52 protein-coding genes and 1 riboswitch (2 of these 53 running past the window's edge) are annotated in these 57,059 nt (G+C 66.9%); of the genes, 26 read left to right on the forward strand and 26 right to left on the reverse strand.

The window, feature by feature from the left end:
- The 6 genes from lgt to AC3WJR_RS15150 form a co-directional block, all read left to right on the forward strand.
- Positions 1-557 carry the 3' portion of a prolipoprotein diacylglyceryl transferase gene (lgt, locus tag AC3WJR_RS15125; protein ID WP_492725747.1) on the forward strand. Its footprint begins 352 nt before the window's first position, so the window shows 557 of its 909 coding nt (coding positions 353-909); the start codon falls outside the window, past its left edge; it ends in the stop codon at positions 555-557.
- A 104-nt stretch (positions 558-661) separates the two neighbouring features.
- On the forward strand, positions 662-1,723 hold the full coding sequence (locus tag AC3WJR_RS15130; protein ID WP_492725748.1) for a class I SAM-dependent methyltransferase: 1,062 nt from the start codon (positions 662-664) through the stop codon (positions 1,721-1,723).
- The gene (locus tag AC3WJR_RS15135) at positions 1,720-2,229 is read left to right on the forward strand and encodes a GNAT family N-acetyltransferase (RefSeq protein WP_492725749.1); all 510 of its coding nucleotides are present in this window, start codon (positions 1,720-1,722) and stop codon (positions 2,227-2,229) included. Before AC3WJR_RS15130 ends, AC3WJR_RS15135 begins: the two co-directional genes overlap by 4 nt.
- Positions 2,226-3,005, forward strand: coding sequence for a peptidoglycan editing factor PgeF (gene pgeF, locus AC3WJR_RS15140; RefSeq protein WP_492725750.1), 780 nt, complete (start codon positions 2,226-2,228; stop codon positions 3,003-3,005). The genes AC3WJR_RS15135 and pgeF overlap by 4 nt, the downstream gene beginning before the upstream one ends.
- A gap of 406 nt (positions 3,006-3,411) precedes the next feature.
- Entirely contained in the window at positions 3,412-4,761 is a 1,350-nt protein-coding gene (locus AC3WJR_RS15145; RefSeq protein WP_354278838.1) for a cystathionine gamma-synthase family protein, read from the forward strand.
- A 73-nt stretch (positions 4,762-4,834) separates the two neighbouring features.
- Positions 4,835-5,233 carry a DUF2147 domain-containing protein gene (locus AC3WJR_RS15150; protein WP_354278837.1) on the forward strand — a complete coding sequence of 133 codons (399 nt, stop codon included), beginning with the start codon at positions 4,835-4,837 and terminating at the stop codon, positions 5,231-5,233.
- Between the two features lie 16 nt (positions 5,234-5,249).
- Here the strand turns inward: AC3WJR_RS15150 and nadB are convergent, their stop codons facing one another.
- The gene (gene nadB, locus AC3WJR_RS15155; RefSeq protein WP_492725751.1) at positions 5,250-6,836 is read right to left on the reverse strand and encodes an L-aspartate oxidase; all 1,587 of its coding nucleotides are present in this window, start codon (positions 6,834-6,836) and stop codon (positions 5,250-5,252) included.
- A gap of 208 nt (positions 6,837-7,044) precedes the next feature.
- On the opposite strand from nadB, the gene AC3WJR_RS15160 reads away from it, so the two are divergent.
- The gene (locus AC3WJR_RS15160) at positions 7,045-7,674 is read left to right on the forward strand and encodes a LysE family translocator (RefSeq protein WP_354278835.1); all 630 of its coding nucleotides are present in this window, start codon (positions 7,045-7,047) and stop codon (positions 7,672-7,674) included.
- Positions 7,675-7,702: 28 nt separating this feature from the next.
- On the opposite strand, the gene AC3WJR_RS15165 is transcribed toward AC3WJR_RS15160, so the two are convergent.
- Positions 7,703-8,626, reverse strand: coding sequence for an ABC transporter ATP-binding protein (locus tag AC3WJR_RS15165; protein ID WP_492725752.1), 924 nt, complete (start codon positions 8,624-8,626; stop codon positions 7,703-7,705).
- Between the two features lie 289 nt (positions 8,627-8,915).
- Between AC3WJR_RS15165 and AC3WJR_RS15170 the strand changes: the two genes are divergently transcribed.
- From AC3WJR_RS15170 to AC3WJR_RS15200, 7 genes are all read left to right on the forward strand, one after another.
- Positions 8,916-9,149, forward strand: a complete 234-nt coding sequence (locus AC3WJR_RS15170; protein WP_010214450.1) for a zinc-finger domain-containing protein — start codon at positions 8,916-8,918, stop codon at positions 9,147-9,149.
- Between the two features lie 19 nt (positions 9,150-9,168).
- Positions 9,169-10,599 (forward strand): metalloprotease TldD, encoded by a 1,431-nt coding sequence (gene tldD / locus AC3WJR_RS15175; RefSeq protein ID WP_242137977.1) that lies wholly within the window; start codon positions 9,169-9,171, stop codon positions 10,597-10,599.
- A 67-nt stretch (positions 10,600-10,666) separates the two neighbouring features.
- Positions 10,667-11,608: a DUF5996 family protein gene (locus AC3WJR_RS15180; protein ID WP_492725753.1), complete on the forward strand. Its 942-nt coding sequence runs from the start codon at positions 10,667-10,669 to the stop codon at positions 11,606-11,608.
- Between the two features lie 58 nt (positions 11,609-11,666).
- Entirely contained in the window at positions 11,667-12,818 is a 1,152-nt protein-coding gene (locus tag AC3WJR_RS15185; protein WP_492725754.1) for a M42 family metallopeptidase, read from the forward strand.
- 4 nt (positions 12,819-12,822) lie between these two features.
- Positions 12,823-13,029 carry a putative signal transducing protein gene (locus AC3WJR_RS15190; protein ID WP_492725755.1) on the forward strand — a complete coding sequence of 69 codons (207 nt, stop codon included), beginning with the start codon at positions 12,823-12,825 and terminating at the stop codon, positions 13,027-13,029.
- 386 nt (positions 13,030-13,415) lie between these two features.
- Positions 13,416-13,754: a P-II family nitrogen regulator gene (locus AC3WJR_RS15195; RefSeq protein ID WP_354278828.1), complete on the forward strand. Its 339-nt coding sequence runs from the start codon at positions 13,416-13,418 to the stop codon at positions 13,752-13,754.
- Positions 13,755-13,765: 11 nt separating this feature from the next.
- Complete coding sequence (locus AC3WJR_RS15200; RefSeq protein WP_492725756.1) at positions 13,766-15,202, forward strand: ammonium transporter; 1,437 nt, start codon at positions 13,766-13,768, stop codon at positions 15,200-15,202.
- Positions 15,203-15,309: 107 nt separating this feature from the next.
- Here AC3WJR_RS15200 and AC3WJR_RS15205 read toward each other — a convergent pair whose 3' ends face one another.
- The 3 genes from AC3WJR_RS15205 to AC3WJR_RS15215 are packed head-to-tail and all read right to left on the reverse strand — an operon-like array spanning position 15,310 to position 20,922.
- Positions 15,310-18,558, reverse strand: a complete 3,249-nt coding sequence (locus AC3WJR_RS15205) for an error-prone DNA polymerase (RefSeq protein ID WP_492725757.1) — start codon at positions 18,556-18,558, stop codon at positions 15,310-15,312.
- Entirely contained in the window at positions 18,555-20,048 is a 1,494-nt protein-coding gene (locus AC3WJR_RS15210; protein WP_492725758.1) for a Y-family DNA polymerase, read from the reverse strand. Before AC3WJR_RS15210 ends, AC3WJR_RS15205 begins: the two co-directional genes overlap by 4 nt.
- Positions 20,049-20,052: 4 nt before the next feature.
- Positions 20,053-20,922 carry an ImuA family protein gene (locus tag AC3WJR_RS15215; RefSeq protein ID WP_492725760.1) on the reverse strand — a complete coding sequence of 290 codons (870 nt, stop codon included), beginning with the start codon at positions 20,920-20,922 and terminating at the stop codon, positions 20,053-20,055.
- A gap of 212 nt (positions 20,923-21,134) precedes the next feature.
- On the opposite strand from AC3WJR_RS15215, the gene AC3WJR_RS15220 reads away from it, so the two are divergent.
- Positions 21,135-21,761, forward strand: coding sequence for an outer membrane protein (locus tag AC3WJR_RS15220; protein WP_354278824.1), 627 nt, complete (start codon positions 21,135-21,137; stop codon positions 21,759-21,761).
- Positions 21,762-21,880: 119 nt separating this feature from the next.
- Here AC3WJR_RS15220 and AC3WJR_RS15225 read toward each other — a convergent pair whose 3' ends face one another.
- On the reverse strand, positions 21,881-22,354 hold the full coding sequence (locus AC3WJR_RS15225; protein WP_354278823.1) for a GFA family protein: 474 nt from the start codon (positions 22,352-22,354) through the stop codon (positions 21,881-21,883).
- Between the two features lie 93 nt (positions 22,355-22,447).
- Between AC3WJR_RS15225 and AC3WJR_RS15230 the strand changes: the two genes are divergently transcribed.
- The 3 genes from AC3WJR_RS15230 (at position 22,448) to AC3WJR_RS15240 (ending at position 26,681) form a co-directional block, all read left to right on the forward strand.
- Positions 22,448-22,921: a hypothetical protein gene (locus AC3WJR_RS15230; RefSeq protein ID WP_354278822.1), complete on the forward strand. Its 474-nt coding sequence runs from the start codon at positions 22,448-22,450 to the stop codon at positions 22,919-22,921.
- A 164-nt stretch (positions 22,922-23,085) separates the two neighbouring features.
- Complete coding sequence (locus AC3WJR_RS15235; RefSeq protein ID WP_492725763.1) at positions 23,086-25,326, forward strand: TonB-dependent receptor; 2,241 nt, start codon at positions 23,086-23,088, stop codon at positions 25,324-25,326.
- Positions 25,323-26,681: a PepSY-associated TM helix domain-containing protein gene (locus AC3WJR_RS15240; protein ID WP_492725765.1), complete on the forward strand. Its 1,359-nt coding sequence runs from the start codon at positions 25,323-25,325 to the stop codon at positions 26,679-26,681. Before AC3WJR_RS15235 ends, AC3WJR_RS15240 begins: the two co-directional genes overlap by 4 nt.
- Before the next feature lie 60 nt (positions 26,682-26,741).
- Here the strand turns inward: AC3WJR_RS15240 and AC3WJR_RS15245 are convergent, their stop codons facing one another.
- The 10 genes from AC3WJR_RS15245 to AC3WJR_RS15290 all read right to left on the reverse strand — a co-directional run bounded on the left by AC3WJR_RS15245 (position 26,742) and on the right by AC3WJR_RS15290 (position 36,869).
- Positions 26,742-27,224, reverse strand: a complete 483-nt coding sequence (locus tag AC3WJR_RS15245) for a hypothetical protein (protein WP_492725767.1) — start codon at positions 27,222-27,224, stop codon at positions 26,742-26,744.
- Between the two features lie 127 nt (positions 27,225-27,351).
- Positions 27,352-28,542: a hypothetical protein gene (locus tag AC3WJR_RS15250; protein ID WP_492725769.1), complete on the reverse strand. Its 1,191-nt coding sequence runs from the start codon at positions 28,540-28,542 to the stop codon at positions 27,352-27,354.
- A 74-nt stretch (positions 28,543-28,616) separates the two neighbouring features.
- Positions 28,617-29,069 carry a response regulator gene (locus AC3WJR_RS15255; protein ID WP_492725770.1) on the reverse strand — a complete coding sequence of 151 codons (453 nt, stop codon included), beginning with the start codon at positions 29,067-29,069 and terminating at the stop codon, positions 28,617-28,619.
- Positions 29,066-30,109: an HWE histidine kinase domain-containing protein gene (locus AC3WJR_RS15260; protein WP_492725772.1), complete on the reverse strand. Its 1,044-nt coding sequence runs from the start codon at positions 30,107-30,109 to the stop codon at positions 29,066-29,068. Before AC3WJR_RS15260 ends, AC3WJR_RS15255 begins: the two co-directional genes overlap by 4 nt.
- A gap of 294 nt (positions 30,110-30,403) precedes the next feature.
- On the reverse strand, positions 30,404-32,323 hold the full coding sequence (thiC, locus tag AC3WJR_RS15265) for a phosphomethylpyrimidine synthase ThiC (RefSeq protein ID WP_492725774.1): 1,920 nt from the start codon (positions 32,321-32,323) through the stop codon (positions 30,404-30,406).
- Between the two features lie 41 nt (positions 32,324-32,364).
- Positions 32,365-32,473: riboswitch (TPP riboswitch) on the reverse strand.
- A gap of 38 nt (positions 32,474-32,511) precedes the next feature.
- Positions 32,512-33,525, reverse strand: a complete 1,014-nt coding sequence (locus AC3WJR_RS15270) for a ferritin-like domain-containing protein (RefSeq protein ID WP_492725775.1) — start codon at positions 33,523-33,525, stop codon at positions 32,512-32,514.
- Positions 33,526-33,576: 51 nt separating this feature from the next.
- Positions 33,577-34,581, reverse strand: a complete 1,005-nt coding sequence (locus tag AC3WJR_RS15275) for a ferritin-like domain-containing protein (protein ID WP_354278813.1) — start codon at positions 34,579-34,581, stop codon at positions 33,577-33,579.
- Positions 34,582-34,719: 138 nt separating this feature from the next.
- Positions 34,720-35,595 carry a MipA/OmpV family protein gene (locus AC3WJR_RS15280; RefSeq protein ID WP_354278812.1) on the reverse strand — a complete coding sequence of 292 codons (876 nt, stop codon included), beginning with the start codon at positions 35,593-35,595 and terminating at the stop codon, positions 34,720-34,722.
- 109 nt (positions 35,596-35,704) lie between these two features.
- The gene (locus AC3WJR_RS15285) at positions 35,705-36,142 is read right to left on the reverse strand and encodes a DUF2141 domain-containing protein (protein ID WP_354278811.1); all 438 of its coding nucleotides are present in this window, start codon (positions 36,140-36,142) and stop codon (positions 35,705-35,707) included.
- Positions 36,066-36,869 (reverse strand): sterol desaturase family protein, encoded by an 804-nt coding sequence (locus tag AC3WJR_RS15290; protein WP_354278810.1) that lies wholly within the window; start codon positions 36,867-36,869, stop codon positions 36,066-36,068. The genes AC3WJR_RS15285 and AC3WJR_RS15290 overlap by 77 nt, the downstream gene beginning before the upstream one ends.
- A gap of 173 nt (positions 36,870-37,042) precedes the next feature.
- Between AC3WJR_RS15290 and crtY the strand changes: the two genes are divergently transcribed.
- The 4 genes from crtY (at position 37,043) to AC3WJR_RS15310 (ending at position 41,451) form a co-directional block, all read left to right on the forward strand.
- Complete coding sequence (gene crtY, locus AC3WJR_RS15295) at positions 37,043-38,227, forward strand: lycopene beta-cyclase CrtY (protein WP_492725779.1); 1,185 nt, start codon at positions 37,043-37,045, stop codon at positions 38,225-38,227.
- On the forward strand, positions 38,224-39,750 hold the full coding sequence (locus AC3WJR_RS15300; RefSeq protein WP_492725781.1) for a phytoene desaturase: 1,527 nt from the start codon (positions 38,224-38,226) through the stop codon (positions 39,748-39,750). Before crtY ends, AC3WJR_RS15300 begins: the two co-directional genes overlap by 4 nt.
- Positions 39,751-39,928: 178 nt before the next feature.
- Positions 39,929-40,510 (forward strand): LOG family protein, encoded by a 582-nt coding sequence (locus AC3WJR_RS15305; protein ID WP_492725783.1) that lies wholly within the window; start codon positions 39,929-39,931, stop codon positions 40,508-40,510.
- The gene (locus tag AC3WJR_RS15310) at positions 40,507-41,451 is read left to right on the forward strand and encodes a phytoene/squalene synthase family protein (RefSeq protein WP_492725785.1); all 945 of its coding nucleotides are present in this window, start codon (positions 40,507-40,509) and stop codon (positions 41,449-41,451) included. Before AC3WJR_RS15305 ends, AC3WJR_RS15310 begins: the two co-directional genes overlap by 4 nt.
- Before the next feature lie 104 nt (positions 41,452-41,555).
- Here the strand turns inward: AC3WJR_RS15310 and AC3WJR_RS15315 are convergent, their stop codons facing one another.
- From AC3WJR_RS15315 to AC3WJR_RS15345, 7 genes are all read right to left on the reverse strand, one after another.
- The gene (locus AC3WJR_RS15315; protein WP_492725786.1) at positions 41,556-43,202 is read right to left on the reverse strand and encodes an ATP-binding protein; all 1,647 of its coding nucleotides are present in this window, start codon (positions 43,200-43,202) and stop codon (positions 41,556-41,558) included.
- A gap of 293 nt (positions 43,203-43,495) precedes the next feature.
- On the reverse strand, positions 43,496-44,266 hold the full coding sequence (locus AC3WJR_RS15320; protein ID WP_354278805.1) for a TIGR02186 family protein: 771 nt from the start codon (positions 44,264-44,266) through the stop codon (positions 43,496-43,498).
- Positions 44,263-45,177, reverse strand: coding sequence for a sulfite exporter TauE/SafE family protein (locus AC3WJR_RS15325; RefSeq protein WP_354278804.1), 915 nt, complete (start codon positions 45,175-45,177; stop codon positions 44,263-44,265). The genes AC3WJR_RS15320 and AC3WJR_RS15325 overlap by 4 nt, the downstream gene beginning before the upstream one ends.
- 253 nt (positions 45,178-45,430) lie before the next feature.
- On the reverse strand, positions 45,431-46,471 hold the full coding sequence (locus tag AC3WJR_RS15330) for a hypothetical protein (RefSeq protein WP_492725789.1): 1,041 nt from the start codon (positions 46,469-46,471) through the stop codon (positions 45,431-45,433).
- Entirely contained in the window at positions 46,468-47,856 is a 1,389-nt protein-coding gene (locus AC3WJR_RS15335; RefSeq protein ID WP_492725791.1) for a glycosyl transferase family protein, read from the reverse strand. Before AC3WJR_RS15335 ends, AC3WJR_RS15330 begins: the two co-directional genes overlap by 4 nt.
- A gap of 206 nt (positions 47,857-48,062) precedes the next feature.
- Positions 48,063-48,569, reverse strand: coding sequence for an RcnB family protein (locus AC3WJR_RS15340; protein ID WP_492725793.1), 507 nt, complete (start codon positions 48,567-48,569; stop codon positions 48,063-48,065).
- Positions 48,570-48,757: 188 nt separating this feature from the next.
- The gene (locus AC3WJR_RS15345; protein ID WP_492726183.1) at positions 48,758-49,264 is read right to left on the reverse strand and encodes an outer membrane protein assembly factor BamE; all 507 of its coding nucleotides are present in this window, start codon (positions 49,262-49,264) and stop codon (positions 48,758-48,760) included.
- Positions 49,265-49,393: 129 nt separating this feature from the next.
- Between AC3WJR_RS15345 and AC3WJR_RS15350 the strand changes: the two genes are divergently transcribed.
- Positions 49,394-49,909: a ubiquinol-cytochrome C chaperone family protein gene (locus AC3WJR_RS15350; RefSeq protein WP_492725795.1), complete on the forward strand. Its 516-nt coding sequence runs from the start codon at positions 49,394-49,396 to the stop codon at positions 49,907-49,909.
- A complete protein-coding gene (locus AC3WJR_RS15355; protein ID WP_354278798.1) occupies positions 49,906-50,439 on the forward strand; it encodes a YceD family protein in 534 nt (177 codons plus the stop codon). Before AC3WJR_RS15350 ends, AC3WJR_RS15355 begins: the two co-directional genes overlap by 4 nt.
- Positions 50,440-50,997: 558 nt before the next feature.
- Here AC3WJR_RS15355 and AC3WJR_RS15360 read toward each other — a convergent pair.
- From AC3WJR_RS15360 to AC3WJR_RS15370, 3 genes are all read right to left on the reverse strand, one after another.
- The gene (locus AC3WJR_RS15360) at positions 50,998-51,534 is read right to left on the reverse strand and encodes a SixA phosphatase family protein (RefSeq protein WP_492725797.1); all 537 of its coding nucleotides are present in this window, start codon (positions 51,532-51,534) and stop codon (positions 50,998-51,000) included.
- Complete coding sequence (locus tag AC3WJR_RS15365) at positions 51,531-54,278, reverse strand: ATP-dependent DNA helicase (RefSeq protein WP_492725799.1); 2,748 nt, start codon at positions 54,276-54,278, stop codon at positions 51,531-51,533. The genes AC3WJR_RS15360 and AC3WJR_RS15365 overlap by 4 nt, the downstream gene beginning before the upstream one ends.
- A 106-nt stretch (positions 54,279-54,384) precedes the next feature.
- The gene (locus tag AC3WJR_RS15370) at positions 54,385-54,621 is read right to left on the reverse strand and encodes a hypothetical protein (RefSeq protein WP_492725803.1); all 237 of its coding nucleotides are present in this window, start codon (positions 54,619-54,621) and stop codon (positions 54,385-54,387) included.
- Positions 54,622-54,712: 91 nt separating this feature from the next.
- On the opposite strand from AC3WJR_RS15370, the gene AC3WJR_RS15375 reads away from it, so the two are divergent.
- Positions 54,713-56,542 (forward strand): ABCB family ABC transporter ATP-binding protein/permease, encoded by a 1,830-nt coding sequence (locus AC3WJR_RS15375; protein ID WP_492725805.1) that lies wholly within the window; start codon positions 54,713-54,715, stop codon positions 56,540-56,542.
- Positions 56,543-56,593: 51 nt separating this feature from the next.
- Positions 56,594-57,059 carry the start of a Na+/H+ antiporter NhaA gene (nhaA, locus tag AC3WJR_RS15380; RefSeq protein ID WP_492725807.1) on the forward strand. The gene runs 758 nt beyond the window's last position, so the window shows 466 of its 1,224 coding nt (coding positions 1-466); the start codon lies at positions 56,594-56,596; the stop codon falls past the right edge of the window.

The following is a 57,059-nucleotide window of genomic DNA, read 5'->3' on the forward strand; positions in this document are numbered from 1 at the left end:
ACGGGGGCATGTCGTTCCACGGCGGGATGATCGGCACGTCGATCGGGATCATCCTGTTCGCGCGCAAGGAAAAGCTCGATTGGCTGCGAATCCACGATTATCTCGCGTGCGCGGTGCCGTTCGGGCTGTTCTTCGGGCGGATGGCGAATTTCATCAACGGCGAGCTGTGGGGCAAGCCGTCCAACGTTGCCTGGGCGATCATCTTCCCGCGTACCGGCAATGATGTGCCACGCCATCCGAGCCAGCTGTACGAGGCGGGGCTTGAAGGGATCGCGCTGTTCGCGATTCTGTGGTTCGCCTTCTGGCGGACCAAGGCGCGGTATGAGCCGGGCAAGCTCGTCGGGCTGTTCCTGCTTGGCTATGGCCTCGCGCGCTTCACGGTCGAGTTCTTTCGCGAACCCGATTCGCAGTTCAGCGGCACTTTCTTTGCGACGACGATCCACATGGGGCAGCTGCTGACGCTGCCGATGATCATCGGCGGGCTGTACCTGATCGCGACCGCAAAGGGCCGTCGCCAGCGCGTCGTGCCGATCGCGGGGGATGTGAGCGTCGCCTGACGCCTCCGACATCCCCGCCTGCGTGGGGATGACGAGCATGGGAGGGTCGTCCCCCCTCCACCACGCTTGCGGCCCGCGCCGTAGCGAGGCATGGCGCGCCGACGATGACCGACGATACCTCGAACACTCCCGAAGCCCCGCTCGCCGACCGACTCGCCCGCGCGATCACGCTCGCCGGGCCGATCTCGATCGCGCAGTTCATGGCGGCGGCTAACCAGCATTATTATGCGACGCGCGATCCGCTCGGTACGGGTGGCGACTTCACCACATCGCCCGAAATCAGCCAGATGTTCGGCGAGCTGATCGGGCTGTGGAGCGCCGACCTGTGGGATCGCGCCGGACGCCTCGCCGCGGCGTGGGTCGAGCTTGGCCCAGGGCGAGGCACGCTGACGCAGGACGCATTGCGCGCGGGCGGCAAGGCGGGGTTCGCGCCGCCGGTGCATTTCGTCGAGACCAGCCCCGTGCTCCGCGCCGTGCAGTCCGAGCGCGTTGCCCATGCGCAGTGGCACGATTCGATCGACACGCTGCCAACCGATCGCCCGCTGATTGTCATCGCCAACGAATTCTTCGACGCGCTCCCGATCCGTCAGCTCGTCAAGGGCGCGGGCGGCTGGTTCGAGCGACTGGTCGCGTGCCAGGACACGCTGTTCCTCCCGATCGCGGGCAAGCAGGTGCCCGAAGGCGTCATTCCCGAGGCACTCCGCGACACTGCCAATGGCGCGGTGATCGAAACGTCGCCCGCGAGCGTCGCGATTTTGCGCGGTCTTGCGCAGCGGATCGTCGCGCAGGGCGGCGCGCTGCTGATCGTCGATTACGGCTATAACGGCCCCGCGATCGGCGACACGCTGCAGGCGGTGCGCGGGCATGCCTTCGCCAATCCGTTCGATGCGCCCGGCGAGCAGGACCTGACCGCGCATGTCGACTTCGGCACGCTCGGCGCGGCGGCGCTGGTCGAGGGCGCGCGGGTCGAGGGCCCGGTCGACCAGGGTGCGTTCCTGACCGCGCTCGGGATCGACGCCCGCGCGACCGTGCTGGCGCAGGCATCGCCAGAGCGGGCGGACGGCATCGCCGCGGACAAGGCGCGACTGACCGAGGCGATGGGGACGCTGTTCCAGGTGCTCGCGGTCAGTGCGCCCGCCTGGCCCGAACCGGCAGGGTTCGCATGATTCAGTATCGCGACGCTCGCACGATCGATGGTCCTGCGCTCGCCGCGATGGCGCGGGAGTCGTTCACCGAGACGTTCGGCACGCTGTACGATCCGAAGGATCTGGGCGCGTTCCTCGACGAGGCGTTCGGCCCCAACGGACTGCCATCGCAACTGTCCGACCCCGATTTCGCGATCCGGCTCGCGCTCGACGACGGCAGGATCGTCGGCTTCGTCAAGATGGGCCCGGTCACCTTCCCCGGCGAATGGCGCCCGGATGCGATCGAACTGTACCAATTCTATGTGCTGAGCCCGTGGCATGGCACCGGCGTCGCGCAGGAAATGATGGCGTGGGCGCTCGACCATGCGCGCAGCCACGGCGCGCGCGAAGTGATCCTCAGCGTCTATGTCGACAACCACCGTGCGCACCGCTTCTACGAACGCTATGGTTTCCGCGACATCGGGCGGATCGCGTTTCGCGTGGGGACGACGGTGGACGACGACAATCTGATGCGGCTGGTGCTGTGAGTAGCGTTCCCGTGATTCGTGCCAGAACGCTGGAAGGCGTCGCACACGGCTTTCTTGGACGCGAGGGCGGCGTTTCGACCGGGATCCACGCCGGGCTCAACGTCGGGATCGGGTCGGACGACGATGCGGTCGCGGTCGCGGAAAACCGCGCGCGTGCGACCACGGCGGTGCTGCCGGGTGCGAAGCTCGTCACGTTGTATCAGGTGCATTCGGGCGACTGCATCACTGTAACCGCGCCGTTCGAAGTCGATCGGCCGCGCGCGGATGCGCTGGTGACCGATCGGCCCGGCCTCGCGCTCGGCATCCTGACCGCGGATTGCGCGCCTGTCCTCTTCGCGGATGTCGAAGCAGGCGTGGTCGGCGCGGCGCACGCCGGATGGAAGGGCGCGATCGGGGGGGTGACCGATTCGACGATCCTCGCGATGGAATCGCTTGGTGCGCGCCGCGACAGGATCGCCGCTGCGATCGGCCCGTGCATCGCGCGCGCAAGTTATGAAGTCGACGACGCCTTCGCGCGGCGTTTCGAGCAGGACGACCCTGCCAACGAACGCTTCTTCGCGCCCGCCCGCGCAGGGCATCACCAGTTCGACCTCGAGGCCTATGTCGCCCAGCGGATCGCCAGCGCGGGCGTGACGCGGATCGCCGCGCTTGGGCTCGATACCTATGCCGACGAAACGCGTTTCTTCAGCTTCCGTCGCGCGACGCATCGCGGCGAGCCCGGCTATGGGCGGCAGATTGCATTGATCGGTCTCTGCGCGGAGACCGACCGCGCCTGATGGGGGTGATGACGTTCCTCCACCCGTTGGTTTTGAGCGTAGTGGAGCGACGGTCGAGGAAACGGGGAGCAATCGCCCGCAATCTTCTGTCTCTCTACTGGGCCCCGGCCTGCACCGGGGAAGCGCAAGGGAGACGCGGCCGCGCTTGCCAGATCTCCTTTCCTGGCGAAGGCCGGGGCCCAGCAGCGAAGGTGGAGGAAAACGAGGCGCAATCGCCTGCAATCTTCTGTCTCTCTCCTGGGCCCCGGCCTGCGCCGGGGAAGCGCAAACGCGGCGAGCCCGAGTTCGACTTCGCTCGAAACGAACGGATTACAGGGTGGAATCCTTTCACGGACGCGTGGCATGGTATCAAATGACACTATCCCGCGTTACGGAAGAGCATAATTCAGTAAGGCAGGATGTTTTCATGGCGCAGACCCCCATCACTCCGACCGACGCGATCGGCGAGGACGAAGCCGACCTGACCGGTGTCGCCCCACGTACCAAGCCCAAGCCCTCGGTCGAGAAGATCGGGGATCGCAAGCTCAAGCCGTCGACGCTGATGATGGGCCACGGCTATGATCCGATGCTGTCGGAAGGGTCGCTGAAGCCCCCGATCTTCGCGACCTCGACCTACGTGTTCCCGAACGCCGCCGCGGGCAAGCGCCATTTCGAAGGCGTGACCGGCAAGCGCCCCGGAGGATCGCAGGGCCTCGTCTATTCGCGCTTCAACGGCCCGAACCAGGAAATCCTCGAGGATCGTCTTGGCGTGTGGGAAGAGGCGGAGGACGCGCTCGTCTTCTCGAGCGGCATGTCGGCGATCGCAACGCTGTTCCTGTCGATGGTCAAGCCCGGCGACACGATCGTGCATTCCGGCCCGCTCTATGCCGCGACCGAGACGCTGATCGCGCGCATCCTGGGGCGCTTTGGCGTCAACTGGCTCGATTTCCCGGCGGGTGCGACCCGCGAGGAAATCGACGCGGTGATGACCAAGGCCGCCACCGGTAACGTTGCCTTGATCTATCTCGAAAGCCCCGCCAACCCGACCAACGCGCTGGTCGACATCCAGGCCGTCGCGGCGAGCCGCGATGCGATCTTCACCGGCGACACCAAGCCGCCGATCGCGATCGACAACACGTTCCTGGGGCCGTTGTGGCTCAAGCCGCTCGAGCATGGCGCGGACATCGTCGTCTACTCGCTCACCAAATATGCCGGCGGGCATAGCGATCTGGTCGCGGGCGGCGTGCTTGGTTCGAAGGAGCACATCAACACGATCCGGTTAATGCGCAACACGATCGGCACGATCTGCGACCCCAACACCGCATGGATGCTGATGCGCAGCCTCGAGACGCTCGAACTGCGCATGAGCCGCGCGGGTGAGAATGCGGTCAAGGTCTGCGGCTTCCTGCGCAGCCATCCCAAGGTCGAACGCGTCGGCTATCTCGGCTTCCTGGCGGATTCGCCGGGGATGGAGCGCCAGGCCGATATCTATGCGCGGCATTGCACCGGCGCGGGCTCGACCTTCTCGCTGATCGTCAAGGGCGGCGAGAAGGAAGCATTCGCCTTCCTCGACGCGCTCAAGATCGCCAAGCTCGCGGTCAGCCTTGGCGGGACCGAGACGCTCGCGTCGCACCCTGCGGCAATGACGCATCTGTCGGTGTCGGACGAGCGCAAGCAGGCGCTGGGCATCACCGACAATCTCGTCCGCATCTCGATCGGGGTCGAGGATCCGGACGATCTGATCGCGGATTTCGCCCAGGCACTCGATTCGATCTGACGCGTTGTTCAGCCATTACTCAGGCGGGTGCGGATAGCCGCATCCGCCTGATCTTGGTGGAAGGCCAACCGACATGCGACCTATTCTGATGGCGGCGGCGACGATCGCCGCGCTTCTCCCGATCGCGGCGAGCGCCGCCGCGCCCAAGGGCGTATGGACCAACCCGCGCAAGACCGTGCGCGTCCAGTTCCAGCCGTGCGGGGATGCGATTTGCGGCAAGGTGATCGCGGCGACCCCGCAAGCAGAAGCAGACGCGCAACGTGGCGGCGGCGCGCCGCTGGTCGGTGCGATGCTGTTCCAGGACTTCCGCCAGAACGAGACGGGCCTGTGGAACGGCTCGGTGCTGGTCCCCGATCTGGGACAGACGATCACGGGGACGATCCGGCAGGTTGATGCGAATACGCTGGTCGGCGAAGGCTGCGTCTTCGCCAACATCGGGTGCCGCACGCAGACCTGGACGCGCGTGAAATAACGCTCGATCTGGCGCGCTATGGCACCAGGATCGTGTCGCGCGCCATCGGCAGCATCTCGGGATAATCGAGCGTGTAGTGCAGCCCGCGCGATTCCTTGCGTGCCAGCGCCGAGCGTACGATCAGTTCCGCAGTCTGGAGCAGGTTGCGCAGCTCGATCAGGTCGGGCGTTACGCGGAAGTGGCCGTAATAGTCGTTGACCTCCTCGGTCAGCATCCGGATCCGGTTCTGCGCGCGCTGGAGCCGCTTGGTCGTGCGCACGATCCCCACGTAATTCCACATGAAGCGGCGGATTTCGGTCCAGTTCTGCTTGATGACGACCTCTTCGTCCGAATCCTCGACCCGGCTTTCATCCCAGGCGCGGATTGGCGGGGGCACTGGAAGCTCGTCCCAATGGTCGCTGATATGCTGCGCGCATGCCTCGCCGAACACGAAGCATTCGAGCAGCGAGTTGGACGCGAGCCGGTTCGCACCGTGCAGCCCGCTCTCGCTGCACTCGCCCGCGGCATACAGGCCGGGCAGATCGGTCCGCCCGTCGAGATCGACGACGATTCCGCCGCATGTATAATGCTGCGCCGGGACGACCGGGATCGGGTCGGTCGTCATGTCGATCCCGAGCCCGAGCAGCTTCTCGTGGATGTTGGGGAAATGCTCGCGGATGAAGTCCGGCCCCTTGTGGCTGATGTCGAGGTGGACGTAATCGAGCCCGAGCCGCTTGATCTCATGATCGATCGCGCGCGCGACGACGTCGCGCGGCGCGAGTTCGGCGCGGGGGTCGAAATCGGGCATGAAGCGATAGCCGTTTTCTGGAAGCAGCAATTGGCCGCCCTCGCCGCGCACCGCCTCGGTGATCAGGAAATTCTTGACGTCGAGATTGTAGAGGCAGGTCGGGTGGAACTGCATCATCTCCATGTTGGAGACGCGGCACCCCGCGCGCCACGCCATCGCGATCCCATCCCCGGTCGCGCCACGCGGCGCGGTCGAGAAGAGATAGGTCCGCCCCGCGCCGCCGGTGGCGAGGATCGTCGCGCGCGCGGTATGAAGCTCGACCCGCCCGGTCGCGCGGTTGACCGCATAGACACCCCACACGTTGCCCGCGCCCGAATAGCGTTCCTCGTGCCGGCTGGTCGCAAGGTCGATCGCGACCATGTCGGGGACGAGCGTGATATTGGGGTGTTCGGTCGCGGCGCGCTGCAGCGCTTCCTGCACCGCCCAGCCAGTCGCATCGGCGACATGGACGATCCGGCGATGCGAATGCCCGCCCTCGCGGGTCAGGTGCAGCCCGCCGCCATTGTCGGCGGTTTCGGTCGCGAAGGGTACGCCCAGCTCGACCAGCCGCGCGATCGCGGCGGGGGCGCGTTCGACCACCATCTCGACCGTTGCGCGGTCGTTGAGTCCTGCGCCCGCGATCATCGTGTCCTCGACATGGCTCTCGAACGTGTCGCCCGCTTCATGCACCGCGGCGATCCCGCCTTGTGCCCAGGCGGTCGATCCTTCGTTGAGCTGTCCTTTGGCGAGCACGGTGACCTTGAAGCGATCCGCCAGATTGAGCGCGGCGGTCAGTCCGGCCGCACCGGATCCGATGATGAGGACGTCGGACTGCATCGCTTCTCCACTTCCTGCCCCGGCCATTGCCGTGGCGGACCGGCGTCACCCGCCTGTTGGACGTGCTGGTATCGTGGTTTGACCGCCTTGCCTAGCAGCGCGCGCCGCACCGCGCCGATACCGCTGCGCGCCGCGTCGGTCGATTGGATTTGCTACGGTACCGACTGCCGTATAGCTGCGAAATCACCTTTGGCCGTGGCGAATGACGATGACCCTTCACACCTGGTGGCTGTTCACCGGCGCGGTTTTCCTGCTGTGCGGGACGCCGGGGCCGAACATGCTCCATATCCTTTCACGCAGCGTCGAACTGGGGATGAAGCGCAGCGTCGCCGCGATGGCCGGGTGCCTGCTTGCGCTGGTGCTGGTGCTGACCGCGTCGGCGGCGGGGGTCACGACGGTGCTGCTTGCAGTCCCGGGGGCGTTCGATGTGCTGCGCTATGCGGGGGTGGCGTATCTGCTCTACCTCGGCGTCAAGGCGTGGCGCAGCAACGTGACGCCGATCGACGTCAGCGACGGCGAATTGCCCCGCACGCTATCGCTTCGTGCGCTGTTCCGCGGCGGGTTCGCGATCGGCATCAGCAATCCCAAGCTGATCCTGTTTGCCGCCGCCTTCTTTCCACAATTCGTTGATCCCGCTTTCCCCAAGCCGCCACAGTTTGCGATCCTTGTCGCGACCTTCGCGGTGCTGGAGAGCTTCTGGTACGGGGTCTATGCGCTCGGCGGGCGGTCGCTGGCGGGGTATCTCGAGCGACCGGCGGTCAAGCGGCTGTTCAACCGCGTGACGGGGGTGATCTTCATCGGCTTCGGACTGGCGCTGCTGCGGACGCGGCATTCGTGACCGGCGTGCGCAGCCCCCGCTGAGCGCGTCAGGCGTTCGCTGCCCTCGTCAAATTCAGGAACACGTCCTCCAGATCTGCCTCGCGCGTCGACACGTCGACGATGCCGTACCCGTCCGCCTGCACCGCCGCGAGCACTTCGCCCGCGTTGACCTTGTCCTTCGCGTAGGTGATCGCGAGCGTCCGCGTTCCCTTCAGCTCGATCTTCTGGAAACAGGCGTTGGCGGGCGTCACCGCGACGTCGCGGTCGACCGTCACCTCGACCATCTTCTCGGTCGCCTTCGCCAGCAGGTCGCGCGTCGGTTCGTTGGCGATCACCTTGCCGTGGTTGATGATCGCGATCCGGTCGCACAATTCCTCGGCTTCCTCGAGGTAATGCGTCGTCAGCACCACCGTCACCCCCGCCTCGTTGAGCGAGCGGACATAGGCCCAGAGTTGCTGGCGCAGTTCGATGTCGACGCCGGCGGTCGGCTCGTCGAGCACCAGCACGGGGGGCGAATGGACCATCGCCTTGGCCACCATCAGGCGGCGCTTCATGCCCCCCGAGAGCGTGCGCGCATAGGCGTTGGCCTTGTCCTCCAGATGCACCGCGCGGAGCAATTCCATCGAGCGGCGCTTCGCCTTGGGGACGCCGTACAGCCCGCCCTGGATCTCGAGCGTCTCGAACGGCGAGAAGAACGGGTCGAACAGGATCTCCTGGTTGACGATCCCGATCGACACCTTGGCGTTGCGCGGGTGCTGGTCGATGTCGAAGCCCCAGATCGACGCGGTCCCGCCGGTCTTGTTAACGAGGCCGGCGAGGATGTTGATCAGCGTGGATTTCCCCGCGCCATTGGGGCCGAGCAACCCGAAGATCTGGCCGCGCGGCACGTCGAACGACACGTCGTCGAGCGCCTGTTTGCCGCCTTTGTAGGTCTTGCTCAAATTGGCGATGGAGATGGCCGCTTCCGTCATGCCGGTTGCTGTACGGGGGTGGGGGGCTGGCGGAAAGGGGAAAACCGTATGTCGGGCACGCGTTTCCCCTTCTCCGTTCGTGCTGAGTAGCGACCGAGTAGCCCCCGCTTGGCGGCGTATCGAGGGTGCGTATCGAAGCACGGTTGCGCGCGATGTCCTTCGATACGCGCCCTCGATACGGCTTCGCCTACTCGGTCGCTACTCAGGACGAACGGGAGGTGGGTAGGAAGATCATCCCCCCACCCAAACACCCGTTGAAGCTTCCCCCCCGGCTTGCTATCGCGACCCCATGATCGCCCCGCCCGAAATCCTCCGCGTCACCCACGCCCGCAACATCTGCGACGGCGCGACCGACATTCCTGGCGGCGCGAGCCTCGGCCATCCGCGCGTCTTTCTCGAGATCGACGAGACCGGTTACGTCGATTGCGGCTATTGTGACCGCCGCTTCATCCTGATCGGCGGACCCGCCGATGGCGTCGATCAGGCGGGCTTGCACGATCATGGGGATGGCGCAGGCCGCTGAGCCTCCTATATTCGGGGGTATGACGAGTCCCGCAGACCCCCGCGCTTTCCTCTATCATGACGGACAGCTGTCCCCCGACGAGGCCCAGGCCCTCACCGCCGCCGCACTCGGCAAGGCGGATGACGGCGAGCTTTACCTGCAATATCGCAAGTCCGAGGCGTTCGGCTTCGACGATGGCCGACTGAAGACCGCGAGCTACGACACGCATTCGGGCTTTGGTCTCCGCGCAGTGTCGGGCGAGATGACCGCCTTCGCGCACGCCAACGAACTGAGCGCCGCCGCGATCAAGCGCGCGTCCGAGACGATGGCGCTGATCGATCCGTCCGCCAGCCCCAAGGCCGCCCCGCCGCGCGCCACCAACCGGCATCTCTATACCGACGCCGATCCGCTCGACCTGATCCCCTTCGCCGACAAGGTGAATTTGTGCCAGACGATCGACGCCGCCGCGCGCGCGCGCGATCCGCGCGTGGCGCAGGTGTCGGTATCGCTGATGGGCAATTGGAACGTGGTCGAGATCGTCCGCGCCGATGGCTTCATGGCGACCGACATCCGGCCGCTGGTGCGGCTCAACGTGTCGATCGTGGTCGAGCAGAATGGCCGCCGCGAGACCGGCAGCTTCGGGATCGGCGGGCGCTATCTCTACACCGACCTGATGGAGCCCGCGACGTGGAACCGCGCGATCGACGAGGCGCTGGCGCAAGCCGTCGTCAATCTCGATTCGGTCGCTGCCCCTGCGGGTGAGATGACCGTGCTGCTCGGGCCGGGCTGGCCGGGGATTTTGCTGCACGAGGCGATCGGCCACGGGCTGGAGGGCGATTTCAACCGCAAGGGCACCAGCGCCTTCTCCGGGCGGATCGGCGAGCGTGTCGCCGCGCCGGGCGTGACGGTGGTCGACGACGGGTCGATCGCGGATCGCCGCGGGTCGCTGTCGATCGACGACGAGGGCACGCCGACGCAGGAGAACGTGCTGATCGAGGACGGGATTCTCAAGGGTTATATCCAGGACCGGCTCAACGCGCGGCTGATGGGCGTCGCGCCGACCGGCAACGGGCGTCGCGAGAGCTTCGCCCACGCGCCGATGCCGCGGATGACCAACACTTTCATGCGCGGCGGGAATGACGATCCCGCTGAGCTGCTCAGCCGAGTCAAGTCGGGCATCTTCGCCAAGGCGTTCGGCGGCGGGCAGGTCGACATCGTGTCGGGCAAGTTCGTTTTTTCGTGCACCGAGGCGTATCGCATTGAAAACGGGAAGATCGGCGCGCCGATCAAGGGCGCTACGCTGATCGGCGACGGTCCGTCGTGCCTGACCAAGGTCGAGGGGATCGGCAACGATTTCGCGCTCGACGAAGGCATCGGCATGTGCGGCAAGGGCGGGCAGAGCGTGCCGGCCGGCGTCGGGCAGCCGACGTTGCTGGTCGGCGGGCTGACCGTTGGCGGGACGGCGATGTAACGGACAACGGGCGGTTTTTCCGTCACCCCGGCGCTGGCCGGGGTGACGCCGGGGTAGGATGATGACGATGCCGACAGTGTCCCCCTGGCCCGATCTCGACTGGGCCGCGTGGCGCGAGACCGCGATCGGGCTCCAGCTTCGCACGCAGATCATCGGCAAGGTCCGGCTCGCGCTGACGCCGTGGCTCAACCATAGCTGGCATGTGCCGTTTTATGTTTCCGTACGCGGACTTACCACCTCGGCGATCTATATCGGCGAGCGGATTCTCGAGATCGAGTTCGACCTGCTCCATGACCGGCTGATCTTCATGACCAGCGACGGGCGCAGCCGCGGGATCGAGCTTCGCGCCGGCAGCATCGCGGATTTTCACAAGACGGTGGTCGCCTGCCTGACCGAGCTCGACATCCCCGCGACCTTCGATGGCACCCCGAGCGAGATGGCCGATGTGCCTCCTTTCGCGCAGGATGACGCCGAAAGGCCCTATGATGCAGACGCCGTGCGCGCGTTCTGGCGCGTTCTGATCCAGGTTTCGCGCGTTTTCGGTCAGTTTCGCACCGGTTTTACCGGCAAGGCGAGCCCGGTGCACTTTTTCTGGGGCAGCTTCGATCTGGCGGTCACGCGTTTCTCGGGTCGCGATGCGCCGACCCACCCCGGCGGCTTCCCCGGCCTCCCCGATGCGGTGACGCGCGACGCCTACAGCCATGAGGAAGCGAGCGTCGGCTTCTGGCCGGGCAGCGATGCCTATCCGAATGCCGCCTTCTACGCCTACGCCTATCCCGCACCCGACCAATATGCCGAAGCGAAGGTCAGCCCGGCAGCGGCGGAATGGAACGCAGGGCTGGGCGAATTCCTGCTCCCATATGACGCGGTCCGTACCGCGCCCGATCCGGACGCGGCGCTGCTCGCCTTCTGCCAGTCGACCTATGATGCCGCCGCCGATCTTGCGGGCTGGGATCGCGCCGCGCTCGACTGCGCACTGGGTCGTGCAAGCATCCCTCGCGCCGTCTGATCGCTTGCGTCGGTATCCACCGCCTGTAACCATGCGGCTGGATCAGAGGGTGTGTTTGATGAAGAAATTCCTGCCTGTTTTCATGGCTATGGCGGTTGTCGTCAGTCCGGTTGCGGCACAATCGGGCGACCGCACGCAACGTTTGCTCGGCGAGCTGGCCGATGCGCCCGGCCCGCCCGGGTTCGAGGAGGCGGTTCGCGCGGTCATGGTGCGCGAACTCAAGCCGCTGGCGGACAAGGTCAGCTATGACGGCGTCGGCTCGGTGATCGCACAGCACGGGTCGAGCGGGCCCAAGGTGATGCTCGACGCGCATATGGACGAGCTTGGCGGGGTGGTGCGGCGCGTGACGCCGACCGGCTATCTCTCGATGCAGATGCTCGGCGGCTGGCTTGACCAGGCGCTCCCCGACCAGCGCTGGATCATCATCGGCAAGAAGGGGCCGGTCCATGCGGTCACCGGGATCCGCGATATTCATGTCGTCCCCGCCGACGAACGCAGCAAGGTCTATCCGCGCGACACGCTCTTTCTCGATGTCGGCGCGAAGACCCCGGCGGAGGTGGCGGCGCTCGGGCTGTCGCCGGGGGATCCGGTCGTGCCGGATTCGCCCTTCACGGTGATGGGCAAGGGCGATCGCTATCTCGGCAAGGCGTGGGACGACCGCGTCGGGCTCGCGGTGATCATCGAGGCGCTGCGGCGGCTTCGCAGTACCGGCCACCCCAACCAGCTGTTCGTCGTCGCGACCGTGCAGGAGGAAGTGGGCCTCCGCGGGGCGCGCACCTCGGCGGACCTGATCAAGCCCGATGTCGGCATCGCGATCGAAGGCGGCATCACGGGCGACAGCCCGGGGCGCAACCCGGAGGAGACGCAGGCGATGCTCGGCGGTGGGCCGGGGATCTTCCTGTACGATTCGAGCACCCTGCCCAACCGCAAGTTCGTCCGGCTGGTCGACGAGACCGCGCAAGGCGCGCGTATTCCGCTCCAGCATGATCTGGTCCAGGGTTACGGCGACGACAGCGCGGCGATCCAGGCGACCAATGGCGGCGTGCCGACGGTCAACCTCGTCGTCCCTGCGCGCTATACGCATGCGCATAACGGAATCATCGATCGGGCGGATTTCGACCGGATGGTCGACCTCGTCGTCGCGCTGATCGGCAAGCTGGATGCGAAGACGGTCGCGGATCTGCGCGATTTCACCCCGGGGAAGGAATGACGGCATGAGCCTGGTCGAAGTCGGGCGCTTCGGGCGCAACGAGGCGTATATCGTGATCGGGCGGTTGGAGTCCGAGGGGATCATGGCGATTGCGCTCGATGGCAATGCGAGCATCGCGGACGGGAGCCAGTATCTGATTCCGGTCCGCGTGATGGTGGATGATGAGGATGCGGACGCGGCGCGGGAGATCCTGGGGGCGGACGCTGGCTGAGGTTGTCCGTACGCCCTGTACGGGGTGCTCTGCGAGGCTCCCCCCACCCCCTACCCCTCCCCTGAAGGGGAGGGGCAAGAAGAAATAAGAAGCACGGGCAAGCCCCTCCCCTTTAGGGGAGGGGTTGGGGTGGGGCCGTGCAGCGCGCCCGGCGTGGGAGGCTTCGTGACGCACCGCCGCACACATGGTTCTCGACTGCACTAGAAATCATAGCCTCCCTCAAACCCCAACCTGCCTCATTTTCAGGCATCCATTCGCACGTGCACATAAAATTTACGCAATCGTAACCGTGTTGTCATGCCGCAACCGCGAAATCGCGTCGTTAACGATTTGGCACGTCGATTGCACAGCAGAACCCCAGGACCAATAAACAGGGGGGTTCGCGCATGAAGCTCGTCATAGGCATCATCAAGCCGTTCAAGCTCGACGACGTGCGCGAGGCGCTGACCGAGATCGGCGTGGCGGGCATGACGGTCACCGAGGTCAAGGGTTTCGGGCGCCAGAAAGGCCAGACCGAAATCTACCGCGGTGCCGAATACAGCACCAACATGGTCCCCAAGATCAAGGTCGAGGTCGTCTGCGGCAGCGATATCGCGTCCCGCGTGGTCGAGGCGATCCAGGCGTCCGCCAACACCGGCGCGATCGGTGACGGCAAGATTTTCGTGCTCGATGTCGGACAAGCGGTTCGGATCCGCACCGGCGAAACCGACGAGACCGCGCTGTGAAGGGGGTAGAGATGAAGCCAGGAATCAAGACGGGTTTGGCGGTTCTGGCGGGGGCTAGCGTCTTCGCGGCACTGCCCGCCTGGGCACAGGCTGCGGCCGGCCCAATAAAAGCCCCCGATGCCGCGCAGATGGCGACGATGGTCAACAAGGGCGACACCAGCTGGATGCTGATCTCGGCGGCCCTCGTGCTGATGATGTCGGTGCCCGGCCTCGCGCTGTTCTACGGCGGCCTCGTGCGCACCAAAAACATGCTGTCGGTGCTGATGCAGGTGATGATGATCGTCTGCGTCGCGGCGCTGCTGTGGGTCTCCTACGGCTATTCGATCGCGTTTACGTCGGGCGGCGAGAACCACTTCTTCGGCGGTCTTTCCAAGGCGTTCCTCAAGGGCGTTGACGGTACCACGCTGGCGGCGACCTTCTCGAACAACGTCTACATTCCCGAACTGGCCTATGTCTGCTTCCAGATGACCTTCGCGTGCATCACGCCCGCGCTGATCGTCGGGGCGTTCGCCGAGCGGGTGAAGTTCACCCCGCTGATCATCTTCGTGGTCGCATGGCTGACGCTGGTCTATTTCCCGATCGCGCACATGGTCTGGTACTGGGCTGGCCCGGACTTCCTCCCCGATGCGCCGACCGATGGTGGCTGGCTGTTCAACCTCGGCGCGCTCGACTTCGCGGGCGGCACCGTGGTCCACATCAACGCTGGCATCGCCGGTCTGGTCGGCTGCCTCGTGATCGGTCCGCGGCTTGGCTTCGGCCGCGAGCCGATGCCGCCGCACTCGCTGACGATGACGATGATCGGCGCCAGCCTGCTGTGGGTCGGCTGGTTCGGGTTCAACGCGGGGTCCAACCTCGAAGCGAACGGCGTGACCGCGGTCGCGTTCATCAACACCTTCGTCGCTACCGCCGCCGCTGCGGTCTCCTGGGCAGTGATCGACCAGATCGTCCACAAGAAGCCGTCGCTGCTCGGCGCGGTGACGGGCGCGGTCGCGGGGCTCGTGGCGATCACCCCGGCTTCCGGGTTCGCTGCACCGATGACCTCGATCGTCCTCGGCCTCATCGTGTCGCCGATCTGCTTCATCTTCGTCACCTATGTGAAGGCGTGGCTGAAGTATGACGACTCGCTCGACGTGTTCGGGGTCCACTGCGTCGGCGGGATCGTCGGCGCGCTGGCCACCGCGATCGTCGCGGCACCGTCGCTCGGCGGACAGGGCTATTTCGATTACACCAAGTTCCCTGCGGTCGCGGTTGCGGCGGCCGACTACAGCATGTCGGCGCAGATGATGAAGCAGCTGACCGCGGTCGGGATCACTTTGGTGTGGTCTGGCGGCATCTCCGCCGTGCTGTTCCTTGCGCTCAAGTACACGATCGGCCTGCGTCCGACCGAAGAGGTCGAGCACAACGGGCTCGACATCACCGAACACGGCGAGCGCGCGTACAATTATTGAAGAGATTGGCCGCCGGGTCGGTGACCCGGTTGGCCCCACAATGTTCCTCCTGCGGACAACCTTAGGCCGGTGCGGCAACGCACCGGCCCTTTTTTGTGCTTGCGGGATCAGTGGAAATCGCGGGATTTGGGGACGATCCGCGCATCACGCGGATGCCGCGGCGGGACCGGACGGACCATCTCGTCCGCGCGCGCGAGCGGGACGCGGACCGCAGTGTCTTCCCCCAGCGTATCGAGCAGCGCGCTGCGGTCATGCACCCGGTTCGCCATCAGGTGGACGACGCCCTCTGGGCTGCGCTGGACTTCGCCCTCGATCAGCATCAGCCGCGATCCCATCACCTGCGCGCGGACCGTCTCGAACAGCCGGGCCCAGATCACGACATTGGTGACGCCGGTCTCGTCCTCGATCGTCACGAAGATCGCATTGCCGTTCCCCGGGCGTTGCCGGATCAGCACGATCCCCGCGGTCCGTACGCGCGACCCGGCCTTGACCGCGCTGGTGCGCGCGCAACTGCTGATCCCTTCGTCGGTGAGCGTTGCGCGCAGGAAGCTCATCGGGTGATCCTTGAGCGACAGCCGCAGCGTCTTGTAATCGACCACCACCTGCTCTGCCGCGCTCATCAGCGGAAGCGCCATGTCGGGCTCCTCCCCCAGTTCGCGCGCGCTCGCGGCAGCGAACAGCGGCAGTGCTGCATCGGGGGTGCGGCGGACTTCCCACAAGGCCTGCCGCCGATCGAGCGCGATCGACCCGAACGCATCGACGTCCGCGAGCAGCCTGAGCGCGCGCTGCGGGAGCGCCGCGCGCCGCGCCAGAGCCTCGACCGAGGCGAACGGCCCGCGCGCGCGCGCCGCGACCAACGCGTCTGCCCAGGCACGACGGAACCCGTCCATCTGGCGAAACCCGAGCCGCAGCCCGAGCACGCCTGCATCGTCGGGTTCGAGGCTGTTGTCCCAGTCGCTCGCGTTGATGTCGACCGGATGGACCGCGATCCCATGCTCGCGCGCATCGCGGACGATCTGTGCGGGGGCATAGAAGCCCATCGGCTGCGCATTGAGCAGCGCGCAGGCGAACACCGCGGGCTGGTGGCATTTGATCCACGACGACACGTAGACGAGCCGCGCGAACGACAGCGCATGGCTTTCGGGGAAGCCGTAGCTGCCGAACCCCTCGATCTGCTGGAAACAGCGTTCGGCGAAGTCGCGATCATAACCGCGTGCCGCCATCCCCTCGACCATCTTGACGCGGAAGTCGTCCATCCCGCCGGTATGGCGAAAGGTCGCCATCGCGCGGCGCAGCTTGTTCGCTTCGACCGGGGTGAATGCCGCCGCGACGATCGCGAGCTTCATCGCCTGTTCCTGGAACAACGGCACGCCGAAAGTCTTGCCGAGCAGGTCCTTGAGTTCGTTGGGATTGTGCGGCGGTGCAGGCGAGGGATAGTCGACCTTCTCGATCCCGCTGCGGCGGCGCAGATAGGGGTGGACCATCTCGCCCTGAATCGGCCCGGGCCGGACGATCGCGACCTGCACGGTCAGGTCGTAGAGCGAGCGCGGTTTGAGCCGGGGCAGCATGTTGATCTGCGCGCGGCTTTCGACCTGGAACACCCCGATGCTGTCGCCCTTGCACAGCATGTCATAGACCGCGGGATCATCCGCCGCGATATCGACCTCGAGATCATGGTCGCCGAGCCCGTGCCGGCGCATCAGGTCGAAGCTCTTGCGGATGCACGTCAGCATGCCGAGCGCGAGCACGTCGACCTTCATCAGCCCGAGCGCGTCGATATCGTCCTTGTCCCATTCGATGAAGGTCCGGTCGGGCATCGCGCCATTGTGGATCGGGACGGTCTCGTCGAGCCGGTCCTGCGTCAGCACGAACCCGCCGACATGCTGCGACAGATGCCGCGGGAATTCGAGGATCTGTTCGACCAGCCCCTTCAATCGCGCGATCGCGGGGTTGGTAGGGTCGAGCCCGGCATCGGCATAGCGCCGGTCCTCGAGCTTGCTCGCGAAACTGCCCCAGACGGTGCTGCCGAGCCGCGCGGTGACGTCCTCGGTGAAGCCCAGCACCTTCCCCACCTCGCGCACCGCGCTGCGCGGGCGATAATGGATGACGGTCGCGGCGATCCCGGCGCGGTGGCGGCCGTAGCGGCGATAGACATACTGCATCACCTCCTCACGGCGTTCGTGCTCGAAATCGACGTCGATATCGGGCGGCTCGCTGCGTTCCTCGGACACGAAGCGCGAGAACAGCAGGTCGTGCTGGACCGGATCGACCGAGGTCACGCCGAGCAGGAAGCACACGATCGAATTCGCCGCCGACCCGCGCCCCTGGCACAGGATCGGCGGGGTCTGCGCGCGCGCGAAGCGGACGAGATCGTGGACGGTGAGGAAGTAGAAGGCGTATTTCTGCGACCGGATCAGGCGGAATTCCTCCGCGAGCAACGCCTCGACCTTGGGGGACAGCGTTTCGCCGTAGCGCTGGTGCGCCGCCTCGAGCACGATATGCTCGAGCCAGTCCTGCGGTTCCCAGCCGTACGGGATCGGTTCGTGCGGATATTCGTAGCTGAGATCGCGCAGCGTGAAGGTGATCCGGTCGAGGATCACGCGGCTCTGCGCGACCGCATCGGGGCAATCGCGGAACAGCCGTACCATCTCGTCGGCGGGTTTGAGATGCCGTTCGGCATTGGCGGCGAGGATCCGCCCGGCGGTGGTGATTGTCGTGCCGTGGAGGATGCAGGTCAGCACGTCGTGGAGCGGTCGCTGCGCCGGTCCCGCATAGAGCGCGTCGTTGGTCGCGAGCAGCGGGACATGTGCCGCCTGCGCGACCGCTTGCATCCGCGCGAGCATCCGCCGGTCGCGCCCCTGCCGCAGCATCGTCACGCCGAGCCACACCCGATCCCCGCACGCGGCGCGGAGCGTTTGCAGAACGCCCAGATCCTGCTCCTTACCGAGCACGATCAGCAGCAAGTCTTCGTGATGATCGAGCAAATCGGCGAAATGCAGCTCGCAATCGCCCTTTTCGGCGCGCAAATTACCCAGCGTCAGCAGCCGCGTCAGCCGCCCCCAGCCGAACCGCGTCGCCGGATAGGCGACGATGTCGGGCGTATCGTCCGAAAACACCAGCCGCGCGCCGACGACCAGCCGGAACTGCAAATCGGGCAGCCCCGCCGCCGCCGCTTCCTTGACCGCCGATTCGAGCGCGACATGCGCACGGACGACGCCCGCAACCGTATTGCGATCGGCCAGACCGATCCCGTCGAGCCCGAGCCGGAGCGCTTCGGCAACCATTTCATGCGGATGCGCGGCACCGCGCAGGAAGGAATAATTGCTCGCCGCGACCAGTTCGGCAAAACCGGTCATGCGAACAGGCCGTGGACATACCAGTCGGGATCGGGCTTCTCGCGATCGTACAGGCCGTGGCGGAAGATCCAGAAGCGCCGTCCGCGCGTATCCTCGACGCGGTAATAATCGCGCGTCAGCCCGGCGGCATCGATCCGCTTCCACCATTCTGCGGCGATCCGCTCGGGGCCTTCGAACCGCGTCACGTCGTGCAGCGTCCGCCGCCAGCGGAAGCGATGCGGCGGGCCGTCGGGAACTTCGGCCATCACTTCGATCCGCTGCGGCGGATCGAACAGATGGATCGGGCGCAGCGGCGGCTCGCCCGGGTCGAGCGGTTGCCATGCAGGCACGGGCGCGGTCGGCGCGTCGAGCGCGGGGATACTGAGCACGCCCTGTTCGGGAATATGGCTGTCGCGCGCGACGAAGCGCCGGATCCGGGTCCGCCCGACCCGCGTACTGAGCCGGTCGACCAGCGCCGCCATCGCATCGTCGCCGATCGCGCCGCCCTCAAGCTGCAATTGCGTCGGCGCGAGCGGCTCGATCCGCGGCACGATGAAGCGCAGCATGTCGAACCCGAAGCCGGGGTCGAGCGGATCGGCGAGCGCGTCGATCCGTTCACGGAACAGCCGCAGCAGCGTCGGCGGGTCGCGTGCGGGGAGCCCCGTCTCGATTGCAAGATCGCGCACCTGCCCGTCGCTGCGGAACAAGCGCACTGCAAAACGCCGCCCGCCCTTGTGGCGCTCCGCCAGCGCCTGCGATGCCTCCGTCGCGAGATCGTCGATCACGTCGAGGACATGTTCGGTCCGCGCGATCGGTTCGGCAAAGCGGCGTTCGAAGAACATCGCTGGCAAGCGACGGCGCGGCTGGATCCGGCTGTCGAGATCGCCGAGCAGCCGTGCGAGCGTCTCGGTGGTTTCCTCGCCGAAACGCGCAGAGATCGGCGCGGACGGACGTCCCGCGAGATCGCCGAGCGTCTTCAATCCGGCGCGGCGGAGCGCGACCAGCGTTTCGTCGGGCAACCGCAGCGCCGCGACATCGAGCCGGCGCAGTGCTGCCGTCTCGCTCGCGGCAGGCATCGTCTGGAACCGCGCGAGCGCCTGCGCACCATCGGGGCTGCCCGCGACCGCATGGCGCAGTTGCGCGCCCCAGCTGGCGAGGCGCTGCTCGAGGTCGGCGACCAGGCCGTCCTCGCCACCGAACAGATGCGCGCAGCCGGTGATGTCGAGCGTGATGCCGTCGGCTTCGTCGAGCGCGACCATCGGGGTGTAGCGTTCGCACAGGTCCGCGATCCGCTCGATCCAGTCCTGGTCGGCGGCGGGGGCGGCATCGTGCGCGGCGAGATCGGGCAGGATCGCACGCGCATCCGCCAGCGCCATCCCCGGCGACAGGCCAAGCGCGTGCGCACGCGGATCGACCGCGGTGATCCGCATCGCGCCACGCTGCTTTTCGACGAAGACGAACGGTGCGTCAGCCCCCGGATCGACCCCTGTATCGACCCCCGGATCGACCATAGTGTCAGCCGACGCGGCGGAACCCCGGGTGCGGGATTGCCGGTCGCTCGACAGGAAGGGAAACCACAGTGCCAGATGCCGCCGGGCGGACTGTGGCGGCGATGATGCCAGAGTCTCGGCGAGGGTCTCGGGCGCCGTCATGGTCGGATCGACGCGGCGCACCCGCTGCGCGGAAGCTTGCTTGGTCACGGTCCCACTCCACCAGCCAGCGCCCGTCGCCGGGACGACCACGCTGGCGCAAAAGCGTTACATCGAGCACCGGATACCCCGGCGCGTTCGCCTCGAGCGGCGCGGACGCCGCGGCGCTGGCGGACCAGCGCGTATCCGCCGCACTGGGCGAAGGCTGCGCATCGATCCGCAGCAGCAGCACCGTGACGCCGGAACTTTCCGCCGCCAGCGCAAGCCTGCGCCCTGCGGTCAGATCGAGCATGGCCGGGTTGCGGCGCATTTCGATGACCGCCACCCCCACCGCCGGACACCGCACCACATCCGCCGCCGCGCGGAGCACCGCGAGCGGATCGGGCAACACGCCCAGGATCAGGTGCGATGGGTCGATCCCGAGTTCGACCAGGCCACCCACGTGGAGGACGCCCTGCTTTTCGGCCGCATCCTCGCGCAACCAGACGAGCGCCCCCCCCAGCCGGACCGCGAGCATCCCGACGAACCCCGCCGCGCACCCTGCATCCGCAGCGTCGTGCGCGAACACCTCATGCAACCGACCGCGGGCCAATCCGCCGCCGATCGCCTGATCGATTCCGTCATGTCCCGTTCCCACGCGAACCGTGTCGACCGCGGAATCGCACAGCCCCTCGCGCTGCTCTATGGCGGCGATCTGGCGCTTCAAATGGCGCAGCGAGGCGATCGACTCGGTCATATTTGTTCATCTTATGTTCCGTATCGCGCGGATTATGCGAGCGAGTCAACATGCTACGCGGGAACCCCTGGCGGATGGCCCTACGCGCCGTGCTCCGCCCGACACCGTCGCCATGAAGTGTTGCTGCGATGCAACAGGTTCCGGGAAACGCCTCATACCAAAGGATCACTTCGATCCGTCGCGTGTTTGGGCGTCGTCAATGGAGAACACACATGCGTAAAATTTTGATGGTTGCAGCCGCTGTCGCAGCACTCACCACGGGTGCAGCATCGGCTCAGGAAGTCACCACCACCGCCGCCAGCGAAGGCACGAGCAACACCTCGTTCCGCGGTTTCCGCCTCGAGGGTAACCTCGGCGGCGATCGTTTCCAGTCGCAGGGTCGTCATAACGACAAGTTCGGCTACGGTGCCACGATCGGTTTCGACGGCGTGATCGCTGACCGTATCGTCGTCGGTCCGGAAGCAACCTACTGGCGTGCAAACGACTGGACCGAGAATTGCGGCGCATCCAACGGCGGTTCGGTTTGCCACAAGTCGTTCGAGGAATTCGGCGTCGGCGTCCGCGCAGGCTATCTGGTCACGCCGCGTGCGATGGTCTTCGCCAAGGGCGGTTACGTCACCAACGAGCAGCGCAAGCGGTTCGATGCCAACACGCCCACGCAGACCTCGTTCTACGACCATGTCAACACGACCGGCTATCAGGTCGGCGGCGGTGCCGAGTACACGGTCACCGAGGGTCGTCTGCCGGTCTATGTCAACGCGCAGTATGTGTTCTCGCAGTATAACGACAACACCTCGCGTCACCGCATCATGGGCGGCATCGGCGTTCGCTTCAAGTAAGCGCAACTCCTACCGTTCGAGAGAGGCGCGCCCAGCGATGGGCGCGCCTTTTTTCGTTTTCCGGGGTCCGATCAGTGCCGCGAACCCAATCGTTCAGGAGGGGCGTTCAGGACGGGCGTTCAGGACGGGCGGATGTCGCTCGCTTCGAATGCCGCGACGATCGGCGATGGGTCGGTGAACTCGGTTTCATAGCTGAACGCCGTCGCAAGCCGTGCCCACGGCAACGCGGATCGCGTAAAGATCTCTGCGATCGGGCGGACCCACGCCGCGTCGTCGAGCGAACTCGGCCGCACGATCACGCTGTCGGGCGAGCCTGTCGTCGTCGTATGTGTCCATCCGGCGCAATCGGGGCAAAGATAGCGCGTCGAGGTCGCCCCCGAATCCGCGGTCTTGTCGATCGTGCGCGGGGCAACGTCGGATAGCAGGCTGAACCCCGCCTTGGGTATCGCCAGGCCCAGCGAAAAGGCGGATGCGGTCATCTGCTGGCAATCGCTGCAGTGGCACGCCATCGTGAACAGCGGTGGCTGGTCGATCCGGTAGCGGATCTTGCCGCAGAAGCAGCCACCATCGAGCGGAAGGGTAAAATCGGTCATCCCCCCGAAACGCGCCAGTGCCGGATCGGTCGCAAGCGGGGGGTGACGGTTTGTCCAAGTGACAGCGCACGCGCGCGCCGCTACCACGCCGCAATGGCTGCCCTCCGGCCCTTCCTGCAAAGCAACACGGCGCTGGTCTGGGCGGTGATCGTCTGTGCGTTGCTGATGCGCGCGATCGTTCCCGCAGGGTTCATGCCGATGGCGACCGCAAACGGCATCGAACTGGTGTTGTGCTCCGGCATGGCGCAGCCCTCCGATCCCACGACTGCGCCTGCCGCCGCCGGGATGATGCCCGGGATGCAGCATCATGCGATGCCGGATCACGCGATGCCGGATCACGCATTGCCGGGGCGTGGCGATGGCGGGCACCAGATTCCGGCCAAGCCCGAAGCACCCTGCGCCTTCGCCGGGCTGACCGCGCCGAGTCTCGGCGGCGCCGATATCGTCCTGCTGGCGATCGCCTTTGCTTCCGTCGTGGCGGCTGCGCTGTTCCAGCGACCGGACGCGCCGATCCGCCCGCGTCCCTTCCTGCGCCCACCGCTGCGCGGACCACCCGCACACGCCTGACGGTGTCCGCGCGCTCGGTTCGCCGAGCCTTGCCATGGCCTGATCCGTGCCGCCGCATCGCCGCGGATCGGACGGTCTCGCGCACGCGACCCTGAAAGACCGATCGCACGCCCGACGGCGTGCCCCCGTGTGAACGGCCACGGCCGTTATCGAACAGGAATTCCATGATCGACCGCATTCGCCTGCGCGGTGCCGTGTCGGGGCTGGCCGTGCTGGCCAGCACCGCACCCGCCCCTGTCGCAGCCCTCGACGCGCGCCGTACCGACGACATTCTCGTCATAGCGGAGCGCCAGACCCGAACCATCGAAGCCGCCCCCAATAGCCATGCGAGCGTCACCGCCGCCGAGATCGCGACGACGATCAACGCGGTCAACGTGGAGGATACGCTCAAATACCTCCCCAGCCTCGTGGTCCGCAAACGCCATATCGGCGACACGCAGGCCCCGCTTGCAACGCGCACCTCGGGGCTCGGGTCGAGCGCGCGGAGCCTGATATATGCCGATGGCGCGTTGCTGTCGGCGCTGATCGGGAACAACAACACCTCCGCCAGCCCGCGCTGGGGGATGGTCAGCCCCGAGGAGATCGCGCGGATCGACGTGCTCTACGGTCCGTTCTCGGCGGCCTATGCGGGAAACTCGATCGGCGCGGTCGTCAACATTACGACGCGCCTGCCCGACCGGCTCGAGGGGACGCTGAGCGCGGGCACCAGCCTCCAGACGTTCGACCTGTACGGCGCCAAGGCGACGCTCCCCGCACGGCAGATCGCGGCGACGCTGGGGGACCGGTTCGGACGGCTGTCGCTGTTCGGCAGCGTGACGCATACCGACAGCCGAAGCCAGCCAACGAGCTATGTCACCGCGGCCACCAACCCGGCGGGGACGACCGGCGGGGTCGCAGACCGCAACCGCACCGGCGCCGCGATCCGCGTGCTCGGGAGCGGCGGGATCGAGCAGCAGGCGCAGGACAACATCAAGCTCAAGGCGGCGTTCGACGTCTCGCCCGCACTGCGCCTGAGTTATGTCGGCGGGCTGTTCCGCAACGATACCGACTCGACCGCGGAGACCTACCTCAGCGTGACCGGGGGCGGTACACCCGTCTATACCGGCGCGTTCTCGAGCGGCGTCTATCGCTATGACCAGCGCCACTGGTCGCACGCGCTGTCCGCGACCGGAAAGGACGGGCGGTTCGACTGGCAGGTGATCGGGACGCTGTACGACTTCGCCAAGGATACGCAGCGGAGCCCCACCGGGGTGCTCCCCGCGGCGTTCGACGGGGGAGCGGGCAATATCACGCGGCTGGATGGCACGGGGTGGGAAACGTTCGACGCCAAAGGCGCGTGGCGCTCCGATGCTGCGGCGACGCATACTCTTAGCGCCGGGGTGCATTGGGATCGCTACACCGTGAACAGCAACCGCTATGCCACCACCGACTGGATCGCCGGGCCGCAGGGCGCGCTCAACCAGGCGTCGCGGGGGAAGACACGGACCGCTGCGGTGTGGGCGCAGGATGCGGTGCGGATCGCCGATCCGCTGACGCTGACGGTGGGTGGGCGCTATGAGGACTGGCGTGCGTATGACGGGTTCAATTTCTCGAGCACGCCTGCGCTGTCGGTTGCCCAGCCGGTCCGCACCGCGACGGGCTTCTCGCCCAAGGCGTCGCTCGCTTTTGTCCCGGCGCAGCATTGGACGGTGCGTGCATCGTTCGGCAAGGCGTATCGCTTCCCGACGGTCGGCGAACTCTACCAGGCGGTGACGACGGGGGCGGTGGTGACCGTCCCCGATCCGACGCTCCGCCCGGAGCGTGCGCTGTCCGAGGAACTTGCGATCGAGCGGCGCGATGCGGGGGGCGAGGTCCGGCTGGCGCTGTTTAATGAATCGATCGAGGATGCGTTGATCTCGCAGTCCGCGCCGTTGGTGGCGGGGTCGGCGGTTGCCTATACCTATGTCCAGAACGTCGACCGGACTCGTGCGCGCGGGGTCGAGCTGGCGGGGACGCGGTCCGACTTTCCGGTGCGCGGCGTCGATCTGTCGGGGAGCGTGACCTATACCGAGGCGACAACACGCGCGAACCGCGCCTTCCCCGCCGCGATCGGCAAGTTGCTCCCCTCGGTCCCGCGCTGGAAGGCGAGCGCGGTGGCGACGTGGCGGCCCACGACGGGCGTCGCGCTGACCACCGCGGCGCGCTACGCCAGCCGCAATTATGCGACGCTCGACAACAGCGACACGGTCGGGAACACGTATATGGGCTTCTACCGCTACTTCGTGATCGATGCCCGCGCGCGGTTCGAGGTGACGCCGCGCTACGCCTTCGCGGTCGGCGTCGACAACCTCAACAACGCGAGATATTTCCTCTTCCACCCCTTCCCCCAGCGCACGATCAGCGCGGAAGTAACGGCACGGCTATGAGCGTTCAGGCATCCGGAACCCGGTGGTATAACAGCGTCTGGCGCTGGCATTTCTATGCCGGGCTGGTGTGCATCCCGTTCGTGCTGTGGCTGGCGCTGACCGGATCGCTCTATCTGTGGCGGCCGCAGGTGGAGGCGTGGATCGACCAGCGGTTCGACCATCTGGCGACCTTGGCACCCGCACAGTCGCCGGACGCGCAAGCCGCCGCGGCGCTGCGCGCGGTGCCGGGGTCGGTCTTGCGCAAGTACGTGCTGCCCGATGCGCCTGGCCATGCGGTGCGCGTCATCGTCGGGCGCGCGGGCGTGGACAGCCGGGTCTATGTCGATCCGGCGACGCTGCGGGTGCTGCAGGTCGTGCGCGAGGATGCGCGGCTGTTTCCGCTGCTGTCGCGGCTGCACGGGACGCTGCTCGCGGGGACCATCGGCAGCTATATCGTCGAGATCGCGGCGTGCTGGGCGGTGACGATGTTGCTGACCGGGCTGTATCTGTGGTGGCCGCGGGGCGCGCGGGGGCTTGGCGGGGTGCTGTATCCGCGGCTCGGGGGCGGCAAGCGGCGGTTCTGGCGGGACCTGCATGCGACGACCGGGGTGTGGGTCTCGGTGTTCGCGCTGGGGCTGATCCTGACCGGACTGCCGTGGGCGAAGGGCTGGGGGAGCTATCTGGTCGAGGTCCGCGCGCTGACGGGGACGAGCAAGGGGCCGGTCGACTGGACGATCGGGGGCAAGCCGCCGATCGCACCGCCCAGCGCGGACCCGCACGCCGGGCACGCCGGAATGGCCGGGATGCCGATGCAGGCGGTTGCCCCTGCCCCGCTGCCGGCGGGCGCGTTGTCGCGGGTCGTGGCGGCGGCGCGGCCGCTCGGGATCGCGGCGCCGGTGCTGGTCGCGCCGCCCAAGACGCCGGGGGGCGCGTGGTCGGTGAGTTCGGACTCGGCGAACCGACCGCAGCGCTCGGACGCGCAAGTCGACGGCGCGACGGGGCGCGTGCTTGGTCGGAGCGGCTTTGCACAGCGGCACTGGATCGACCGGCTGATCGGGTACGGCATCGCGGTCCATGAAGGCGCGCTGTTCGGGCTGGCCAACCAGATCGCGGGGACGCTGGTCGCGGCGATGCTCGCGCTGCTTGCCGGGTCGGGCGCGGTGCTGTGGTGGCGCAGGCGGCCGGTCGGGCTGCTCGGCGCGCCGATCCCGCTGACGCGACCGCGGTTCGGGCCGGTGCTGGTCGCCGCGATCGTGGTGCTGGGGGTCTATATGCCGCTGTTCGGCGGGACCTTGCTGCTGGTGCTGGCGGTGGAACGGCTGGTGTTGCGACGGATCGGAGGTGCGCGGCGCTGGTTGGGGCTGGCGCGCGCGTAACGCGCGAAGATCGTCAAGGTCGCACAGGACGGCCACGCGCGGGCGCTGCCGCAGGGCAGCTCAGGCGCGCCGCAGCCGCAGCCCGCGCCACGCGGCATAGCCGACGAGCAGCACCACCAGCGCTTGCGCCGCGAGGACCGACGGCTCCCCGCCGGTTGGCGCAAGCCCATGTAATATCGGTATTTTCTGGAACGACTGCACCACCAGCACGACCATGTCGAGCCATTGTGCGAGCAGCGCGGGGATGAGATACGCCCACTGCCACCGTCCGGCCAGACGCCGACCGTACAACGCATAGACTGCGACCGCGAGCAGCAGCAACGAGACGACGCCGAAGACGAACGGTGGCCCGATCGGCTTGGGCGGAAAGAGGAAGCCGGTCACGCTGGTCAGGATCGTGAAGACGAGGAAGACGGTGTTGGCGGTCTTCCACCAGCGTCCGGTCGTCAATGCGCCGAAGAACACCAGTCCCGCGGCGATCGCGACGAGGTTGATCGCGGTGTGGAGCGCGGTGAAGGCTGCTAGCGACAGACCCAACATCATCGTGATTCCCCCCGGAACTGGGCGGAGGATAGCATGGGCGGGCCCGTCGGGAGAGTCGTTTCGGCAACGGATCGTTTTGGGGGACGAGGTGCCTTTTTGGCTGAAGGTTCCGTAGTTTACCGCTCCCTCAGCGGGTGGATTTGACGGCCTTGGGGTTGCTCCACGTCACGTCGATGGCGCGTAACCGGTAGCGCCCCGGCGGCAGCATCAGGGCGACGTCTTCCTTGGGTCTGATCGCCACACGATCCATCGGAACCGACGTGGCCGGCTCGTCCAGCGGGCGGGCCTCGATCACCCGCCAGCCGACCGACGGACGCAAGGCGGCGGGTACGCTGACCGGCCGGTCTCCCGCCTTCTCGCGCCATACGGGACGCCCTCGGTCGAAGCGGGCCGGCGGGTGGTCGACAACCAGATCGAACGACCCGGGCGGCTGATCGGCCGGGAGGACAGCGAGACGGTCTGCCTCGCCGCCGCCGCGACAGTCGGTCTGGCTGATCGTCAACGGATCGATGCCCGTCTTTTGCTTGAGGAGCGCCGCCATCCACTTCGAACCGTCGGCGCGGGGAACCTCAAGTACGTGTTGATATCCGACATGGACCAGAAGCTTCGTGCCGGGGTGCTCCTTCAGGAACGCCGCCAGGTTGGCGGCTTGTTCCTCCTCTCGTACGGCGATTCGTTGCGCAAGCGTCGCGCCTGACGGCAACCCGTCGTTGGGATTGGCCTCGTAGGAAACGAGCCGGTAGCCCAACGCTTTGGCGCGTCGGCCCATTCTGCCGAATGCCGCTTCGCCGAGGTAGAAACCATCGTCATCGTCGAAATACGGAAGGTTCGGCTGCCGGACAAACGGGGCGCGATACTGTTTCGGCGTGGTTGGCGGATCGTTTTGCAGTGCTTCCAGCGCGAGCGCATCATACCCGAGCGGTCGCAGTCGCGCCGCCAGCATTGCCGTGAATCCACGCCCCTCCGACCGCTCGTGACTTTCGTTGACGATGACGATCGATGTCTGCCGCGCACGTCGCGCGATTTCATCGAGGACGTTGGCCGTCGGCATCAGCGCTGCGCAGTGCGTTGCCGCGAAGTTCTTGCTGCTCGACGCGATGAGGTCTTCGCGTCCGAACATGCTCAGGGTCTGCGTCGCACGGTTCGAGGCGAGCGGATGATCCGGATCGATTTCTGCAAGGTTGGCGAGCTTCATCGCCAACAGGCCCGACAGGCTTTCAGCAGATCTGGTCTCATATGCGTTATCGAATGCGATGCCTTTGTCGGGACCGTTCGCGGCAGCGCCAGCGGACGCCACCAGCGCGGCAGAAGTGGCCAAGGCAAATGCGGGACGGATGACGGCAATTCGCCGAACTGTGAGCATTCGGAAAGATACCAGACCCTTACCCCGCGTTACAGCGCTTCTGTCCGGTCTCCGTCACCGGCGCGACCTCGTTCGGCAGACGCGGGGGACGGTGCTAATGCCGCTGGCGGCGAAGGCTGGTCGGCGATCAGTTTTGCCAGCACTGCCTCGAAATCCGCGTGCGCATAGGGCTTCCGGAGCATCGGCCGATCGTACAGGTCCGTGCGATCTCCAAGATCACCATAGCCGGTCGAGAACGCGAACGGGATGCTACGCCGGATCAGCATATCGGCGACCGGGTAACTCTTCTCTCCCCCCAGGTTGACGTCGAGCATTGCTGCATCGAAGCTTTCTCCAACGAGGATTGCGGCGGCCTCGGCAACGCTGGCTGCGGCGCAGACCGCGGAACAGCCGAGATCCTCCAGCGCCATCTCGATTTGCATCAGGACGAGCATCTCGTCCTCGACCACGAGGATCCTGCGGCCGGCGAGAAGGCCGGTCATTCTTCCGTCTCTGTCGAAACCGGTATCTCGATCGTGCACGTCACGCCGGCGGGCAGATAGTCGAGCGTCACCGCGCCGCCGAGCTCGTGCGCCAGGCCGCGCTCGATGACCCATGATCCGAACCCCTTGTGCGTCGGCGGCGTCACCGGGGGTCCGTCGCTCTCCCGCCATTGCAGCAAGAGCCGATCCTTGGCCGCCGAAGGCATCGTCCAGTCGATCGCGATCTTGCCCGCATCGTTCGAAAAGGCACCGTATTTTACGGCGTTGGTGGCAAGCTCGTGGAGGGCGATCGCGACCGAGAGCGCGGTCTTGGGCGACAAATGCACATTGTCGCCGACGATCGTGAACCGCTCGGTGCGGCCCGTGACGACCTTGAACGGGTGCAGGGCCGTATCGACCAGTTCGTGAAGGCCAGCGCCCTCCCAATTGGTGTTGGTCAGCAGGTCGTGCGACCGCGACAGGGCAAGGATGCGCGACTCGATCGCTTCCCGGATCGCGGCGGGTTCGGCCGGCCGGCGGAGCGCCTGAGTGACGATCGACTGGACCGTCGACAAGGTGTTCTTGACCCGATGATTGAGCTCGTCGATCAGCATCTTGCACCGAGCGTTGTCTTGGCGGTGGTTCGTTAGATCGACGAGCGATACGAAATGCTGAACGACCGTACCGCCGTCGTCGCAAACCGGGCTGACGAACATCGACGCCCAGAACTCGCTGCCGTCCTTGCGCCTGTAGTGTATCTCCGGCTCGTGATCGCACTCTCCGCGGAATGCCGATTCGACGGTCGTCATCGTTTCCGGGTCGACTCCCACGGCGAGCAAGGACTGAAAGCTTTTGGCGAGCACTTCCTCCAGCGCATAGCCCGTCAGCTTCAGGAAGGCGTCATTTGCGAAGATGACCGGGTGGCCGGGCTCCACATCCGTAAAGACCATCGGCATGCGGGTCTTCTGAGCAGCCACGACGAACGGGCCAAGTTCCCGGCGGAACGTGTCGACTTCTGCCTCACCCTCTTTCTGGGCGGCTGACTTTGCCGTTATATCCACCGCGATTTTCCTTGTTCTGGCGCAGCTTACTCGATTTTCCTCGTTCCTCCTAAGGATAGTTTCAAGGGTGTAACGATGCCGTTATTGGCGCTTCCTTTGTGTCGGTCGCGCTTTTGGAAGGTTTGATTGCCATGAGGCCAAATGGTCTTGTCGCGGGAGCGTCAGAGCCGGACGCTGCCCACCCTTGCGTTGCCGCGCAGAGCAACGGCCTATCGCGCCTAGGACTCCCGGGCTCCTGCTTTCACAGGAGCCCGCAGAAGTCTTGTACAAGGCCGGGGCGACGGACGGGCGCGCTTACTCCGCCGGCAGGTAAATCTCCCCGCCCTTCTCCCGGAAGGTTTCACTCATCGCCGCCATTCCGGCCTCCGCATCGGCATGCGTCGTGCCCTTGGCGAACGCCGCGCGGTCCGCGTCGACCGCCTGCCCCGCGCCCGCCGCGAGGAAGCCGTCCGCCGGGCCGTTCTGCTTCGCCGCAAAGTCGCGCACTTCCTGCGTGATCTTCATCGAACAGAATTTCGGCCCGCACATCGAGCAGAAATGCGCGGTCTTGGCGCCTTCTGCGGGGAGCGTCTGGTCGTGGTACTGCTCGGCGGTGTCCGGGTCCAACGACAGGTTGAACTGGTCGCGCCAGCGGAAGTCGAAGCGCGCGCGCGACAGGGCGTCGTCGCGCATCTTGGCCGCCGGGTGGCCCTTCGCGAGATCGGCGGCGTGCGCGGCGAGCTTGTAGGTCACCACGCCGACCTTGACGTCGTCGCGGTCGGGGAGGCCCAGATGCTCCTTGGGCGTGACGTAACAAAGCATCGCGGTGCCGTACCAACCGATCATCGCGGCACCGATTCCGCTGGTGATATGATCGTAGCCCGGCGCAATATCGGTGGTGAGCGGCCCGAGCGTGTAGAACGGCGCCTCGCCGCACACTTCGAGCTGCTTTTCCATATTCTCCTTGATCTTGTGCATCGGCACATGGCCGGGGCCCTCGATCATCACCTGGACGTCGCTCTTCCACGCGCGGTGGGTGAGTTCGCCCAAGGTGTAGAGCTCGCTGAACTGCGCTTCGTCGTTGGCGTCGGCGATCGAGCCGGGGCGGAGACCATCACCGAGCGAATAGGCGATGTCATAGGCCTGCATGATCTCGGTGATCTCGTCGAAGCGTTCGTAGAGGAAGCTCTCCTTGTGGTGCGCGAGGCACCATTTCGCCATGATCGACCCGCCGCGCGAGACGATCCCGGTGACGCGCTTGGCGGTCATCGGTATATAGGCGAGCCGCACGCCCGCGTGGATCGTGAAGTAATCGACGCCCTGTTCGGCCTGCTCGATCAGCGTGTCGCGGAAGATCTCCCAGGTCAGGTCCTCGGCGACGCCGCCGACCTTCTCGAGCGCCTGATAGATCGGCACGGTGCCGATCGGGACGGGCGAATTGCGCAGGATCCATTCGCGCGTGTCGTGAATGTTGCGGCCCGTCGAGAGGTCCATCACCGTGTCCGCGCCCCAGCGGATCGACCAGACCATCTTGTCGACTTCCGCCGCGACGTTCGATGCGACCGCGGAGTTGCCGATGTTGGCGTTGATCTTGACGAGGAAGTTGCGCCCGATCGCCATCGGCTCGGATTCGGGGTGGTTGACGTTGTTGGGGATGATCGCACGGCCGCGCGCGATTTCGTCGCGGACGAATTCTGGGGTGACATAATCGGGGATCGACGCGCCGAACGATTCACCGTCGCGGATCAGTTTCTCCTTCGCCGCCGCGCGACCGAGATTCTCGCGGATCGCGACATATTCCATCTCGGGGGTGATGATTCCGCGGCGCGCGTAATGCATCTGGCTGACGTTCGCGCCTGCCTTGGCGCGAAGCGGACGCTTGATGACGTTGGGATATTGCGGGACGCCCGCCGAGCGATCGGGGCCGGTGAGGCCATTGTCCTCGGGGCGGATTTCGCGCGCGTCATAGGATCCGACGTCGCCGCGCGCGAGGATCCAGTCGCGACGGAGCTGCGGGAGCCCCTGGTTGATGTCGATCTGCGCGCGGGGGTCGGTGTACGGGCCGGACGTGTCGTAGACGCGCAAGGGCGGCTCCAGCGCGGACGGATCAAGCATGATCTCGCGCATCGCGACGCCCGCGCCGGGGATGTTGGCGTGCGGCACATGGATCTTGCGGCTGCCACGGATCGCTCCGGTGGTGACGCCAATTTCGGTGCGGGCAGGAATGTCGGCCATTGTATCGCTCCTCAAATCGGACGAGCGACAACGGAACCCGGGCGTGGACACCGCTCCCTCCCTCCGCCCGTGCTAACGGGATCAGGTTCAAACGGGTCGTAGCTTCAGCTACCTCTCAGCTGCTCTGGCGCAGCCCCCCGGGGAATATTGGTATGTGTACGCGCTCGTTCGCGCGTTGAAAAGAGGCCTCAGCTGGCGGCGCTGGTCTTGATCGTGCCGTTGATGCCCGCGGGGAAGAAGCCCCCGCCGACGACCGCGTTGCGGTTGAGATAGACGACGTTGAGCACCTGCCCCGGCGTGCGGCTGAAGGTGATGCCGTTGGCATCGGTCGGCACGAGGTTGGCCGTCGTGCCGTCGCCGATCCCCTGGTCGAGGTCGCTCGACCCGTCGAGGCTGTCACGTGCGTCGCTGATCGCGTTCGCGCTGGCGCGCAAGGACGGCGTCGCGATCCCCTTGCTGTACAGGACGGTGCGGATCAGCCCGGCGTGGTACGCCTCGGTCGCGAGGATCCCCGCGGCGGCGTCGATCAGCAGGCTCTGCGCGATTAGCGGCGCTGCACCCTTATAGGCGGTGACGCCGACGTCCTCGAAGATGAACGCCGCGAGCAGGAAATTCTCGTCGCTGGCATAGGGGTCGAAGGTGCCGGTCTCGCCAACGAGGCCCGCCGCGCGCGCCGCCAAGGTGAACGCGCCGTTCGCGCCACCGTCGATGTTGATCGCGGGCTGCGCGACGGTCGAGGTGCCGAGCACCGAGCGCAGGAACGCGACGTGCGCGACTTCGTCCGCGGCGATCTCGCGCGCATATTCGCGCACGATCGGATCGGTGAAGGTGACAGCACGCCCGCCGGTTACCGACCCTTGCGTGCCGCTACCGGTCAGCAGCGCAGCGGGAAGCCCCGCGCCCGTCACCGCGAAGCTGTAGAATTGCGCCTCGAGATATTCGAGGTTGAGCGCGAAGTTGAACGTATCCTGGTCCTTCAGCACGTCGGTCGACGCGGGACTGGGGGTCGCGGTCGCGGTTCCGGTCGGCGTGGGGGTCGGGGTGATCGTGCTGTCGGTGTTGGTCGCCCCGCAGGCGGCGAGCAACGCGCCGCCGCCGACCGCGACCGAGGCGGCCCCGGCGCTGCGGAGGAACTGGCGACGGGCGTCGCGGCGGCGATCGCTCGCGTCGATCGCGTGCAGGAGAAGGTCGCTATCGATCACTGGAAACACTCCGGTACGGGCGCGAAAAAGGAAGAAAGCATCGTGCGGGCGTCAGTTGGTGGCGCTGGTGGCGATCGAGCCGTTGACGCCATTGGGGAAGAAGCCCCCCTTCGCGACCGGCAAGGTGCTGAGATACAGGATGTTGAGCACGTTGCCCGTGGCGCGGCCGAACGCGAGGCCATCCTGCGCGGTCGGCACGATGTTGGACGCGGTCAGACCGTTGAGCGCGGGCGCCTGGCTGTTCGCGATCGTCACCGGGGAAATGCCCTGGTCGAAGTCGCTGACCCCGTCGAGCGCGTCGCGCGTGTTCGAGATCGCATCCGCATTGGTGCGCAGGCTCGGGGTCGTCAGACCCTTGGTGTAGAGCACGGTGCGGATGATCGACGCATGATACGCCTCCGCCGCGAGGATGCCGGCGGCGGCCTCGAGATAGACCTTGCTGGTCAGCAGCGACGATGCGCCGCGATAGGCGGTGACGCCGACGTCCTCGAACAGGAACGCCGCCTGGAGGAACGCCTCGTCGCTTGCATAAGGGTCGAAGGCGGCCCCCGCCGCGACGATCTTGGCGGCCTGCGCGGCGACGCTGAAGGCGCTCGTCGCAGTCGAGCCGATGTCGATCGCGGGCTGCGCGACCGCTGCGGTGCCGAGCTGTGCGCGGAGGAAAGTGACGTGCGCGATTTCGTCCTGCGCGATCTCACGCGCATATTGCGCGACGACCGGATCGGTGAAGGTGACTTGCCGCCCGCCGCTGACCGCGCCCTGCGTGGTCGTGCTCGCGCTGCCCGGGGTCAGCAGCGCGTTGGGGAGGCCGGTGCCAAAGGCAGCGAAGGAATAGAATTGCGCCTCGAGATATTCGAGGTTGAGCGCGAAATTGAGGATCGCAGCGTCGTTGTTGCTCGCCTGCGCAAACGCATTGCTGCCGACCGCGACCGCAGTCGCGCCGACCGCGGCGATGGCACCGGCGCCCAGCGCGGTGCGGAAGAACTCGCGCCGTTCGCTGCGGCGTTCTGCTCGCGAATCAAGCCGTTCGATCAGCTGTTGGTCGGTATCGGTCATCGCAGCGAAGCCTTCATCCTGGAAACACGCCAAGCGTTCGGGCTTGCGTGGCACCGTGCGGCGCGCGACGCAAGCCACGAATGGCGCTCCGGCGCGACGGTTGGTCGCGCCGGAGGAGTCGCTGCGGGAGTCGTCGGCTCAGAAGGTGTAGGCGACGCCGGCTGCGCCGACCCACTGGTTACGCGAGCCCGCGATCCGCACGATCGGGGCATCCGCGAAGCTGCCGAGCGTGCGCGAATAGGTGCCGCCCGCGACGACCTTGAAGCCGTGGAGCAAGTCGCCGGTCAGCGAATAGGTTGCCAGACCGCCGACCGAATAGTTCTTCCAGCCCTTGCCGGTGCTGTAGGTCGGCAGGCCGCTGGCGAGGCTCTGCGCCGGCGTGATGCTGAAGTAGGTCGCGCCGTAGCCGCTCTCGACATATTGCGCGGTGCCGAACAGCGCGACCGCGGCCTTGCGGCTGAGCGGGGTCAGATAATTGATCGACGGCTGCAGGATGCTCGACTTGTGGACGTTGTTGACGTCGTGGCGCATGCTCAGCGAGACCGACAGCTTGTCGTACGGGCTGGTGATGACGCCGGTCTTGCCCAGGCCGACATAGCCGCCGAGTTCGATCGCGGTGCCGGTCTTGCCGAGCGCGCGGACACGGCGGTCATCGATAACGCTCGGGGCCTGGCGATCGAAGTTGACCACGCCGATCGGGCCGAACTGGATGTCCCAGCGCTGGCCGGGCTGGTTGCGCGCGAGATCGAGGCTGGCGCGGTTGCCGATGACCGAGAAGTTGAAGCCCTTGACCGTACCGATCACGACGGGTGCCGGAACGACGCGATAGTCGTTCGACCCGTCATAATCCGGCAGATATGCCGCGCCGATGCCGACCGTCACCGTGTCCTTGTTGAAATCGTCCGCGATCTGGTTGTTGTCGGCGGGGATCGGTGCCGCATCCTGCGCGAAAGCGGGCGCTGCGGTGGCGAGCAACAGGACGGTTGCAGCGGCGAAGATGGAACGATGAGTCACGGGCGGCTCCGGAATACTGGAAGTGGGGCAAGACGAGGATCGGATACGAAACGCGTATTGTGTCGGGCGCGTAACGCGATGCCTTATGTTTGTTTCCGTGCGATCGGGGTCAGAGCAGATATCGCATCCGCACCTGTTGCCGATCTGCATCACTCGACAGCGTGAAGCGGGCGGCAGCGAAGCGCGGCGGACCGAAAGTTACCGACGGATTGCGCGAGAAACCAAAGCCTTCGCGCGGAATTCCGGCGAATGTGTCGAGCTTGTGATTGTTGTTCTCGTCATGGATCACCGCGACCGCATAATTACCGTGCGGCAGACCATCGAAATGGATGCTGGTCATGGTGGCGGGGATCGAGCGGGTGGTCGCGCGAGCATCGTCGACGCAGGCGGGAAAATTGTCGGGGTCGGCGGTCAGGCAGACGCGGACCATCCCCTTGGCCGAGCGCATGTGCGAGACATCGACCGCGAGCTCACTGGTCCCGACCGCCCCCGGCAAGACCGTGAGCAGCACTGCCCCGGCGACCGCGGTCGACGCCAGCTTTCGCATGTTCGCGCGCAAAATTCCCGACGCCGCGGTCGGTGCCGCAGACGCGGTCCCAGAAACGGAAGTAGAGGCCATAATTCCCTCGGTACAGTTCATGGTGTCGCTGATGATGGCTCGCAGTGATGAGCCACTGCCCCAATGGACCCCGCCACATGAACGCAGGAAACATTTCCCACCCCATGTGGTTGGTGACCCCCATAACCGTCATGATCGTGAGCACCAACCCAAGTGCGCCGACATGAATTGGAATCACGAAGACCAGTAGCGGAATTATCACAGCGCCGCTGATCGCCTCGATCGGATGGAACGCCATCGCCGCCCAGGCGGTCGGCGGGCGGCTTTCGTGATGCGTCGCATGCGCCAGCTTGAACGCGCGCGGCTCGTGCATCCAGCGATGCGTCCAGTAGAACCACGTGTCGTGCGCGACGAGGTAGAGCAGCACCGATAGGGGGAGATACCAGAGCGGATAGGCGTGCAGGTCCTGATAGACCAATGTCCAGCCGTGGTTCTGCCAGCCCCAGGCGATCACGCCCGCAGGAATGCCGTAGATCGCGGCGGAGACGATGCTCCACCAGATCTCGCGGCGAATCTGCGGGTTCATGCCGCGATAGAGGCCGGGATAGCGCAACCGTGTCGCCGCCGCGAACGCGCCTGACACGATCAGGTAGCGCACCGCGACGATCAACGACATGACCAGCGCGGACGCGAGAATGGCTAGAACGATCGACATGGCGGCTTCTATAGCGGTCGTGGGGGCTTCGACCTAGCCAAGATCGTTCGATCCCGAGTCCCAACCTCTTCCCCGGCCTTCGCCGGGGAAGTGCGAGAGAGGCTGTGCCCGCACCCGTTCCTTCGATGCGATCCCCGCTTGCGCGCGGTACAGGATCGGTTACCCGCTGATGTATGGCGACCACATTCCACTGCGACATTGCGATCGTCGGCGCTGGCCTTGCGGGCGGTCTGATCGCGCTCGCGCTCAAGCGGCGGCATCCGGCGCTCGACGTCCGGCTGATCGATTCAGCGGCCACGGTCGGGGGGAATCATCTCTGGTCGTTCTTCGCCAGCGACATCGACGAAGCGGATCGCTGGATCGTCGCGCCGCTGATCAGTTACGGCTGGCGCAGTTACGACGTCGCCTTCCCCGGGCATGAGCGCCACATCACCGCGCCTTATTATTCGATCGAGTCGGAACGGCTGGATACGCTGGTCCGCGCCGCCCTGCCCGATGCCGGGTTGATGCTGGGGCGCGCCGTCCAGGACGTCAGCGCGATCACCGTTGAGTTCGTCGACGGCGACCGGATCGAAGCCAAGGGCGTGATCGATGCGCGCGGCGCGGGCGACCTGTCGCAGCTCGATTGCGGCTGGCAGAAATTCGTCGGGCGCGAACTGCGGTTGAGCGAACCGCATGACGACCCCCGCCCGATGGTGATGGATGCGCGCGTGCCGCAGTTCGACGGCTATCGCTTCGTCTATTGCCTGCCGTTTGCGGCGACGCGGATGTTCGTCGAGGATACCTATTACAGCGACACCCCCGATCTCGACCAGGCACTGGTGGCGGATCGGCTGCACGAGTACGTCGCCGCGCGCGGATGGCAGGTCGAACAGGCCGCGCGCGAGGAAGCGGGCGTGCTGCCCGTGACGATGGGGGGCGATTTCGAGGGATACTGGCGCTCGACCGGGACCGGCAACGCCAAGGCGGGGATGCGCGCGGGGCTGTTCCACCCGACGACGGGCTATTCGCTGCCCGATGCGGTGCGCACCGCATCGCTGATTGCGCGGACTCGCGACCTCTCCGGCGCGGGGCTGCGCGATCTGACCCATGGGTTCGCGCGCGCGACGTGGCAGCACCGCGGGTTCTATCGTATGCTCGACAAGATGCTGTTCCGCGCGGCCGAGCCCGAGGAACGCTACCGTGTGCTCGAACGCTTCTACCGGCTCGATCCACAATTGGTGCGCCGTTTCTATGCAGGACAATCGACGATGATGGACAAGGCCCGGATCCTGACCGGCAAGCCGCCGGTGCCGATCGGTCGCGCGTTGCAGGCGATCGGGGTGTTGCCCGCCGCGCGCACGGAGCGGCCGGCATGAGCACCAGTCCCGCCGCCAACAGCGCCCCTGCGCGCACGACGGATGCGCGGACCGCGATCGTCATCGGTGCCGGTTTCGGCGGGCTGGCGCTTGCGATCCGGCTGCAATCGGCAGGCGTCGAGACGACGATCGTCGAAGCGCGCGACAAGCCGGGCGGCCGCGCCTACGTATGGGAGAAGGACGGCTTCACCTTCGACGCGGGGCCGACCGTCATCACCGATCCGCCGTGCCTGCAGGAACTGTGGGCGCTGACCGGGCGCGACATGGCGGACGACGTGACGCTTGCGCCGGTGTCGCCTTTCTACCGGCTCAACTGGCCCGACGGCGTCAATTTCGATTATTCGAACGACGAGCCGTCGCTCAACGCCGAGATCGCCAAGCTCAATCCCGAAGACGTCGCGGGCTACGCCAAGTTCCTCGACTATGCCGCGGGTGTGTATGAGGAGGGCTATCGCAAGCTCGGCCATGTCGCGTTCCTCGACTTCGCGTCGATGATCAAGGCGGCGCCTGCGCTCGCCAAATATCAGGCGTGGCGGTCGGTCTATTCGATCGTGTCGTCTTACGTGAAAGACGAGCATCTCCGCCAGGCGCTGTCGTTCCACACGCTACTGGTCGGCGGCAACCCGATGAACACGAGCGCGATCTATGCGCTGATCCACAAGCTCGAGAAGGACGGCGGCGTGTGGTTCGCGATGGGCGGGACCAACCAGCTGATCGCCGGGATGGTGCGCCATTTCGAGCGACTGGGCGGGGTGTTGCGGCTGAACGATCCCGCGGTCGACATCGCAACGCTCGGCGACCGCGCGACCGGCGTCACCACCGCAAGCGGCTGGCACGGCGATGCGGACATGGTCGCGTGCAACAGCGACGTGATGCACAGCTACCGCGACCTTCTGAAATCCTCGCGCAGTGCGCAGCGGACCAAGAACGGGCTCGCGCGCAAGAAATACTCGCCGTCGCTGTTCGTCGTGCATTTCGGGATCAAGGGGACGTGGCCGGGGATCCCGCACCACATGATCCTGTTCGGGCCGCGCTATCAGGGGCTGCTCGCCGATATCTACGATCACGGCGTGCTACCCGAGGATTTCTCGCTGTATCTGCACCATCCGACCGTGACCGACCCGTCGCTCGCGCCGGAGGGCTATTCGACTTTCTATGTGCTCGCGCCGGTGCCGCATCTCGGCAAGTTCCCGGTCGACTGGAAGGAGATCGGCCCGATCCTCGAGAAGCGCATCCTCGACGAGGTCGGGCGGCGGCTGATCCCGGATATCCACGATCGGATCGTCACCAAGTTCCATTATGCGCCGAACGACTTTGCGGCAGACCTGAACGCGCATCTGGGAAGCGCCTTCTCACTCGAGCCGTTGCTGACGCAGAGCGCGTGGTTCCGGGTGCACAATCGCGACGACCATATTCCCAATCTGTATTTCGTGGGCGCAGGCACGCATCCGGGCGCTGGGATTCCCGGCGTGGTGGGGAGTGCGAAGGCGACCGCGGCGTTGATGCTGGAGAGTGAACGATGACTTTATATCTAAAGCCCCTCCCCTTCAGGGGAGGGGTTGGGGTGGGGCAGTCCAGCATGCCAACCTCTCTGCGAGGCACTGCCCCACCCCCAACCCAGTGTCGGGTGAAGGATGCCCCGCATCCTTCAGGCCATGCCGGGGGCATGGCCGACCCGACACTCCTGAAGGGGAGGGGCTTATGAAGCGTCTTGCTGTGTACTGCGGGTCCGCTTCGCCAAGCGACCCGGTCTACATCGAATCCGCCCGCCAGGTCGGCCGCACGCTCGCGGAACGCGGGATCGGCGTCGTCTACGGCGGCGGGCGTCTCGGCCTGATGGGCGCAGTCGCGGACAGCGCGCTGGAAGCAGGCGGCGAGGTCATCGGGATCATTCCGCAAGCCCTCGTCAACGCCGAGGTCGCGCACCGTGGCCTCAGCGAACTCCACGTCGTCGAGACGATGCACCAGCGCAAACAGGCGTTCACCGACCTGTCGGACGGGTTCATCAACCTGCCCGGCGGCACCGGCACGATGGACGAATTGTGGGAGGCGTTGAGCTGGGCGCAGATCGGCTATCACGCCAAGCCGGTCGGTCTGCTCAATGTCGCGGGCTATTATGACGGGCTCGTCGCCTTTTATCACAAGATGGCCGACGTCGGTTTCCTGCGCCCGCAGCACCGCGACATCCTGCTGATCGACACCGCGCTCGACCGATTGCTTGCGCAGATGGCGGACCATGCGCCGGTCGAGACGATCACCAAGATGCGCGCCAGCGACCTGTGAGCGATCCGTCTTCGCGCGCCGCGACGGTTGATGCCGCGCGCGAGTCGATTGCGCGCGGGTCCAAGAGCTTTGCTGCGGCGAGCAAGCTGTTCGCGCCCAAGGTGCGCGAGCGCGCGTGGCTGCTCTATGCGTGGTGCCGCGCGTGTGACGACATCGCCGACGGGCAGGACCACGGCCACGGCATGACCGGGGTCAGCGACGGCCCCGAACGGCTTGCGGCGATAACCGCGAAGACCGAGGCGGCGCTCGCGGGCGTCCCCGTCGGCGAGCCTGCGTTCGATGCGTTGCGGCTGTTCGCGGCCGAGACCGCCCTGCCCCCGGCACTTCCGCGCGACCTGATCGCTGGCTTCGCGCTCGACGCCGAAGGCTGGCGGCCGCAGACCGAACAGGATCTGTACCGCTATTGTTATCATGTCGCGGGTGTCGTCGGGAGCATGATGGCGATCGCCATGGGGGTGTCGCCCGACGACGACGCGACGCTCGACCGCGCATGCGACCTGGGCCTCGCGTTCCAGCTCGCCAATATCGCGCGCGACGTCGCGGAGGATGCACGCGCAGGGCGGTGTTACCTGCCGCAGGACTGGCTCGACGAGTTCGGCATCCCGGCGGACGCGCTGCTCGCGCCCGAATATCGTGATCGGCTGGGGTTGCTCGGCGAGCGGCTCGGGTTGCTGGCGGCGCGTTATGAGGAAAGCGCGCGCTATGGGACGCCTGCGCTGGCGTTCCGTTCGGCGTGGGCGGTGCTGGCGGCGGCGGGGATCTACGGTGCGATCGGGCGGAGCGTCGCGACGCTCGGGCCGCGAGCGTGGGATGCTCGGGTGACGACCTCGCGACAAGCGAAGCTTGGGTTCATGCGGCGCGCGTTCGACGAGGCGCGACGACGGCGGGTGTTGTATCCGGCGTCGACGCGCGATGCGACGTTGTGGACTCGGCCGCGCTAACCGTTGGCCCTGAGCGCAGTCGAAGGGCCGCTCTCAAAGCCGATCGACGGGCGCGGTGAGAGCTGGGCTTCGACTTCGCTCAGCCCGAACGGGATGAGTGGGGATTACCGCCCCTGCGCGCGCCACTTCTTCAGGGTGCGGGTGATGATCTCCTCCTCGCCCCCGGCATCACGCCACAGTTCCGAGAAGACCGGGTCGTCCGACGCCGGCCGCCGCGAATCCTCGAGCGAATCGAACGACACGCGCACCGGCACCGAAACACCCTCGCCGCAGACGATGCATTCGCGGTTGCGCAAGGCGGGGATCGAATCGAGGAAGCCGCGCGCGCCCTCGGGCATCGCCGCGCGGACGAACGCCTGGTCGCGATCGTTGTTGAGCCGCATCGCGATGATCGTCCCGCACTGCGACAGCACGCCTTCCGCCAGATCCGATGGCCGCTGCGTGATCAGCCCGAGCGACACGCCGTATTTGCGGCCTTCCTTGGCGATCCGGCTGAGGATCCGCCCGACGCTCGAATCAATCTTGTCGCCATTGGGAATGTAGCGATGCGCCTCCTCGCACACGAGCAGGATCGGACGCTTGGGCTCGCCGCGCGACCAGATCGCGAAGTCGAACACCATCCGGCTGAGCACCGCGACCACCACGGACGTGATCTCGCTCGGCACGCCCGACACGTCGATGATCGAGATCGGCTTGCCGTCGCCGGGCAGGCGGAACACGCGCTGGAGGAACGCCGCCATCGTATCCGCGACGAGCATGCCGGAGAACATGAAGCCATAGCGCGGATCGGCCTTGATCTCGTCGATCTTGGTCTTGAGCCGCAGATAGGGCGCGGTGTCGCCTGCGCGGTCCATCTTGCCCATTTCGAGGCTGATCAGATTGGTCAGGTCGCTGAGCAGATACGGCACCGGCGCATCGACCGTCAGCTTGGCGATCTCCTGCCCCAGCCGCCCCTTGGCCCGCGCCATCAACAGGCATTTGGCGAGGATGTCCGCGTCGATCTGCTTTTCCGAACCCGAACTGGTGACGAACACCTCGCAATGCTCGTCGAAGTTCATCAGCCAGTACGGCATCTGCAGGTTGGACACGTCGTAGATCGCGCCATTGTCGCGGAATGCCGAGGCATATTCGCCGTGCGGATCGATCATCACGACATGCCCGTGCGGCGCGATATCGCAGATCCGGTGGAGGATCAGTGCGGTCGCGGTCGACTTGCCCGTGCCGGTGCTGCCGAGCAGCGCAAAATGCCTCCCGAGCAACGCATCGACATACAGCGCGGCGCGCACGTCGTTGGTCGGATAGACCGTCCCGATCTCGATATGCGCGCGATCATCCGCGGCGTAGATCTGCTTCATGTCGGGGGAGGAGACCGGATAGACCATGCAACCGGGTGTGGGATAGCGCGTCACGCCACGGCGGAAGTTATAAATCTTGCCGGTCAGTTTCTCCTCGTCGGCTTCACCGAGGAAGTCGATCTGCGCGGCGATCCGGTCGGCATGGCCATCGAGCAGCTTGAGCGAACGGACGTTGGCGATCAGCCAGGTCGACCCGACCCGCATCTTGATCTGGCTGCCAACCGAGCCCGCGCTCGCGACGACCGGATCTTCGTGCGCGCCCGTCTCCGCCAGCGCAACCGCGTCGAGCACGACCATCCCGCTCGACCCCGCGATGTCGAACACGATGCCGATTTCCGTTGGGGTCGCCAGCGGGGCGGCATTGGTGAAGACCACGGTGCGGGGCATTTCGGTCATGTGCTGGACGGTCCTGGGGTTCTCGAGTCCGCCGGACCTTGGCGCGGCAGGGGTAAAGATTGCGTGGACACGCCGGGCGATGGCGCACTGTGCGCGAGGACGACCCACTCTCGTCCCGTTCGCCCTGAGCGAAGTCGAAGGGCCGCTTGCGAAACAGGACAGAGCGCGGGGTTAGGGGCGGCTTCGACTTCGCTCAGCCCGAACGGAGGTGGTGCGTTCAAGCAGTAACATCCATCCTCGAGCGGTATGATTTTTACCCGACCGTCCGGCTTACTTTACCCGTCAGGTCAGCGCTAGAACCGCCGCGCGATCCACCCTGCCGCCCAGCCGAACAGCACCGACAGCGCGACCGCGACCAGCCCGTAGGCGATCGACCAACGCTCGGCCGAGTAGGCGACGAAGCGCTCGAACCCCGATTTGCGGATCTCGATGTCACGGGTCGCCGCCGCCAGCACGCGGCCGTCGCGGATCAGGAAGGTCTCCGCGGTGAACCGCCCGACCGGCACGCGCGCGGGGATCGAGACGCGCGCGCGGTACAGCACGCCGTCGGTGATCTCGACCGCACGCGGCGATTCGACATACAGCGCCGACCGCCCCTTGAGATCGACCAGCCCGCGCGCGAAGCGGTCCTGCTCGGACGGCGGCGCACTCGATGCGGGCGACAATTGCAGGCTGCCGAGCCCGAGTTCGTAGATCGCGCGAGTCCGCGCGTTCATCAGTTGCTCGATCGGTCGCGACGAGGCGATCGCATAATAGCTCGGCGCGGAGCGATACCGCAGCCGCGCCGCATTGACCCACATCACCCCGCCGAGCTTGGCCTTCTCGCGCACGAGGATCGACTGTGTCGGGCCCTTGACCACGACGACGATGTCGGTCGGCTTGGTATCGTCGGGCAGCCGTCCGCCCGGATAGAGGATCGCGCCGAACAGCAGCAGGTCCGCGCCGGTGAAGCTGTAGCGGATCTCGATGTCGCGCTGCGACACGTCGGGGACGAGCACCGGCTTGGACGCGGTCTGCGCCATCAGCAGCGGCGCCGCCAGCGCGGCGAGCAGCCACCGCTTCACGACAGCTCGACCGAATAGATCTCGTCCGGCCGCCAGCCCAGCCCGAGCGCGATCCGCCCCGCGACGAGCAGCACGATCACCGCGAGCGCAAGCCGGAGATATTCGGGCTTCACCTTGCTCGCGAACCGCGCGCCGACTTGCGCGCCCGCGACCGAGCCGACCAGCAGCAGCACCGCGAGCACGATATCGACCGCCTTGGTCGTCGTCGCATGGACCATCGTCGCGGTCGCGGTGACGAACAGCGTCTGGAACAGCGACGTGCCGACGACGACCTGAGTCGTCATGCCGAGCAGATAGAGCATCGCGGGCACGAGAATGAACCCGCCGCCGACGCCCAGCAGGATCGTCAGGATCCCCACGCCGAAGCCGAGCAGCAACGGCGCGAGCGGCGAGATGTAGAGCCCCGAGCGATAGAAGCGCGTCCGCAGCGGAAGGGCTGCGACGAGCGGATGATGCCGCCGCTTGCGCGGCCGCGCCGCCGCGCCCGAACGCATCGCGCGGATCGCGCCGAACGCCTCGACCGCCATCATGCTGCCGATCGAGCCGAGCAACAGGACGTAGACGATCGCGATCACCGTATCGATCTGCCCGGTTGCCTGGAGCAGCCGGAAGATCCAGCCGCCCGCGACCGACCCGATCATCCCGCCCGCAACGAGCACCCCGCCCATCTTGAAATCGACCCCCTGCCGCCGGACATGCGCGAACACCCCCGACACGCTTGCGCCGGTCACCTGGCTTGCGGCGGAGGCGGCGGCGACGGTCGGGGGGATGCCGTAGACGATCAGCAACGGCGTGATCAGGAACCCGCCGCCGACGCCGAACATTCCCGAAATGAAGCCGACCCCGCCGCCCAGCAGGATGATCACCAGCGCGTTGACCGAAAGATTCGCGATGGGCAGGTAAATGTCCATGGTTCCGTAGCGATAGCGTGGTGCGGGGAAAGCCGCGACTCAGAAATGGGGACGTTGGGTTGGGTGGGACGAAGACCATCTCCCCCTGATCCGCTTCCCCGGCGAAGGCCGGGGCCCAGTCGCGATGGCCGAGGTAACCAAGTGTAGTCGCCAGCAATCCTCTGTTCCTCAACTGGGCCCCGGCCTTCGCCGGGGAAGCGTAGAAGTTCGCCGGGGAAGCGCAAAAGAAGGGGAGACAGGGTGCCCTCCCCGCTCAGAAGTCCGTGCCCACCGTCAACGCCGGTCCCGACCCCGGCTTCGCCCGCCCCGCAACCCGCTCACGCCAGTCGAGCGTCAGCCGCAATGTCTTGCCCGCAACCGGCACCGCGACCGCGAGTGTCGGTCCGATATCCAGCCGCGCCGCGCCACGTTGCGCGCCGCCCCATGTCCCCGCGCCGAGTTCGATCCGCGTGCCGCCGATGCGGGCGGCGGGGTGGGTCAGCCGCAGCGCGGCGTCGGCATAGGGCTCGGTTCGTGTGCGCCGGATCACACCCGCCTGCGCATAGCTTTCCGCGCGGAGGCCGCGGAACACCGGGACCGGGCCGAACCCGCCGACCATCCCGATGCCGGGGCCACCTGTCCCTGCGCCCAAGGCGAAACGCTGTTCCGCCACCAGCCGCAGCGGTAGTCGCGTCGGTTGCCATTCGAGCCCGAGCGATGCCTCGCGCAGGCCCGCGCCGAGCGGCGTGGTCAGCCGCCCCGCCAGCGCCACGCGCCCCCGCCGGTCGAGCGTGCGAACGATGCGGATCCCCGCTTGCGAACCGCCCAATTGGCCTCCGCTCCCGTCGCCCTGCGCGGTGAGCCCTGCGCGCGTGACCGCCCAGGCACTTCCCGACCAGCGTGGTGCGCGGGATCGCGTGCCGGGAATCCGGTCCGGCGTGTCCGGGGGCATGGCGACGAACGGCGGCACGCCGGGGAGCGGCGCGCGGGGGCGTGGCGATTCGATGCCCGCGGGCGGGGGCCGCACGTCGGTGGAGGCGTTCATCTCCGGAGCGTGCGTGGCGGGTTCGGATGGTGGTGGCCGGAGTGCGGCAACGGCCTGGACCCCGCGTCGAACCGCTCTGCCGGGCAAAGCTGCCGATCCGGCCCCCGCAGGGGTTGCGGCGCGCGCGGGCGCGATCAGCAAGCGGATCGGGCCGACCGGCACCGCGCCGTCGGGCCACAGCAGCAGTGCACGAACCCCGATCCAGCCGACGCCGACAGCCGCGAGGAAACGCAGCGGTCGACCCCGACCCGACCGCTGCACATCGATCACGGGTGTGGACCGGGCAGATCCGGAAAGATGTGCGCGGTCTTGTCCCACCGCAGCGCGACCCCGTTAAGCGAGCGGACATAGACCCATACCGCGCGGCGTGCGGCGAGCAGCGCGATGAGATTGCCGACGAACAGGCGCGGAAACGACCAGCACGCCTCGCGCCAGCCATAGGCTTGCCCGGTGAACATCGCGCGCGTGACGATCCGCCACAGCAGCAGCAGCGCGGTGACCGACAGCAACCATTCCGACGCGACCGGCATTGCGGGTGGCGCCGTGCCGGCGATCCAGTGCAGGCCGTGCATCGCCGGCCACGCGAGCAGCGCCACATAAGCCACCGCCATCACCACCACGGCAAGCGGTGCGCGACGGTCGCGCATCCGCATCCAGTGGTCGCGCCAGTCGCGTGCCGGACCCCAGCCGAGCCGATCCCAGCCGGCGAGCGCGATTCCGGTCATCCAGCGCGCCTTCTGGCGCACCGCACTGCGGATCGTCGCGGGGAAATAGGCGCGCACCGCGACCGGCGGACCGTGCGGCGATTCGCTGACCCAGGCGAACGTCCCGCGCCCGCCGAGCGCCGCTACCTGTAGCCCGAGTTCGTAATCCTCGGTCAGCGAGGCTTCGTCGAACGGATTGCCACCCCGCGCCGCGGCGATCCGCCCGAGCATCGTCCGCTCGATCGCACAGCCCACCCCGGCGAGCGGGATGCCAACGCCGAGCGTCTGGCGAACGACCATCTGCTTGCCGTGCGCTTCGGCGAATTCGTCGGCATAATGGCCGGAGATCAATCGCGCCCCCCGGTCGACAAGCGGCAGCACGGGCAGTTGCACGACGCTGAACCGCCCGATCAGCGCATCGAACACGCGCAATTCGCCCGCGTGGACCAGATCCTCGGCGTCGTGCAGAATGATCGCCGCGGCGAGCACACCGTCGCGTACCTCGTCGCGACCCAGCGCGCGCCACAGCGCGTTGAGGCAGTCGGCCTTGGTCGTCGGCCCCGCGCGCTCCCCGATCACCAGCCGGACGCGGGGATCGCCTTGCGCGACCGCCGCCACTGCGGCGATCGTTGCGCGGTCGTTGGGATAGGTGCCGACGTACAGCCGGTAATCGCCATGATCGAAGCGCGCGAGCGCGGTCCGCAGCATCGCGCCGATGACACGCGATTCGTCCCACGCCGCGATAAAGATCGCGAGTCGTCGCTCGGGCCCGGCGCAATAAGCGGCAAGCGTCGGTGGTACCGGAGGCGTGCGCCGCGACAAGCGCAGGACGATCCACAGGATGTCGACGGCAAGGTCATCCAGCCCGCCGATGAGGAACCCGATCGCGGAGAACAGCAACGTCTCGCGCGCGATCGCGTCCGCCACCCCCGCCGCCCAATCGATCCCCATGCCAAGCCCCCCGACTCAGTAGGCGGCATCTAACCACGGAACGCAGCTACATTGTTACGGCTTGGTAACGGTCTGACGTATTATCTACTCGATTTGGCGTACTATGCCCGGAGCGCGTATTGCGCCGTCGGGCTTTGTCGGTTGCCGAACGCAAACCGGCCGCCCCCTGTTGCCAGGGGACGGCCGGTCCGGCGCGACGAAAAGGTTTAGCGGTAGAAGCCGCGGTTGACGTCGACGACATAGCCACGACGGGTGTCGACCAGGATCACGTCATTGTAATGCCGCACCCACTGCTGGCCCGGGCGGGCGCGCGGAAGGTGGTAACGCCACGGATCGGCGATGACGTAGCGGCTGCTGTAATAAGGCTGGCCGATCCGCAGGCCGGGACGGAAGGCGGTGTAGCGGAACGGGGCGTTCCAGCCGCCGCGCGCATAGGCATTGGGGTTGCGGTCGCGAAACCCGCGCCAGTCGTCACGGCCCCATGCGCGGTCGCGATCGCGCAGATCTTCGCGGAATTCCTGGCGGGCTTCGCGGACGTCGTTGCGCTGGTCACGGATCGCGCGCGGATCGCCGCTGCGATAGGCCTGGCGCAGATCGCGCTGCTCGGCGCGAATGTCCTGACGGTCGCGGCGCAATTCCCGGTTCGACTGGGCCTGGGCGGCAACCGGGGTCAGGGTCGCAGCGAGCACCAAAGAAGCGATAAGAGTACGCATGGTCATCTCCTCCAATACGGTCCGGTGCATCATGGAAACACCGGACGATGAAGAGGGTATGCCCCCCGCCGACTGAACGATCCGCGAACGACGGCGTCAGACTTTCGACAGGGTTGTATCAGAATGTAACCGGGGGTTACGCAGCATCATTGTAACTGGGGGTTACGCAGCCTGATCGTAACCAAAGGTTACGGGGCGCCGCTGCCGTTCGGGCCGCTCGATCCGCCGCCGCCGCCGCCACCACCGCCGATCGCGCCGACCGTGCCGATATTGCCGAACAGTTCGTCGAAGAAGTTGCGCTTCTTGCCGAGCGTCGGGGTGATCTTGCTCGACGGGCTGATGCTCGCGACCTGCTCGGCGCCCGACCTGCGCACCGCCGAGACGACGCCCTTCTGGTCGAAGCTGATGCGCACGGTGACCTGATCGCGCACCTTGGGGTTGTTGAACGCGTAATTGCGCGCCTCGCGGCTGATATAATACCAGTCGCCTTCGTTGAACTGGCTGGTGAAGCTGGGCTTGCCGAGCACCGCGAGCACCGACTGGCGGTTGTCGGTGCCGGTCTGGACCGAGTTGACCAGATCGGGATCGATCACATAGCCCTGGTGCGATTTCAGCGGAACGCAGGCGCTCCCCCCCACGATCACGGTGGCGGCGAGGACGGCGGCCGTCAGCTGGCGGACGGTCTTGAGGCTCATCGACTTCTCCACACGGGCGCGGACACCCCACGGCAGGGCACGCCATTCCATTGCATCCCGGACGCGATGCCTCAATATGCCGGGAAACGCGGCCAAACAAGGGCAGGCCTTGGGCAACCGCGAGAGGATATGCGTTTGAGCTTCTTATCGAGACTGTTCGGGCGCGGCGAGGACGATGTCGCGCTGGCCTTGTATGATTCCGTCGTCGCCCAGGCGCGGTTGCCGCACTGGTATGAAACGGGGGGAGTCCCCGACACGATCGACGGGCGCTTCGACATGATCGCGGCGGTGCTGTCGCTGGTATTGTTGCGGCTGGAGCGCGATCCGGGCGCTGCTGCGGCGAGCGCGCGGCTGACCGAGCGATTCGTCAGCGACATGGACGGGCAACTCCGCGAATCGGGGGTCGGCGACATCGGTGTGGGCAAGCATATCGGCAAGATGATGGGGATGCTCGGCGGGCGGCTGGGTGCGTATCGCGACGGTCTTGCCGCGCGCGCTCTGGGTAGCGCGCTGGAACGCAACCTGTACCGGGCGGGGGCCCCTGCCCCCGCCGCACTGGCGCATACGCAGGACGCGCTATTTGCGTTCGATGCCCGCCTCGCCGCCTTGCCCACGCCAACCATCCTTGCGGGAGACATCGCATGACCGCCCCCGAATTTTCGCGCACCGAACGCATCGACACGATCGGCGAGGGCGAACGCACGATCGCCATCACCGCCAACGACGCCGAGCGTGCGGCGCTGGCCAAGCGGTTCGACCTGATTTCGGTCGACCGGCTCGAGGCGAAGTTCGCGGTGCGGCGCGACGCCGCTGGGGTCGTCGCGCGCGGGACGGTCAGCGCGGCGGTGGTGCAGGCGTGCTCGGTCACCGACGATCCGCTGCCCGTGACGGTCGAGGAGCCGATCGCCTTGCGCTTCGTCGACCACGAGCCGGATTCGGAGGAAATCGAGCTCGATCCCGATGCGCTCGACACGATGGTGTTCGACGGCGCGGCGGTCGATCTCGGCGAGGCGGCGGCGGAGACGATGGCGCTGTCGCTCGATCCCTTCCCGCGCGGGCCGAATGCGGCGGCGGCGCTCAAGGCGGCGGGCGTGATCAGCGAGGAAGAGGCCAAACCCGCAGGCGCGCTGGCGGGGCTGAAGGCAGCGCTGGAGAAGCGGCTGGATCGGTCGTGAGCGGTCGATGACGCTCTAGCTTTCCGTTTTGGCGCTGCTTTCCGGTTGTTTGTGACGCTTCCCCGGCGAAGGCCGGGGCCCAGAAGCGAAGGTCGCGGTAATGACGGGCAGCGGCCAGCAATCTGCTGGCCCGCTCCTGGGCCCCGGCCTTCGCCGGGGAAGCGCTCGTGGGGACAGAGTGCACATTCCGCCCTCGGATCTGTGAAACACCCGCTACTCCCCCTTGGCACTCCCCCGGCGAAGGCCGGGGCCCAGGCGCGAAGGTCGCGGTAATGGCGGGCAGCGGCCTGCAATCTGCCGGCCCGCTACTGGGCCCCGGCCTTCGCCGGGGAAGTGCTCGTGGGGACAGAGTGCACATCCTGCCCTCGGATCTGTTAAACATCCGCTACTCCCCCTTGGCGCTTCCCCGGCGTAGGCCGGGGCCCAGGAGCGAAGGTCGCGGTAATGGCGGGCAGCGGCCTGCAATCTGCTGGCCCGCTGCTGGCCCCGGCCTTCGCCGGGGAAGCAGTCGTTAGACGAGCGGTGAGCGAAACATTACCAGCGATAAGCGCGACGCGCTCAGTCCTCGTCCGGCCCCAGACTGGGGTCCAGATCGCGGGGGCGGGTGAACCGGGTCAGCCGCGCGGAGCCGGGGGTCAGCGCGGACCATTCCCCCTCGAACGTCAGTTCGGCGACGCTTGCGGTCGGATATTTCGCTTCGAGCGTCGCGCGCAGCGGGTCGTCGCTTTTGGGCACCAGCCATAGCGCGAGATCCTCCAGCCCCGGATTGTGCCCCACGAGCAGCAGGCGTTCAGTAGCGGCGGGCATTTCGTGGACCATGTCGAGCAGCGTCACCGCCGACGCGAGGTAGATCCGCCGGTCCCACACCGGTCCGAGCGTACGGCCATAGCCGCTTTCCACGCCTTCCAGCGTCTCCACCACCCGCAGCGCGGGCGAGGCGACGACGTGATCGAACGTCCGTTCCTGCGCGCGCAGATGCTCGCCGACCATTCGCGCCGCCCGGTGGCCCTTGGCGTTGAGGGACCGATCGTAATCGCGCAAGGCCGGGTCGTCCCAGCCCGACTTGGCGTGGCGCAGCAGCGTCAGCGTCTTCACGGGACTTCTCCGTTGGCGGTTGCGCGAGCCCCTTGCCCCGTTTGCGCGGGCGAGGGAAGCGCCGCCGCACGCGCAACCGCTTCATCCAGTGTCACGCGCGTGATCGATACGCCCGGCGGAAACGCGCTGAGCAGCCGCGACGGCATCGCGGACGACAGGAGCACGAACATCCCGTGGTCGTCCGCGCGGCGGATCAACCGCCCGAACGCCTGCGCCATGCGCGCGCGAACGATCCGGTCGTCATAGCCCTTGCCGCCCCCCTCACCCGTCGCCGCCATCCGGCGCGCGGCGTGGAGCACGGTCGGCTTGGGCCACGGCACGCCTTCGAGCACGACCATCCGCAGCGAGCGCCCCGGCACGTCGACCCCGTCGCGCAGCGCGTCGGTGCCGAGCAGCGACGCTGCCGGATCGTCGCGGAAGATGTCGACCAGCGTGCCGGTGTCGATCGGGTCGACATGCTGCGCGTAAAGCGGCAGCCCTTCGCGCGCCAATCGGTCCGCGATCCGCGCATGAACCCCGCGCAACCGCCGGATCGCGGTGAACAGCCCGAGCATCCCGCCACCGCTCGCCAGCCCCAGCCGTGCATAGGCATTGGCGAGCGCCGCCATATCGCCGCGCTTGACGTCGGTGACGATCAGCACCTCGGCCTGGTTTGCATAATCGAACGGCGACAGCGCCGCGAACCGGCTCGCCCCGCGCAGCAGGTGATTCGCGCCGGTGCGCGCCTCGGCGACGTCCCAGCCTTCGTCGGAGCCTGCGTCACCGCCGCGCAGCGTCGCGGACGTCACCAGCACGCCGTGTGCCTGCTTGAGCACCGTCTCGGCAAACGGCCGGGTCGGGTCGAGCCAGTGCCGATGCAGCCCGACGTCGTAGTCGCGCCCCTCGACTCGATCGACCGCCATCCAGTCGACGAAATCGGGCGACGCTGGCCCGCCGATCCGTGTCAGCAGCGACAGCCACGCCGCAACCGTGTCCGCGCGCCACGCGACCGACGCGACCGCGCCCTCGATCCGCGCACGCGCCGGACCGTCCATCCAGTCGGGGCCTTCCTCGAGCACCGCCTCCAGCCGCCGCCCGAGCGCGACCAGCGGGCGCACCAGCGCATCGAGCGCTTCGGCGGCGGGGGCGGCGGCTTCGATCAGCGTTGAATCGGGTTCGGCGAGCTCGGTCTCCAGGCCATAGCCCGCATCGCCCTCCGTTTCGGCGCGCGCATAGGTCAGCCCGCGTACCGCCGCGAGCAGCGCCTCGACCGGCCCGAACGGCGCACCCTCGCCCAGTCGTTGCAGCCAGCCGTCGCTCGCCAGCGCATGCGCCGCGACGACCGCATCGGTGATCGCGCGCCCGCCCGCCTCGTCGTAGCTTGCCACGTCCGACAACCGCGCGGCAAGTCCACGCCGCCGCCCGCGCCCGCCCGATTCGGGGCCGATCACCCAGCGACGCAGTTCGATCGTCTCGGCCCCCGTCAGCGCGGTCGAGAACATCGCATCGGCTGCATCGAAAATGTGATGCCCCTCGTCGAACACGTAGCGCGTCGGGCGAGTCGTCTGCTCGCGCCCGCGGGCGGCGTTGACCATCACCAGCGCGTGATTGGCGATCACCAGATCGGCGTCGGCACTCGCGCGCGCGGCGCGTTCGATGAAGCATTTCCGGTAATGTGGGCAGCCAGCATAGACGCACTCGCCGCGCCGGTCGGTCAAAGCGGTCGAGCCGTTGCGGCGGAACAACGTCGTCAGCCAGCCGGGCAGGTCGCCCCCGACCATGTCGCCGTCCGCCGTGAACGCCGCCCAGCGCGCGACCAGTTGCGCGAGGATTGCCGCGCGCCCGGCGAACCCACCCTGCAACGCGTCTTCCAGATTGAGCAGGCAGAGGTAATTCTCGCGCCCCTTGCGCGTGACGACCTTGGTCTTGCGGACGGTGGCGTCGGGGAACAGCCGTGCGCTTTCCTGCCCCAATTGCCGTTGCAGTGCCTTGGTGAAGGTCGACACCCACACCGCCCCGCCTGCCTGCTCCGCCCAGAGCGATGCGGGCGCGAGGTAGCCGAGCGTCTTGCCGATCCCGGTGCCTGCCTCCGCGAGCACCATGTTGGGCGCGCCTTGCGTCATCCGCGGCCCGAACGCCTCGCGCGCGGCCTGCGCATAGGCACGCTGGCCGGGGCGCTGCTCAGCGGTGCTGCCGGTCAGCGCGGCCAGCCGTTCCTGTGTGCGGTCGGCGTCGAGCGAAACGGTGCGGGGCGCCGGGCGGGGCGCGCCCTCGGACCATTCGGGGAGCTTGGTGTAGAGCCAGCGTTCGGCGACGCTGGGCTTGGGCAGCCGGTCGACCAGCAACGGGGCCCAGGTCCAGCGCAGCCGGAACAGCGATTGCGCGGCGGTCCACGCGCCTTCGCGCTCGGGCCAGTCGTCGCCCTCGATCATGCCGAGCAAGGCGTCGGTCGCGTCGCGCAGGAACGGGGCGATCGCGCTGTCCTCCTCGGGTGCGTCGATCCCCGCGACCCGCGCGAGCCCGCGTGGCGTCGGCACCATGAAGCGCGCGGGGCACAGGAAGGCGAACAGTTCGAGCAGGTCGAGCCCGGACAGATCGGCATAGCCGAGGCGCTGACCGATCAGGGCTGCATTAAGCAGGATGACGGGGGTATCCGCCGCGATCCTTATCGCCTCGCCGCGTCCGATCGGGCGCGTGCCATTGGCATCGGCAATCCAGATGCCGCTGTGGCTCGCGTGGAGCGCGGGATAGGGGAGAGCGGTCACACACCCGATATCGCGGGAACGGAACGGAATGGCAACGCCGGAACCGGAATTGCCATGCTATCCGGCGGGCCTAGTCGTTTTTGCGCACCTATTATTCGCGTGGCAATCAGCCGTTCTGCGGGCGAGCGGTCTTGGCCTGTGCCAGTCGTGCGCCAGTTGCGCGGCACGATGCGCTCACCACCGGATAGTCGATATCCGAATTTCGCGCGAGCGCTGCGGGCATCGCGGCCTGGCATTGTGCGATCGAGCGATACTGCACTTGCTCGACGCGCGCCTGTTGGCAAGCCATGCTGCCATCACCGCATCCCATGATCGCCATGACGTAGAAAAGCGAGTCCATCATCTTCTCCGTTCGCCGATAAAACAGATGAAGCGCTCTGCTTGTTCCACCAGCCGCTTTCGGTCCGGCTTGACTAGGACTACATGCCCTTTCGATGCCACCTGATCTCGCAACCACTTCGACCGCGCCCGAGCGCCCGATGCTCCCGACGCTGCGGCGCTTCCTGCCCTATCTATGGCCCGCCGATGCGCCCGCATTGCGGCTGCGGATCGTCGGCGCGATGCTGCTCGTCGTCGCCTCCAAACTGGTACAAGTGTATGGCGCGCCGTTCGCGCTGCAGGGCGCGATCGACGGAATGGCGGGCGGGCCGACGACGCCCTCGGTCGTCTCGCTGATCTTCCTGCTGGTGATCGGCTATGCCGCGGCGCGGTTCGGGTCGGTCGTGTTCGACAATCTGCGCAACGCAGTGTTCGAACGCGTCGGGCAGGATGCTACCCGGCGGCTCGCGGCGGGGGTGTTCCGGCATCTCCACCAATTGTCGCTGCGCTTCCATCTCGAACGGCGCACGGGCGCGGTCACCAAGGTGGTCGAGCGCGGGACCAAGAGCATCGACACGATGCTGTATTTCCTGCTGTTCAACATCGCGCCGACGGTGCTGGAGCTCGCGCTGGTGCTCGGGATCTTCTGGACCAAGTTCGGGTTCGGGCTGGTCGCTGGCACGCTGGTGATGGTCGCGGTGTACATCGTCTTCACGCGCTGGGTGACCGACTGGCGCGCTGCCTTGCGGACGCGGATGAACGATCTCGACACCGGGGCTGTCAGCCATGCGGTCGATTCGCTGCTCAATTTCGAGACGGTCAAATATTTCGGCGCGGAGGAGCGCGAGGGGAAACGGTATGACGCGGCGATGGCGGCCTATGCCAATGCCGCGGTCGTCTCCGAGAATTCGCTCGCCTGGCTCAACATCGGGCAGGCGCTGATCACCAATTTGATGATGGGCGGCGGGATGGCGCTGGTCGTCTATGGCTGGAGCCAAGGTCGTTTTACCGCGGGCAACGTGGTGCTGGTGTCGACGCTGCTCGCGCAGCTGTTCCGCCCGCTCGATTTGCTCGGCATGGTGTATCGTACGATTCGGCAGGGCGTGATCGACATGGGCGCGATGTTCGACCTGATCGATACGCCGTCCGAAGTGGTCGACGTCCCCGGTGCCAAGCCGCTTGCGATCGCACGCGGGCATGTCCGGTTCGAAGGCGTGCGCTTCGGTTATGATGACGGGATGCCGATCCTCAAGGGGATCGACCTCGATATCCCCGCGGGCAAGACGCTCGCGGTGGTGGGGCCATCGGGCGCGGGCAAGTCGACGCTCGCGCGGTTGCTGTACCGTTTCTACGATCTGACCGGCGGGCGGATCACGGTCGACGGGCAGGACATCGCGCAGGTGACGCAAGCGAGCCTGCGCTCGTCGATCGGGATCGTGCCGCAGGACACGGTGCTGTTCAACGACACGATCGGCTACAACATCGCCTATGGCCGCGAGGGTGCGGGCGAGTCCGAGATCGAGAATGCCGCGCGCGGGGCGGCGATCGCGGGCTTCATCGAGCGCCAGCCCGACGGCTATGCCACCCGTGTGGGTGAGCGCGGGCTGAAACTGTCGGGGGGCGAGAAGCAGCGCGTCGCGATTGCGCGGACCTTACTCAAGAACCCGCCGATCCTGATCCTCGACGAAGCGACCAGCGCGCTCGACAGCCGGACCGAGGGCGAGATCCTCGATACGTTGCAAGCGATCGAGCGCGGGCGCACCACGATCGTGATCGCGCACCGCTTGTCGACCGTGGTCCATGCCGACGAGATCGTCGTGCTCGAGGCCGGGCAAGTGGTCGAGCGCGGGAGCCATGCGGTGCTGTTGCGCAAGAACGGGCTCTATGCCGAAATGTGGAACCGGCAGGCGCAGGAGCGCGCGGAGGAGACGCTGGCGGCGGAGTAAACCGATGCCGCTTTCGGTTTCCCCGGTCGCTCCCACGCGGTAGGCGGAACAATGGCCCACCTTCCGAAGCCGCCCCGCGTCGTGCGGAAAATCCGCTCGGCGGCGCGGACCTTCTTGGCGCATGAGGCGACGAGCGGGATCATCCTGATGGCGGCGGCGGCGCTTGCGCTGATCGTCGCCAATTCGCCGCTCGCCGAGACGTATTTCCACGCGCTGCATTTCACGACCGGCCCGGTGCTTGCGCCCGCGATCGGGCCGATGACGGTGCATCTGTGGATCAACGACGGCCTGATGGCGATTTTCTTCCTGTTCGTCGGGTTAGAGATCAAGCGCGAGATCGTCGACGGACGGCTCGCCTCGCCCGAGCGGCGACGGCTCCCGGTGATTGCGGCGGCGGCGGGGATGATCGTTCCGGCGCTCGTCTTCCTCGCGATCGCCGGGGGCAACCCCGCCTATCGCTCCGGCTGGGCGATCCCGGCGGCCACCGACATCGCCTTTGCGATCGGCGTGCTTGCGC

This window comes from Sphingomonas sp. FW306-05-A (genome assembly GCF_058782275.1).

Excerpts from the sequence above, each read along its gene's own strand:
- AC3WJR_RS15180 (WP_492725753.1), top strand. The coding sequence starts at position 10,667 with ATGCCGACAGTGTCCCCCTGGCCCGATCTCGACTGGGCCGCGTGGCGC.
- AC3WJR_RS15160 (WP_354278835.1), top strand. The coding sequence starts at position 7,045 with ATGACCCTTCACACCTGGTGGCTGTTCACCGGCGCGGTTTTCCTGCTG.
- AC3WJR_RS15255 (WP_492725770.1), bottom strand. The coding sequence starts at position 29,069 with ATGACCGGCCTTCTCGCCGGCCGCAGGATCCTCGTGGTCGAGGACGAG.
- AC3WJR_RS15240 (WP_492725765.1), top strand. The coding sequence starts at position 25,323 with ATGAGCGTTCAGGCATCCGGAACCCGGTGGTATAACAGCGTCTGGCGC.
- AC3WJR_RS15220 (WP_354278824.1), top strand. The coding sequence starts at position 21,135 with ATGCGTAAAATTTTGATGGTTGCAGCCGCTGTCGCAGCACTCACCACG.
- AC3WJR_RS15170 (WP_010214450.1), top strand. The coding sequence starts at position 8,916 with ATGATCGCCCCGCCCGAAATCCTCCGCGTCACCCACGCCCGCAACATC.
- AC3WJR_RS15235 (WP_492725763.1), top strand. The coding sequence starts at position 23,086 with ATGATCGACCGCATTCGCCTGCGCGGTGCCGTGTCGGGGCTGGCCGTG.
- AC3WJR_RS15350 (WP_492725795.1), top strand. The coding sequence starts at position 49,394 with ATGCGTTTGAGCTTCTTATCGAGACTGTTCGGGCGCGGCGAGGACGAT.
- crtY (WP_492725779.1), top strand. The coding sequence starts at position 37,043 with ATGGCGACCACATTCCACTGCGACATTGCGATCGTCGGCGCTGGCCTT.
- AC3WJR_RS15230 (WP_354278822.1), top strand. The coding sequence starts at position 22,448 with ATGGCTGCCCTCCGGCCCTTCCTGCAAAGCAACACGGCGCTGGTCTGG.
- tldD (WP_242137977.1), top strand. The coding sequence starts at position 9,169 with ATGACGAGTCCCGCAGACCCCCGCGCTTTCCTCTATCATGACGGACAG.
- thiC (WP_492725774.1), bottom strand. The coding sequence starts at position 32,323 with ATGGCCGACATTCCTGCCCGCACCGAAATTGGCGTCACCACCGGAGCG.
- AC3WJR_RS15315 (WP_492725786.1), bottom strand. The coding sequence starts at position 43,202 with ATGACCGAAATGCCCCGCACCGTGGTCTTCACCAATGCCGCCCCGCTG.
- nadB (WP_492725751.1), bottom strand. The coding sequence starts at position 6,836 with ATGCAGTCCGACGTCCTCATCATCGGATCCGGTGCGGCCGGACTGACC.
- AC3WJR_RS15285 (WP_354278811.1), bottom strand. The coding sequence starts at position 36,142 with ATGCGAAAGCTGGCGTCGACCGCGGTCGCCGGGGCAGTGCTGCTCACG.
- AC3WJR_RS15275 (WP_354278813.1), bottom strand. The coding sequence starts at position 34,581 with ATGACCGATACCGACCAACAGCTGATCGAACGGCTTGATTCGCGAGCA.
- AC3WJR_RS15355 (WP_354278798.1), top strand. The coding sequence starts at position 49,906 with ATGACCGCCCCCGAATTTTCGCGCACCGAACGCATCGACACGATCGGC.
- AC3WJR_RS15305 (WP_492725783.1), top strand. The coding sequence starts at position 39,929 with ATGAAGCGTCTTGCTGTGTACTGCGGGTCCGCTTCGCCAAGCGACCCG.
- AC3WJR_RS15130 (WP_492725748.1), top strand. The coding sequence starts at position 662 with ATGACCGACGATACCTCGAACACTCCCGAAGCCCCGCTCGCCGACCGA.
- AC3WJR_RS15340 (WP_492725793.1), bottom strand. The coding sequence starts at position 48,569 with ATGCGTACTCTTATCGCTTCTTTGGTGCTCGCTGCGACCCTGACCCCG.
- AC3WJR_RS15190 (WP_492725755.1), top strand. The coding sequence starts at position 12,823 with ATGAGCCTGGTCGAAGTCGGGCGCTTCGGGCGCAACGAGGCGTATATC.
- AC3WJR_RS15150 (WP_354278837.1), top strand. The coding sequence starts at position 4,835 with ATGCGACCTATTCTGATGGCGGCGGCGACGATCGCCGCGCTTCTCCCG.
- AC3WJR_RS15335 (WP_492725791.1), bottom strand. The coding sequence starts at position 47,856 with ATGGGGATCGATTGGGCGGCGGGGGTGGCGGACGCGATCGCGCGCGAG.
- AC3WJR_RS15135 (WP_492725749.1), top strand. The coding sequence starts at position 1,720 with ATGATTCAGTATCGCGACGCTCGCACGATCGATGGTCCTGCGCTCGCC.
- AC3WJR_RS15245 (WP_492725767.1), bottom strand. The coding sequence starts at position 27,224 with ATGATGTTGGGTCTGTCGCTAGCAGCCTTCACCGCGCTCCACACCGCG.
- AC3WJR_RS15165 (WP_492725752.1), bottom strand. The coding sequence starts at position 8,626 with ATGACGGAAGCGGCCATCTCCATCGCCAATTTGAGCAAGACCTACAAA.
- AC3WJR_RS15210 (WP_492725758.1), bottom strand. The coding sequence starts at position 20,048 with ATGGTCGATCCGGGGGTCGATACAGGGGTCGATCCGGGGGCTGACGCA.
- AC3WJR_RS15225 (WP_354278823.1), bottom strand. The coding sequence starts at position 22,354 with ATGACCGATTTTACCCTTCCGCTCGATGGTGGCTGCTTCTGCGGCAAG.
- AC3WJR_RS15200 (WP_492725756.1), top strand. The coding sequence starts at position 13,766 with ATGAAGCCAGGAATCAAGACGGGTTTGGCGGTTCTGGCGGGGGCTAGC.
- AC3WJR_RS15325 (WP_354278804.1), bottom strand. The coding sequence starts at position 45,177 with ATGGACATTTACCTGCCCATCGCGAATCTTTCGGTCAACGCGCTGGTG.
- AC3WJR_RS15345 (WP_492726183.1), bottom strand. The coding sequence starts at position 49,264 with ATGAGCCTCAAGACCGTCCGCCAGCTGACGGCCGCCGTCCTCGCCGCC.
- AC3WJR_RS15290 (WP_354278810.1), bottom strand. The coding sequence starts at position 36,869 with ATGTCGATCGTTCTAGCCATTCTCGCGTCCGCGCTGGTCATGTCGTTG.
- AC3WJR_RS15215 (WP_492725760.1), bottom strand. The coding sequence starts at position 20,922 with ATGACCGAGTCGATCGCCTCGCTGCGCCATTTGAAGCGCCAGATCGCC.
- AC3WJR_RS15375 (WP_492725805.1), top strand. The coding sequence starts at position 54,713 with ATGCCACCTGATCTCGCAACCACTTCGACCGCGCCCGAGCGCCCGATG.
- AC3WJR_RS15195 (WP_354278828.1), top strand. The coding sequence starts at position 13,416 with ATGAAGCTCGTCATAGGCATCATCAAGCCGTTCAAGCTCGACGACGTG.
- AC3WJR_RS15185 (WP_492725754.1), top strand. The coding sequence starts at position 11,667 with ATGAAGAAATTCCTGCCTGTTTTCATGGCTATGGCGGTTGTCGTCAGT.
- AC3WJR_RS15370 (WP_492725803.1), bottom strand. The coding sequence starts at position 54,621 with ATGATGGACTCGCTTTTCTACGTCATGGCGATCATGGGATGCGGTGAT.
- AC3WJR_RS15205 (WP_492725757.1), bottom strand. The coding sequence starts at position 18,558 with ATGACCGGTTTTGCCGAACTGGTCGCGGCGAGCAATTATTCCTTCCTG.
- AC3WJR_RS15145 (WP_354278838.1), top strand. The coding sequence starts at position 3,412 with ATGGCGCAGACCCCCATCACTCCGACCGACGCGATCGGCGAGGACGAA.
- AC3WJR_RS15300 (WP_492725781.1), top strand. The coding sequence starts at position 38,224 with ATGAGCACCAGTCCCGCCGCCAACAGCGCCCCTGCGCGCACGACGGAT.